Source organism: Nocardia sp. NPDC006630 (genome assembly GCF_040611495.1).
Classification (GTDB): Bacteria; Actinomycetota; Actinomycetes; order Mycobacteriales; family Mycobacteriaceae; genus Nocardia.
In genome coordinates this window covers 397,639-453,413 of record NZ_JBEXOK010000009.1, presented here as the reverse complement: position 1 = coordinate 453,413, position 55,775 = coordinate 397,639, and the positions used below count along the sequence as shown (strand labels likewise).

Annotated in this window: 57 protein-coding genes and 1 pseudogene (2 of these 58 only partly in view); 37 read left to right on the top strand and 21 right to left on the bottom strand. The window is 66.2% G+C overall.

Going from position 1 to position 55,775, the window contains the following annotated elements:
* Positions 1–1,145, top strand: partial view of a CHASE3 domain-containing protein gene (locus ABZX86_RS28300; RefSeq protein WP_355127690.1) — the 3' portion only. It extends 466 nt beyond the left edge of the window; only the last 1,145 of its 1,611 coding nucleotides appear in the window; its start codon lies off the left edge, out of view; its stop codon occupies positions 1,143–1,145.
* On the top strand, positions 1,142–1,579 hold the full coding sequence (locus ABZX86_RS28295) for a response regulator (protein WP_355127689.1): 438 nt from the start codon (positions 1,142–1,144) through the stop codon (positions 1,577–1,579). Before ABZX86_RS28300 ends, ABZX86_RS28295 begins: the two co-directional genes overlap by 4 nt.
* A 49-nt stretch (positions 1,580–1,628) precedes the next feature.
* Here the strand turns inward: ABZX86_RS28295 and ABZX86_RS28290 are convergent, their stop codons facing one another.
* Positions 1,629–2,474, bottom strand: coding sequence for an RNA polymerase sigma factor SigF (locus tag ABZX86_RS28290; protein WP_355127688.1), 846 nt, complete (start codon positions 2,472–2,474; stop codon positions 1,629–1,631).
* A gap of 171 nt (positions 2,475–2,645) precedes the next feature.
* On the opposite strand from ABZX86_RS28290, the gene ABZX86_RS28285 reads away from it, so the two are divergent.
* Both ABZX86_RS28285 and ABZX86_RS28280 read left to right on the top strand, forming a co-directional pair.
* Positions 2,646–3,083, top strand: coding sequence for an anti-sigma factor (locus ABZX86_RS28285; RefSeq protein ID WP_355127687.1), 438 nt, complete (start codon positions 2,646–2,648; stop codon positions 3,081–3,083).
* 36 nt (positions 3,084–3,119) lie between these two features.
* Positions 3,120–4,061, top strand: a complete 942-nt coding sequence (locus tag ABZX86_RS28280) for a sensor histidine kinase (protein WP_355127686.1) — start codon at positions 3,120–3,122, stop codon at positions 4,059–4,061.
* 28 nt (positions 4,062–4,089) lie between these two features.
* Here the strand turns inward: ABZX86_RS28280 and ABZX86_RS28275 are convergent, their stop codons facing one another.
* Entirely contained in the window at positions 4,090–4,437 is a 348-nt protein-coding gene (locus tag ABZX86_RS28275) for an STAS domain-containing protein (RefSeq protein WP_355127685.1), read from the bottom strand.
* A gap of 342 nt (positions 4,438–4,779) precedes the next feature.
* Between ABZX86_RS28275 and ABZX86_RS28270 the strand changes: the two genes are divergently transcribed.
* Positions 4,780–5,091: a hypothetical protein gene (locus ABZX86_RS28270; RefSeq protein ID WP_355127684.1), complete on the top strand. Its 312-nt coding sequence runs from the start codon at positions 4,780–4,782 to the stop codon at positions 5,089–5,091.
* A gap of 633 nt (positions 5,092–5,724) precedes the next feature.
* Here ABZX86_RS28270 and ABZX86_RS28265 read toward each other — a convergent pair.
* Complete coding sequence (locus tag ABZX86_RS28265; protein WP_355127683.1) at positions 5,725–7,233, bottom strand: DUF222 domain-containing protein; 1,509 nt, start codon at positions 7,231–7,233, stop codon at positions 5,725–5,727.
* Positions 7,234–8,433: 1,200 nt separating this feature from the next.
* Between ABZX86_RS28265 and ABZX86_RS28260 the strand changes: the two genes are divergently transcribed.
* The gene (locus ABZX86_RS28260; protein WP_355127709.1) at positions 8,434–8,835 is read left to right on the top strand and encodes a nitroreductase/quinone reductase family protein; all 402 of its coding nucleotides are present in this window, start codon (positions 8,434–8,436) and stop codon (positions 8,833–8,835) included.
* A gap of 159 nt (positions 8,836–8,994) precedes the next feature.
* Positions 8,995–11,058 (top strand): neutral/alkaline ceramidase, encoded by a 2,064-nt coding sequence (locus ABZX86_RS28255; RefSeq protein WP_355127682.1) that lies wholly within the window; start codon positions 8,995–8,997, stop codon positions 11,056–11,058.
* Positions 11,059–11,062: 4 nt separating this feature from the next.
* Here the strand turns inward: ABZX86_RS28255 and ABZX86_RS28250 are convergent, their stop codons facing one another.
* Complete coding sequence (locus tag ABZX86_RS28250; RefSeq protein ID WP_355127681.1) at positions 11,063–12,571, bottom strand: PucR family transcriptional regulator ligand-binding domain-containing protein; 1,509 nt, start codon at positions 12,569–12,571, stop codon at positions 11,063–11,065.
* 162 nt (positions 12,572–12,733) lie between these two features.
* Here ABZX86_RS28250 and uraD (ABZX86_RS28245) point away from each other — a divergent pair, with 162 nt between their 5' ends.
* The 17 genes from uraD (ABZX86_RS28245) to alc all read left to right on the top strand — a co-directional run bounded on the left by uraD (ABZX86_RS28245) (position 12,734) and on the right by alc (position 27,692).
* Complete coding sequence (gene uraD / locus ABZX86_RS28245; protein ID WP_355127680.1) at positions 12,734–13,270, top strand: 2-oxo-4-hydroxy-4-carboxy-5-ureidoimidazoline decarboxylase; 537 nt, start codon at positions 12,734–12,736, stop codon at positions 13,268–13,270.
* Complete coding sequence (gene uraH / locus ABZX86_RS28240) at positions 13,267–13,566, top strand: hydroxyisourate hydrolase (RefSeq protein ID WP_355127679.1); 300 nt, start codon at positions 13,267–13,269, stop codon at positions 13,564–13,566. The genes uraD (ABZX86_RS28245) and uraH overlap by 4 nt, the downstream gene beginning before the upstream one ends.
* A 1-nt stretch (position 13,567) precedes the next feature.
* Complete coding sequence (pucL, locus tag ABZX86_RS28235) at positions 13,568–14,440, top strand: factor-independent urate hydroxylase (RefSeq protein WP_355127678.1); 873 nt, start codon at positions 13,568–13,570, stop codon at positions 14,438–14,440.
* A gap of 79 nt (positions 14,441–14,519) precedes the next feature.
* Complete coding sequence (locus ABZX86_RS28230) at positions 14,520–15,854, top strand: 8-oxoguanine deaminase (RefSeq protein WP_355127708.1); 1,335 nt, start codon at positions 14,520–14,522, stop codon at positions 15,852–15,854.
* Positions 15,855–16,073: 219 nt separating this feature from the next.
* A complete protein-coding gene (locus tag ABZX86_RS28225) occupies positions 16,074–17,513 on the top strand; it encodes an NCS2 family permease (protein ID WP_355127677.1) in 1,440 nt (479 codons plus the stop codon).
* 99 nt (positions 17,514–17,612) lie between these two features.
* The gene (locus ABZX86_RS28220; RefSeq protein WP_355127676.1) at positions 17,613–17,855 is read left to right on the top strand and encodes a thiamine-binding protein; all 243 of its coding nucleotides are present in this window, start codon (positions 17,613–17,615) and stop codon (positions 17,853–17,855) included.
* A complete protein-coding gene (locus ABZX86_RS28215; protein ID WP_355127675.1) occupies positions 17,848–18,237 on the top strand; it encodes a helix-turn-helix domain-containing protein in 390 nt (129 codons plus the stop codon). The genes ABZX86_RS28220 and ABZX86_RS28215 overlap by 8 nt, the downstream gene beginning before the upstream one ends.
* Before the next feature lie 200 nt (positions 18,238–18,437).
* A complete protein-coding gene (gene uraD / locus ABZX86_RS28210) occupies positions 18,438–18,932 on the top strand; it encodes a 2-oxo-4-hydroxy-4-carboxy-5-ureidoimidazoline decarboxylase (RefSeq protein WP_355127674.1) in 495 nt (164 codons plus the stop codon).
* 54 nt (positions 18,933–18,986) lie between these two features.
* A complete protein-coding gene (gene pucL, locus ABZX86_RS28205; protein ID WP_355127673.1) occupies positions 18,987–19,892 on the top strand; it encodes a factor-independent urate hydroxylase in 906 nt (301 codons plus the stop codon).
* A 10-nt stretch (positions 19,893–19,902) separates the two neighbouring features.
* Positions 19,903–21,309, top strand: coding sequence for a nucleobase:cation symporter-2 family protein (locus tag ABZX86_RS28200; RefSeq protein ID WP_355127672.1), 1,407 nt, complete (start codon positions 19,903–19,905; stop codon positions 21,307–21,309).
* A gap of 150 nt (positions 21,310–21,459) precedes the next feature.
* Positions 21,460–21,840, top strand: coding sequence for a gamma-glutamylcyclotransferase (locus ABZX86_RS28195; protein ID WP_355127671.1), 381 nt, complete (start codon positions 21,460–21,462; stop codon positions 21,838–21,840).
* The gene (locus ABZX86_RS28190; protein ID WP_355127670.1) at positions 21,837–22,634 is read left to right on the top strand and encodes a TIM barrel protein; all 798 of its coding nucleotides are present in this window, start codon (positions 21,837–21,839) and stop codon (positions 22,632–22,634) included. Before ABZX86_RS28195 ends, ABZX86_RS28190 begins: the two co-directional genes overlap by 4 nt.
* Positions 22,631–23,506 carry an NAD(P)-binding domain-containing protein gene (locus tag ABZX86_RS28185; protein ID WP_355127669.1) on the top strand — a complete coding sequence of 292 codons (876 nt, stop codon included), beginning with the start codon at positions 22,631–22,633 and terminating at the stop codon, positions 23,504–23,506. The genes ABZX86_RS28190 and ABZX86_RS28185 overlap by 4 nt, the downstream gene beginning before the upstream one ends.
* The gene (locus ABZX86_RS28180; protein ID WP_355127668.1) at positions 23,503–23,676 is read left to right on the top strand and encodes a hypothetical protein; all 174 of its coding nucleotides are present in this window, start codon (positions 23,503–23,505) and stop codon (positions 23,674–23,676) included. The genes ABZX86_RS28185 and ABZX86_RS28180 overlap by 4 nt, the downstream gene beginning before the upstream one ends.
* Before the next feature lies 1 nt (position 23,677).
* Complete coding sequence (gene gcl, locus ABZX86_RS28175) at positions 23,678–25,480, top strand: glyoxylate carboligase (protein ID WP_355127667.1); 1,803 nt, start codon at positions 23,678–23,680, stop codon at positions 25,478–25,480.
* 44 nt (positions 25,481–25,524) lie between these two features.
* A complete protein-coding gene (locus tag ABZX86_RS28170; protein WP_355127666.1) occupies positions 25,525–26,655 on the top strand; it encodes a glycerate kinase in 1,131 nt (376 codons plus the stop codon).
* A gap of 14 nt (positions 26,656–26,669) precedes the next feature.
* The gene (alc, locus tag ABZX86_RS28165) at positions 26,670–27,692 is read left to right on the top strand and encodes an allantoicase (protein WP_355127665.1); all 1,023 of its coding nucleotides are present in this window, start codon (positions 26,670–26,672) and stop codon (positions 27,690–27,692) included.
* Positions 27,693–27,759: 67 nt separating this feature from the next.
* Here alc and ABZX86_RS28160 read toward each other — a convergent pair whose 3' ends face one another.
* Complete coding sequence (locus ABZX86_RS28160) at positions 27,760–28,869, bottom strand: lycopene cyclase family protein (protein ID WP_355127664.1); 1,110 nt, start codon at positions 28,867–28,869, stop codon at positions 27,760–27,762.
* Positions 28,870–28,961: 92 nt separating this feature from the next.
* Here ABZX86_RS28160 and ABZX86_RS28155 point away from each other — a divergent pair, with 92 nt between their 5' ends.
* A complete protein-coding gene (locus ABZX86_RS28155; RefSeq protein ID WP_355127663.1) occupies positions 28,962–29,909 on the top strand; it encodes a hypothetical protein in 948 nt (315 codons plus the stop codon).
* 57 nt (positions 29,910–29,966) lie between these two features.
* Here ABZX86_RS28155 and ABZX86_RS28150 read toward each other — a convergent pair whose 3' ends face one another.
* Positions 29,967–30,731: an SDR family oxidoreductase gene (locus ABZX86_RS28150; protein ID WP_355127662.1), complete on the bottom strand. Its 765-nt coding sequence runs from the start codon at positions 30,729–30,731 to the stop codon at positions 29,967–29,969.
* A 170-nt stretch (positions 30,732–30,901) separates the two neighbouring features.
* Here ABZX86_RS28150 and ABZX86_RS28145 point away from each other — a divergent pair, with 170 nt between their 5' ends.
* The 3 genes from ABZX86_RS28145 (at position 30,902) to ABZX86_RS28135 (ending at position 32,360) form a co-directional block, all read left to right on the top strand.
* Complete coding sequence (locus tag ABZX86_RS28145; protein WP_355127661.1) at positions 30,902–31,327, top strand: hypothetical protein; 426 nt, start codon at positions 30,902–30,904, stop codon at positions 31,325–31,327.
* Positions 31,328–31,424: 97 nt separating this feature from the next.
* The gene (locus ABZX86_RS28140) at positions 31,425–31,808 is read left to right on the top strand and encodes a hypothetical protein (RefSeq protein ID WP_355127660.1); all 384 of its coding nucleotides are present in this window, start codon (positions 31,425–31,427) and stop codon (positions 31,806–31,808) included.
* A gap of 216 nt (positions 31,809–32,024) precedes the next feature.
* Positions 32,025–32,360, top strand: coding sequence for an Lsr2 family protein (locus ABZX86_RS28135; protein WP_355127659.1), 336 nt, complete (start codon positions 32,025–32,027; stop codon positions 32,358–32,360).
* Positions 32,361–32,487: 127 nt separating this feature from the next.
* On the opposite strand, the gene ABZX86_RS28130 is transcribed toward ABZX86_RS28135, so the two are convergent.
* The 4 genes from ABZX86_RS28130 to ABZX86_RS28115 are packed head-to-tail and all read right to left on the bottom strand — an operon-like array spanning position 32,488 to position 36,468.
* A complete protein-coding gene (locus ABZX86_RS28130) occupies positions 32,488–33,453 on the bottom strand; it encodes an ABC transporter substrate-binding protein (protein ID WP_355127658.1) in 966 nt (321 codons plus the stop codon).
* Positions 33,454–33,481: 28 nt separating this feature from the next.
* Complete coding sequence (locus ABZX86_RS28125) at positions 33,482–34,240, bottom strand: ABC transporter ATP-binding protein (protein WP_355127657.1); 759 nt, start codon at positions 34,238–34,240, stop codon at positions 33,482–33,484.
* 3 nt (positions 34,241–34,243) lie between these two features.
* A complete protein-coding gene (locus ABZX86_RS28120) occupies positions 34,244–35,104 on the bottom strand; it encodes an ABC transporter permease (RefSeq protein ID WP_355127656.1) in 861 nt (286 codons plus the stop codon).
* 47 nt (positions 35,105–35,151) lie between these two features.
* A complete protein-coding gene (locus ABZX86_RS28115) occupies positions 35,152–36,468 on the bottom strand; it encodes an aryl-sulfate sulfotransferase (protein WP_355127655.1) in 1,317 nt (438 codons plus the stop codon).
* 156 nt (positions 36,469–36,624) lie between these two features.
* On the opposite strand from ABZX86_RS28115, the gene ABZX86_RS28110 reads away from it, so the two are divergent.
* Entirely contained in the window at positions 36,625–37,665 is a 1,041-nt protein-coding gene (locus ABZX86_RS28110; RefSeq protein ID WP_355127654.1) for a LacI family DNA-binding transcriptional regulator, read from the top strand.
* Between the two features lie 128 nt (positions 37,666–37,793).
* On the opposite strand, the gene ABZX86_RS28105 is transcribed toward ABZX86_RS28110, so the two are convergent.
* Positions 37,794–38,636 (bottom strand): SDR family NAD(P)-dependent oxidoreductase, encoded by an 843-nt coding sequence (locus tag ABZX86_RS28105; protein WP_355127653.1) that lies wholly within the window; start codon positions 38,634–38,636, stop codon positions 37,794–37,796.
* A gap of 35 nt (positions 38,637–38,671) precedes the next feature.
* Entirely contained in the window at positions 38,672–39,205 is a 534-nt protein-coding gene (locus ABZX86_RS28100; protein ID WP_355127652.1) for a YbhB/YbcL family Raf kinase inhibitor-like protein, read from the bottom strand.
* Between the two features lie 89 nt (positions 39,206–39,294).
* Between ABZX86_RS28100 and ABZX86_RS28095 the strand changes: the two genes are divergently transcribed.
* The 3 genes from ABZX86_RS28095 (at position 39,295) to ABZX86_RS28085 (ending at position 41,882) form a co-directional block, all read left to right on the top strand.
* Positions 39,295–39,984 carry a GntR family transcriptional regulator gene (locus ABZX86_RS28095; protein WP_355127651.1) on the top strand — a complete coding sequence of 230 codons (690 nt, stop codon included), beginning with the start codon at positions 39,295–39,297 and terminating at the stop codon, positions 39,982–39,984.
* Positions 39,985–40,027: 43 nt separating this feature from the next.
* Positions 40,028–40,633, top strand: a complete 606-nt coding sequence (locus tag ABZX86_RS28090) for a hypothetical protein (protein WP_355127650.1) — start codon at positions 40,028–40,030, stop codon at positions 40,631–40,633.
* Between the two features lie 820 nt (positions 40,634–41,453).
* Entirely contained in the window at positions 41,454–41,882 is a 429-nt protein-coding gene (locus tag ABZX86_RS28085) for an LppP/LprE family lipoprotein (protein ID WP_355127649.1), read from the top strand.
* A 52-nt stretch (positions 41,883–41,934) separates the two neighbouring features.
* On the opposite strand, the gene ABZX86_RS28080 is transcribed toward ABZX86_RS28085, so the two are convergent.
* From ABZX86_RS28080 to ABZX86_RS28065, 4 genes are all read right to left on the bottom strand, one after another.
* Positions 41,935–42,198 carry a hypothetical protein gene (locus ABZX86_RS28080; RefSeq protein ID WP_355127648.1) on the bottom strand — a complete coding sequence of 88 codons (264 nt, stop codon included), beginning with the start codon at positions 42,196–42,198 and terminating at the stop codon, positions 41,935–41,937.
* 85 nt (positions 42,199–42,283) lie between these two features.
* Positions 42,284–44,650 (bottom strand): excinuclease ABC subunit UvrA, encoded by a 2,367-nt coding sequence (locus tag ABZX86_RS28075; protein ID WP_355127647.1) that lies wholly within the window; start codon positions 44,648–44,650, stop codon positions 42,284–42,286.
* Entirely contained in the window at positions 44,647–45,459 is an 813-nt protein-coding gene (locus ABZX86_RS28070; protein ID WP_355127646.1) for an LLM class flavin-dependent oxidoreductase, read from the bottom strand. Before ABZX86_RS28070 ends, ABZX86_RS28075 begins: the two co-directional genes overlap by 4 nt.
* A 364-nt stretch (positions 45,460–45,823) precedes the next feature.
* On the bottom strand, positions 45,824–46,207 hold the full coding sequence (locus tag ABZX86_RS28065) for a GPP34 family phosphoprotein (RefSeq protein WP_355127707.1): 384 nt from the start codon (positions 46,205–46,207) through the stop codon (positions 45,824–45,826).
* A 15-nt stretch (positions 46,208–46,222) separates the two neighbouring features.
* On the opposite strand from ABZX86_RS28065, the gene ABZX86_RS28060 reads away from it, so the two are divergent.
* On the top strand, positions 46,223–46,483 hold the full coding sequence (locus ABZX86_RS28060) for a hypothetical protein (RefSeq protein WP_355127710.1): 261 nt from the start codon (positions 46,223–46,225) through the stop codon (positions 46,481–46,483).
* Positions 46,484–46,649: 166 nt separating this feature from the next.
* Here ABZX86_RS28060 and ABZX86_RS28055 read toward each other — a convergent pair whose 3' ends face one another.
* Positions 46,650–46,937, bottom strand: a complete 288-nt coding sequence (locus tag ABZX86_RS28055; RefSeq protein ID WP_355127645.1) for a hypothetical protein — start codon at positions 46,935–46,937, stop codon at positions 46,650–46,652.
* A 706-nt stretch (positions 46,938–47,643) separates the two neighbouring features.
* On the opposite strand from ABZX86_RS28055, the gene ABZX86_RS28050 reads away from it, so the two are divergent.
* The 4 genes and pseudogenes from ABZX86_RS28050 (at position 47,644) to ABZX86_RS28035 (ending at position 50,425) form a co-directional block, all read left to right on the top strand.
* Positions 47,644–48,570: a LysR family transcriptional regulator gene (locus tag ABZX86_RS28050; RefSeq protein ID WP_355127644.1), complete on the top strand. Its 927-nt coding sequence runs from the start codon at positions 47,644–47,646 to the stop codon at positions 48,568–48,570.
* A gap of 84 nt (positions 48,571–48,654) precedes the next feature.
* Positions 48,655–48,780: pseudogene (locus tag ABZX86_RS28045) on the top strand (3-hydroxyacyl-CoA dehydrogenase NAD-binding domain-containing protein); the annotation flags it as partial.
* Positions 48,781–48,892: 112 nt separating this feature from the next.
* On the top strand, positions 48,893–49,075 hold the full coding sequence (locus tag ABZX86_RS28040) for a hypothetical protein (RefSeq protein ID WP_355127643.1): 183 nt from the start codon (positions 48,893–48,895) through the stop codon (positions 49,073–49,075).
* A gap of 69 nt (positions 49,076–49,144) precedes the next feature.
* Positions 49,145–50,425, top strand: coding sequence for a threonine/serine exporter family protein (locus ABZX86_RS28035; RefSeq protein ID WP_355127642.1), 1,281 nt, complete (start codon positions 49,145–49,147; stop codon positions 50,423–50,425).
* 107 nt (positions 50,426–50,532) lie between these two features.
* On the opposite strand, the gene ABZX86_RS28030 is transcribed toward ABZX86_RS28035, so the two are convergent.
* The 4 genes from ABZX86_RS28030 to ABZX86_RS28015 all read right to left on the bottom strand — a co-directional run.
* Complete coding sequence (locus ABZX86_RS28030) at positions 50,533–51,276, bottom strand: hypothetical protein (RefSeq protein WP_355127641.1); 744 nt, start codon at positions 51,274–51,276, stop codon at positions 50,533–50,535.
* 17 nt (positions 51,277–51,293) lie between these two features.
* Positions 51,294–52,112: a hypothetical protein gene (locus ABZX86_RS28025; RefSeq protein ID WP_355127640.1), complete on the bottom strand. Its 819-nt coding sequence runs from the start codon at positions 52,110–52,112 to the stop codon at positions 51,294–51,296.
* Between the two features lie 214 nt (positions 52,113–52,326).
* On the bottom strand, positions 52,327–54,804 hold the full coding sequence (locus ABZX86_RS28020) for a glycoside hydrolase family 3 C-terminal domain-containing protein (RefSeq protein ID WP_355127639.1): 2,478 nt from the start codon (positions 54,802–54,804) through the stop codon (positions 52,327–52,329).
* On the bottom strand, positions 54,801–55,775 hold the 3' portion of the coding sequence (locus tag ABZX86_RS28015) for a sulfatase-like hydrolase/transferase (protein WP_355127638.1). The gene runs 477 nt beyond the window's last position; the window shows 975 of its 1,452 coding nt (coding positions 478–1,452); its start codon lies beyond the right edge, outside the window; its stop codon occupies positions 54,801–54,803. Before ABZX86_RS28015 ends, ABZX86_RS28020 begins: the two co-directional genes overlap by 4 nt.

The window sequence follows — 55,775 nt, the reverse complement described above, 5'->3', positions numbered from 1 at the left end:
CACGCGGCAAAGTGCTGTTCGATGATCTCCGTACGCATTTCGCCACCCAGAACACGAATCTCGCCACCGCCGTGGTCCGGGACAAGGCGGACCTCGATCGAAAGCGCACGGTGCGCGATGTCGCGCTGGCGGGCATGGTCGCAGCCTTCCTGCTGACCGCCATCGCGCTCACAATTCTGGTGCGGCGCTTGATCGTTCGCCCGCTCAGTGCGCTGGAGAACGCATCCCGGGACGTCGCGGGCGGTGACTTCGGCCGGCGCATCACCGCCGGCGGACCCGCCGACCTGATGACGGTGGGGGAGGCGGTGGAGGGCATGCGCCGCCGGATTGTCGCGGAACTGGATGCCTCGCGAATCAAGGAGACCCTGCTGGCCGCGCAGGCCGCGGATCTGGATACCCAGGCCATGGAATTGCGCCGATCCAATGCCGAGCTCGAGCAGTTCGCCTACGTGGCCTCGCACGATCTGCAGGAGCCGCTGCGCAAGGTGGCCTCGTTCTGCCAGCTGCTCGAGAAGCGCTACGGCGATCAACTCGACGAGCGCGCAACGCAATACATCGAGTTCGCGGTGGACGGCGCGAAGCGGATGCAGGTGCTGATCAACGATCTGCTCACCTTCTCCCGGGTGGGCCGGGTCAGCGACCACATCGCCCCGGTCGAGGTCGATCAGACGCTGGACAAGGCGCTCGCGAACCTGGCCGCCGTGGTGGAGGACACCGGGGTGCAGATCCAGCGCCCCGAGCGGCTTCCCGAAATCATCGGCGATCCCACGCTTTTGATCATGCTGTGGCAGAACCTGATCGCGAATGCGGTGAAGTTCCGCGAACCCGTGCGGATGCCGATCGTGCGGATCGACTGTGAGCCGGAGCCGGGTGACACGCCCGGGTGGCGGTTTTCGTTGGCCGACAACGGTATCGGCATCGCTCCCGAGTTCGCGGAGAAGGTGTTCGTGATCTTCCAGCGATTGCACAGTCGCGACGAATACAGCGGGACCGGCATAGGATTGGCCCTCTGTAAGAAGATCGTGGAGTTCCACGGTGGCCACATCTGGATCGATCCGGAGTACACCGGCGGCGCCCGATTCGTCTTCACCCTCTTCGATGCCGAGCCGCGGTCCGAAGCACTCGACAAGGAGATTCCGGCGTGACACAACTCGGCAGGCCCATCGATATCCTGCTCGTCGAGGATGATCCGGGCGATGAGCTCATGACCCTGGAAGCGTTCGAGCACAATAAGATCGGCAATACGGTGCATGTCGCCCGTGACGGCGAGGAAGCGCTGGATTTCCTGTACCGCCGTGGCGCGCACGCGCAGGCCCCGCGCCCGGATCTGATCCTGCTCGACCTCAATCTGCCGAAGTACGACGGCCACGAGGTGCTGAGCCGAATCAAGACCGATCCGGATCTCTCGCTCATCCCGGTGGTGGTGCTCACCACCTCGGCGGCCGAGGAGGACATCCTGCGGAGCTACAAACTGCATGCCAACGCGTATGTCACCAAGCCGGTCGATCTGGACCAATTCGTCTCTGCGATAAAGCATATCGACGACTTCTTCGTACAGATCGTCCAATTGCCGAGATAGCACCGACTTGCCGAGCCGGCACCGGCGCGGCGCAGGTCGGTCGATCGGCTCAGGCGACCCGGATCTGGTCCAGCGCAGTGCTTCCCTGATCGAGCGCCTGCTCGCGCAATACCGACAGCACCCGAGCGAGCTTGCGCGACACCTGCATTTGCGAAACCCCCAGTCGCTCGGCGATCTGCGACTGGGTCAGATTCTCGAAGAATCGCCACACCAGCAGCTGGCGGTCGGCCGGGGGCAGCGCGGCGAGCAGCGGCCGCACCGACATCGAGTCCTCGAGCAGGCGGTAGCACGGCTCCACGGTCCCGAGGGTTTCGGCAATGGGCCGCAGTGCGGAATCGTTGCTACCGGTGCGCGGGGTGTCGAGGGAGCCGGCCTGGTAGGCATTGCGCGCCACCATGGCCTGGGTGACCTCCGTCACGTCGACGTCCAGTTCGGCCGCGATCTCGCGGGCGGTGGGGAACCGGCCGAGGCGGTGTGCCAGCACCTCTGTCACCGGCCCGAGCTGCTGCTGCAGCTCCTTGGCGCGCCGCGGTACCCGCAGCGCCCAGGTGCGGTCGCGGAAGTGCCGGCGCACCTCACCCATGATCGTGGGGATGGCGAACGACAGGAAGGTGCTGCCACGAGAGGCGTCGAAGCGGTCCACGGCCTGCACCAACCCCACACAGGCGATTTGGTGAAGATCGTCGTACGCTTCGCCGCGCCCGTCGTAGCGGCGTGCGATATGTGCGGCCAGCGGCAGACACAGCTCGATGATGTGCTCGCGCACGGAGTCCCGATTCGGGTCGGCCGCGGGAAGTGCGGCCAGCTTCTCGAACCAGGGCTCGATATTGTCGTAGCTGTCTCCATTGCTGCGGGTCTGGCGGGGTTCTCCGGGCTGAAACGTCGCCGTGCTCATGAAGTTTCCTCACTCCCAATCGAATCCGTACTCGTACTTCATACCCCATCATCCGTTATTCAAACGTGACCTGATCTCTCTGGCTGGATTCGCGGGCCCCCGCGCACGATCGAGGGCGGGGTAATCTGCCCGCGCCGGAGGATCGCGTAATATGCAACAGCGGAGGGTGACATGGATGGTGGCGCCGCACAGCCATATTCGGGCCCGGCAACGATCGGGCTGCAGGTGCCCGCGTTGCCGGAACAGCTGATGATGCTGCGTGCGCTCGCTGAAACCGTCCTGCATATGGCCGACTTCGGAATCGGCGAGGTCAATGACATTCGTCTCGCTCTCGACGAAGTGGCCACAATTCTGATACAGGATGCGATTCCGGGCTCCATACTCGACTGTGATCTGACCTACGATCGAAGCGGATTGGGCGTCCGTCTCGCCGCTGTCGCCTCTTCGGAGGCGGTTCTGGAGGACGGCAGCCTGAGCTGGCATATCGTGCGCACGCTCACCGATGGACTCAGCGCCACCCAGGGCTCGTATTCCGCACTGGTCGCCGGTTATCCCACCGTGGTCGAGTTCCGGTGGCGCAGCCGCACGAGCGAGGGCGGCCAGGCCTGAGCCGGTGCGGCAGTGCAATATCGAGGTAAGGATTTGATGACAACTGACATCGGCGAACTACCTTCGGACCCGTTCCTGCATCGCGCGTTCTTCTATCGCGGCAGTGATGAATATCTCGCAGGCACAATGGATTTCATTCGCACCGGACTCGCGAACGGCGAGCCGGTAGCGGTAGCGGTACCCGGCGCTAACCTGACGCTGGTGCGCGATGCGCTCGGCACCGATGCCGGTGCGGTACTGCTGGTGGATATGGCTGTGGCAGGCCGTAATCCGGGCCGGATCATTCCCTCGGTGAAGCGGGCTTTCGCCGATGCGCATCCGCAGCGCAGTGTGCGGATCATCGGTGAGCCGATCTGGGCGGGACGGTCGGAATTGGAGTACCCGGCGTGCGCGCAGCACGAGGCGCTCATCAATGTCGCGTTCACGGGCCGGGAGGCGACGATTCTGTGCCCGTACGACACGGCGGGGCTGGACCAGGTGGTGCTCGACGACGCGCTTCGTACGCACCCGGTTGTCATCGACAGTCATGGCGAGGGCGCCAGCACGGTGTACGACCCCGGCCGAATCCTGGATTCCTACAATGAGATCCTGCCCGCCGCACCGCCGGACAGCACTGTGATCGCCTTCGACGAAGCCTCGCTCGCGAACACCCGGCATACGGCCACCGGCTTCGCCCGGAGCGCCGGTATGACCGCGGACCGCGCCATCGATCTCGAACTTGTTGTGGCAGAGGCGACGACGAACTCGGTGGTGCACGGTGGCGGTTCCGGCGCTCTCACCCTGTGGGTGGAGCAGACCCAGATCGTGTGCCGGGTGCAGGACAACGGTTGCATCGCCGACCCGCTGGCGGGCCGTATCCCCGTGCCGCCGAACCGAATCGGCGGGCGCGGACTACTGCTGATCAACCAGCTGAGCGATCTGGTGCGCCTGCACACGACACCGCAGGGCAATACGCTGCAGATGCATTTCGCGTTGTGAGTGCCTGCGGTGCGGGTGTTTGCCCGAGCTAGGACTTGCCGGCCAGGGCCTCGTCGAGGGTGTCGTACACCTCGAGCAGTTCATCGAGCCCCGTGAGTTCGATGGGACGCCGCACCGGTACGGATCCGACCACGCGCAGTTCCCGGCCCGCCACCGACTCCAGGGCTTCGACCAGCACACTCAGTCCTGCCGAGCCGAAGAATCCCACCTCGGTCAGGTCCAGGATCAGCAATTGTGAAACGGTGGCCAGCGATTCGGCCACCGCGGCGGAGAGTTTGGGCGCCGACACCATATCGACCTCGCCCGACACCGATAGCACCACTGCCGAATCGATCGAGGTGGTCCGCACGCTCAATTCGCGGTTCTCGCTGCTCACCGACTGTTCTCCCGATGCCCGATCGATCCGTCTTCGCGAATCGTCACTTCGCCACCTCCGACACCTTGGCGCTGCGCGAGCCGACTGTTCTGCCGACCGGTAAGCCTACCCGCGAGAACCTACCGCCAGTAAAGTTATACAACCCATGTCGCTACCGACACGGTTATCGGCGAATCGCCGCCCCCACCGCCCCGCGTGTTGCCCACTCGCGCCCGCGCTGCCCAATTGTGGTGCCTCGCTCTGCTTTCCTCACCGCGGCCATGCGTGCTGCTTCGATGCCCGCACCCCGGGTAGTACCTCCCAAGGTATGCCCCAGTAATCGTCACGAACGGAGGCCTCGAAATGAGCATCGAACCGCACAAAGCCCGAGATCAACGCCGCCCCCTCTCCCGTCGATTCCGCACACCACGCACCCACGCCGGAGAAGGCGTCGAAGACAACTACAACCTCCCCGGCCTGGCCCTACTCGCCCTGGCCCTCGTAGCGACCGCCCTGGCCCTGATCGCCGCCGCCTACGGCTTCCATATCCGAGCAATCACCGCCGCAGTAACAGCCGCCGTCCTCTACCTATCCGGCGGCCTCTGGCTGGCCATCGAGTGGCGCCGCCGAAACGCCCAAGGCCGCAGCAACGACATTGAACGCCAAGGCCATTAACGCCCAGGGCCGATGCACACCCCAACCCCTGCTGATCGAACCCTTGCCCCCACTCGTCCACTCCACCGCATCCCGCCCTACAACCCCGACCAAACATCCATCCCGCTCTTCGTCTTTTGTGTTTTGGTCTCGAGAACGGCACCACGGCCGGTCGACCGAGCTGGTACCGCAGGTAGTTCTCCCAACTGCGGAAGGTAGGCCGGGTACGGCTCCCGACGTGCCCAGCACGGCCATCTCGGGCTTTGCCCGCACCCTCTTGCTGATCAACCCTGTCCGGGCCGCATGCAACCCAGGTGCACCGGCGGTTTCGGTATAGAAGCCGTCGGTGCACCTGGGTTGCTTGCGCCGAGAGGCGGTGGTGGGTTTCTGGGTGCGGGCAGGGCCCGGGATGGCCGTGCTGGTGGCGTTGGGTGAGGTACCCGATTTACCTTCCGGGCCAAGGAGATACCTGCGGTACCGGGCGGAAGACTGGCTGTGGTCCGATTTCAGAGACAAAGACGAAAAGACCAAAGATTCAAAGATCAAGACGCCTGGGAACAAGGGATCGAAGAACACGAACCCGAAAACCCATGTCCGGCAACGACCTCTAGCACCGACAGGATCAACCTGTCGGTGACACCAGGGGCGGGAAACCTATTGTCGCGGTGGGGGTGTGGCGACCCGGCGGAGCACCCGGTACCGCACCGGGGACAACCCCGAGGCACGACACACCCTGCGAGGCCGCAGCGACGGCGGAGCCTCGGTCAACAACTCGGCCGGGTGATGCAAGTGATTGACCCGCGGAGTCCGGGACGGATCCACATGCGCCGGAGCGATCCACGCCGTCCGACCCGGAAAGTCCGAATCCTCACCCAGCTTGATCGTCTTCCAGCCGCGTGGCCCGTCCTTGACCAGGGCGTGGCAGTGATCGCACGCCAAGGTCAGGTTCTCGATATCGGTGGGGCCGCCCTTGCTGAACTCGGTCACATGATGGGCCGCCGCCATACTCGCCGGAGCCGAGCAGCCCGGGCGGGTGCACCCGCGCTCGGTGGCGATCAACGCCATCCGTTGTGCCGGGTTCGCCAACCGGATTTCCCCGATGTGCAACGGCATCCCGTTCTTGTTCTTCACGAGCACGAATGTCTTGCAGTCGCGGGCCATCAGCTTGAGGGCGTTCTCGACCGGGATGTGCCCACCGGTGGCCAGGGTCGCTACCCCCGTAGCGCGTTCGACGTCCTCGATGTCGATGGTCATGATCGTCGAGACCGGCAGGCCGCGGTGGGAGCCGAGTTTGGCGGGGTTGAAATCCGGGTGCAACACCGCCAGCAACGCATCATGCTGACGTTGGGCCTTGCTGCGCTCATCACGGGCCGCGCACGCTTCCAGCACCTCCCGCGGCACCGGGTTGTCCTCATCCTCGACCCACGGGCTTTCCTTGTCCGCCGGGTTGCACATCCCCGGACGCGCCAGCTTCGCCATCACCGCATCGAACGCCGCACGCGCATCCGGGGTGAGCTCGACAGTCAGAGTGGACATCAGGTCGTAGCGTTGCGGGCTCAGGACCGCGCTGCGCTGGTTCTGCCGGTCCGCGTCCTCGGTCAGCTTGCCGTCCGGGTCCAGGTAGCCCAGGATCATCTCCCCGATCCTCGGCAGGTGCGTCGGATCCAAGGCACGAGCCTGCCGGGCCAACTCCTGTTCGGCATACGCACGAGCCTCGGCAGGGACCTTGCCCGGCAACCGGTTCATCACCTGCCGGATCACCCGCACATGATCGAGAGAAATCGCCCCCTCGTCCAAAGCCTGGGCCGAACACGGCAGCACCGGGGCCGGGTCGGGCTCGTCACCGACGCGGCGCCACACCGCGAGGTCTTCGGCGGTGCGCCACCGGTTGATCGCGTCCCCGTGCGAAATGTGCAGCACCGATTGCAAATACAGGGCCGGGCTACCGGAACCGTTGAGGGCAGGCAAGGACCGCGCGCAGGCTTGCACGATCAGATCCCGCTGCACCGACGCCAACCGGCGAGTGCAGGTCTCGATCTGCTGCATCAACGCCACAATGTCGGTGTCCGACACCGGAATCAACGGCAGAGTGGTGAGGGAATCGACCGCAGCGGCCAGTGCTTGCGCACCGGTCGCGATTGCGGATTCTCCCCCTGATTCCATGCCTCTATTCTACTCCGCGAAAACAGACCCGGAAAGTCGAATTCCGTTGTGATATAAGGCTATTCAGAATATCGAGTCTTTATCTTTCGTCTTGCATCTCCATCTCTTGCCCTTCTTGTCCGGGCATCTTTTGTCCTGTCCTTATCCCTTCTCTCTCAAGGTGTTTGGCCATGGACCCATGGCCCGCCTCCCTCTCCTACCGGGGGTGGAGGCCCGACTCGTCTCAGGGCACGATGCGGGTGGAAGATGTCGCGCATAGTGTTGGCCACCGTGACAATTGAGATTGATGGGCTCGAGGGAATTCTCGACGGGGACTTCGTCGTCGGGCTGGCTCAGGTGACGCCGCTGCGGGGAGTGGTGGTGTCGCCGGTGAACAGTGCCGGGTGGGATGCGGAGACTTCGACGTTTTCGTTTACCAGTGATCTTGCGGCGTTCAAGAAGCTGCGGCGGCTGGAGCGGAATCCGCGGGTGGCTGTGGTTTTTCATACGCGCGAGCACGGCACTGCGGAAGGTGGTGAGTACGTGCTGGTGCAGGGGGATGCGAGTTTCTCTTGGTATCCCGATCGGGAAGCGCTGACCCCGTTCTATGGGCGGCCCGGTACCGCGCTCGGGCCGGAGAATCTCGGTGGTGCCTTCTGGGACTGGTGGCTCGGTCCGTTCTGGTGGGATCGCATTGTCGTGCGCGTCCACGCCCAGCGCGTGATCGCGTTCCCGGACGCCGAGTGTGCGGGTCCGGCATCGGTGTTCGGTGCTGCCGAGCCCTCCGCGGAACCGGAACCTCAGCAGCCCCCGGCGAAGGGCACCGAACCGCGGGTCGATGTCGACAGTGCTGCTCGGGCATTGCGGAAGCTGGACCACCGACTGCTCGGGTGGGTCGGAGCGGATGGCTATCCGGTGGTCGTTCCGGTCCAGATCGATGCGACGGAATCACGCGGGATGACACTGACGGCGCCTGCGGGCTCGGTGCCCGATCATGGCCGCCGCGCGGGACTCACCGGTCATACCTTCACCGCAGGCACGCTCGGCCAGCATCAGACAGCGCTGACCGGCTGGCTCGAAAAAGACAGCGAGACACTGTATTACGCACCGCACACCAGGCTGACCTACATGATCCCCCCGAGCCGCGCGGTCTGGCGCGTGGTCGTGGGCGCGGTGACCCGGATCGGTCACGAACGAGCCCGCCGCGATGGTGTCCCGTCACTGCCGACCCGCAACATCCGACTCCGCCTGATCACGCCGGTGCAGCGTCATATCGCGAATCCCGTCGGCCGGCGGGTGGCCCGGTATCTGAACAGCCAAGCCGTGCTGGAGACGACGGGACGCAAGAGCGGTCAGCCGCGCACGACGCCGATCGGTGGCAGACAGGTCGGATTGTCGTACTGGATCGTCTCGGAGTTCGGCCGCAAATCGCAGTACGTGCGCAATATCGAGGCAGATCCACACGTGCGCTTGCAGATTCGGGGCGTCTGGCACACCGGCGTCGCGGTGCTGCTCGACGAGGACGACTCGCGCCGGCGCCTGCGGGAGCTGCCGTGGTTGAACAGCGCGCTGGTGCGGCTGGCCGGATCCGACCTGTTAACTATTCGTGTCGATCTGGATTGATTTCCGTTCGCCATTCTAAATGGTCACTTGTCCAGGTAACGTATCGCCGAAGCGGCTCGCCGCCGCAGGTTGAACGCGACTGGCCGGACCATCCATCGATACTGTGCTGACACGGAACTGGGACCGGTCCCGCCAACCCCGTAACTCAGAGGAGTCTCGATGATTGTGTCCCGGCGATCCGCGCTGGTGGGCGCGGCGGCATCGGCCGTCGCGGTCGGTGCCAGCGGGCTGCTGCACTCCAAGCCCGCTGCCGCCCAGCCGGTCAACGGCCAGGGCTATCTCGTCGGATGCGGTATCGCCGATATGACCGGCGCGCCCGCGGGCCAGGGCATGATGGGCTATTCGGAGCTCGATCAGATCACCACCGGGTTGCTGACCCGCTGTTATGCCCGCGCCTACATCATCGTCGACCAGACCACCGGCGGCCGTGTCGCCTTCGTGAACACCGACAATGCCTGCCTGTTCCAGTCGGTCCACCTCGCGGTGATGACGGAGCTGGCCAAGCGATTCGGCGACACGTACACCGAGCGCAACGTCAACCTCAATGCCACCCACAATCACAACTCCTGTGGCGGCACCGCCCGCGAATACGCATACTCGCTGGCCGCGAAGGGTTTTCAGCAGAACTCCACCGACGCCGAGGTGAACGGCATCGTCGCGGCGATCGCCAATGCGCACGACCGCCTGGCCCCGGGCACCATCATGCTCGGTCACGGTGAGCTGCACGATGCCAGCGCCAACCGCTCCCGCGTCGCCTTCGACCTGAATCCGCCCGAGGACAAGGCCGAATTCCCCGAGGGCATCGACCCCAAAGTGACCGTGTTGCGATTGCGCCAGGGCGGCAAGGATGTCGGCGCCATCACCTGGTTCGCCACCCACGGCACCTCGCTGACCGACCGCAACACCCTCATCTCCGCCGACAACAAGGGCTACGCCAGCTACCGCTGGGAGCACGATGAGATGGGCGGTCGCTACCTCGACGGTCAGCCCGGCTTCATCGCGGCCTTCCCGCAGACCAATCCGGGCGATATGACCCCGAACCTGGCGGTGCGCCCCTGGCATCCGTCCGGTCCCACCGAGGACAATCGCCTCAACTGCACGATGATCGGCGAACGCCAATACCAAGCCGGGCGAACCGCTTTCGCCTCCGCGCAGGCAATGTCCAACGGCGGTGTCGACTCGGTCATCCGGTATGTCAATATGGCCGACACCGCCATCGACGGCTCCTACACTCCCGATGGCAAGGCTGCCCGGACCTCGCCCGCGATGATGGGCGCGTCAGCGGTCGCCACCAGCTCGGAAGACAACTGGAACACCCAGATCCCATTCCTGCACGAGGGCGACACCAACCCCATGGTGGCCGCGCTCGGCGGCATCGACGCGCCGATCGAGCAGTGGATGCGCGATGTACAGGCCCCGAAACTGGCGATCGTGCCCCTCGGCATCCTCCCGCCGCGCCCCTGGGTGCCGCAGGTGCTGCCGATCCAGATCATGCGCATCGGCGATCTCGTACTCGCCTCGGGCCCAGCGGAATTCACCATCGTCTCGGGCCTGCGGGTGCGGCGCGTGGTCGCCGGCGCCCTCGGCGTCCCGATCGAGAACGTCCTCATGCAGGGTTACGCCAACGGCTACAGCGGCTACGTCACCACGCCCGAAGAGTATGTCTCACAACAGTACGAGGGCGGCGAGACGCTCTACGGCCGCTGGACGCTCTCGGCGTACATGCAGGAATTCGACCGCCTCGCCCGCGCGGTAGCCGCCCGCACCGACCTCGGCCGCGGCCCCGCCCCTCTGGACTGGACCTCCGGGCTGCAGCCCAACCTCTTGGCCCCGGTCCCCGCCGACGTCCCGGTCGCCGGCCACGCCTTCGGCGACGTACTGGCCCAGCCTGCCCCGAGTAGCGGTGCGGGAGATGCGGTTTCGGTGCAATTCGTCGGCGCGCACCCGAACAACAACTTCCACCTCGGCAGCACCTACTTCGAGGTACAGCGCTCCTCCGGCGGCGGCTGGTCCCGCGTCTACGACGACAACGACTGGTGCACCGAATTGCATTGGGAGCGACCGGCGGACAATGACGCCGCCTCACTGATCCGCATCGTCTGGACGGTCCCGCAGGACGCGCCGTCCGGCCGGTACCGCATCCAGTACTTCGGCGACAGCCGCGACGGCTCCGGCGCGACGACTCAATTCACCGGAACCTCGAACGAATTCGCGGTGGCATAGGCAATCAGCGCAGGGCGAGGGCCAGGAAGAAGTCGACGCGGTCTTCGAGACGGGACAGATCGCGATCGGTGAGTTCCTCGATGCGCTGAACTCGGTACCGCAGCGTATTCACGTGCAGGTGCAGGAGTTCGGCGCATTTGGTCCAGGAGCCCGAGACCTGAAGGAACGTCTCGAGGGTGTGGATCAGGTCGGCCCGATTGTCCCGGTCGTAATTGCTGAGCGGGTCGAGCAGCCGGACGCGGAACATGCGGCGGACCTCGTCGGGGACGCTGGCCAGCAGCAGCATATGGGTGGCCAGTTCATCGTGGCGCACCACGCTGGTCGGCTGATCGCGTTCGGCGGCCATGCGGCGTGCGTAACGCGCCTCTTCGACTGCGCCACGCAGACTTTCGCCGTCCACGCCGCCGCTGATACCGACGGCGAGGCGGCTGCCCTGCAATCCCGGTTCGAGGGCCTCCACGGCACGGTGGATGCGATCCTCGAGCGTGCCGTCCTCGCCGATGGGGACCAGCAGGATGGCTTCACCGTCGATCACACCCGCGGCAGGGCTTCTGTCGTAAAGGATTTCGCGCAATAGCGAGCGCAATTCGCGCGGCCGGACGCCACCCGAATCGGCGGTCGCGGCAACCGCCAGATAGCGCTCGGACAGCCCCAGTCCGGTGAGCTCGAGCCGCGAGACGATATCGGCGGGTTTGGCATCGGAGACGATGAGCTCGACGAGCTCCTGCGCCAATCGGCCCTCTGCGCTCTGCCGGTCATCGAGCCGGACACGTTCCAGCGCAACGATTCCGGCGAGTTCGGCGACAATCGCGCGCCGCTCCTCCGGCCAATCCTTGTAATCGCTCTCGAACACCATGAACCAGTCCGCGACCCGCGAGGTGCCATCCGGATCGACGGCGAACAGTGTGAACCGACTGCCCTCGGAAGTGATCACGTCGGGTAGTCGCGGCGCGGCCAGACAGGCGACCCGAGTCTGCTCGGGCGGGGCCTTGACCGGCCCCGCGACGACACGCCCGGTCGAGGACACCACCCAGCACGCCGTGCCGAGATTGCGGTGAATTAGCTCCAGCACCGAATCGAGCCCGCCGCCCGAGACGAGCTTGCGATGCCGATCCAGTACGGCCGCCAGATCCGCGGCCCGCCCGGTCGACAGATTGCGATTGATCTGTTCGGCGACGGTCGCGAACGCGAATTCCTCGCGCACCCGGAACAGCGGGATGCGATGACGGCGGCAGGCCTCGACCAGATCGGCCGGAGGCTCGCCGTAAAGCGCATCACCTGCGGCGACAGCTGCTACTTTGGCGCGAGCCAGGGCTGTGATGAACGCGTCGCTGTCCGCCGATTCGGTCCACCACTGCAGTCCGGTGAGCACAAGTTCGCCCCCGGAGAGGTAGCGCGAGGGGTCGAGCATGTCCGTCGTCACGACCCAGCGAACGAACCGGTCGAGCTCGTCTTCTCCTGTGACGAGTTCCAGGCCGGTGTCCGAAAGGGCGAGCAAAGATCGCAACCGCATGATTGCTAACGCTAACAGCCGATGACGCGAGGGTTACCGGCTTGGATGTATCTACAAGTGTGCCCGTGTGAACTGGGCCACAGATTCGGAGGTCTCGTCCTGGCCGCCGGGAACCCCCGGCGGATGTACTTACGTGGCAAGTCGCCAATGGATGGAGGTCGGATGTCGGGTCGCCTGGAATGGCTCGGGTCGCTGCCCCTGGAAGAGGCCGAGGCTCAGCTGTTGACCTGCTGCGCATCGCAACGGTGGGCACGGAAAATGGTGGCCGGTCGGCCGTATGTGAACGAGTCGAGTCTCATGCAGGCCGCGATCTCAGGGCTGGCCGAACTCGCGTGGACCGATGTGGAGGAAGCTCTCGAGGCCCACCCCCGTATCGGTGAACGCGCCGAAGCCGCACGCGCCGAACGGGTTTCAGCGGAGGCCGCACAGCGCGAGGCGCAGTGGTCGCAGGATGAGCAGTCCGGCGCCGCCACGGCCGCCGATGCGGTGCGCGAGGCACTCGCCGCCGGCAATGTGGCCTATGAGCAGCGCTTCGGACATGTCTTCCTGATTCGCGCCACCGGCCGCAGCGCCGAGGAAATGCTGTCGGAGCTCACGCGCCGGCTGAGCAATTCGCCGGCAGAGGAACGCCCCGTCGTACGGGCCGAACTCGTCGCCATCACCCGCCTGCGTATTCGCAAGCTGCTGGGGTTGATATGAGCCTCTCGACCCATGTGCTGAACGCGGCCACCGGTCGCCCCGCGGACGGCGTGTCCGTCCGGCTCGAAAGAGCCGACGGCACCGTCCTGGCCGCGCACCGCACCGATGCCGACGGGCGCATCAAGGATCTGCCCGCCCCGGAACCCGGAGTGCACCGGCTGATCTTCGACACCGGCGATATCAGCCCCTTCTATCCCGAGGTGACCATCGCCTTCACGGTCACCGACCCGGCGGAGCACTACCACGTGCCGCTGCTGCTCAGTCCCTATTCCTTCTCCACATATCGAGGTAGCTGACATGTCGATCAAGCTCGGTCCCAACCGCTACGGCAAGGCGGAGACCCGGGTCGTCCGGGTCAACAAGAGCGGGACCAAACACCAGCTCCGCGATCTCAATGTCAGCGTGGCGCTCGGCGGCGATATGGAGGAGGTGCACCGTACCGGTGACAATGCGGCGGTGCTGCCCACCGATACGCAGAAGAACACGGTCTTCGCCTTCGCCAAGCAGCACGGCATCGCCTCCCCGGAGGAGTTCGGCCTGAAGCTGGCCCGGCACTTCGTGGACTCGCAGCCCACCATCGATCACGCCCGCATCGAACTCGAGGAATACGAGTGGGAGCGCAATGTGGTCGGTCTCAACAGCCATCCGCATTCGTTCGTGCGCTCGGGCCGCGAGACCCGCACCGCCCTCGTGCACTACGACCGCGGTCAGGCCTGGGTGGTCTCGGGCCTGAAGGATCTGACGGTCCTCAACACCACCAAGTCGGAATTCCACGGCTACATCAAGGATCGCTACACCACGCTGCGCGAGACCCGCGACCGCGTGCTGGCCACCGAGGTGAACGCGCAGTGGCGGCATTCGGGTGAGAACACCGAGTGGGACAAGTCCTACGAGATCGTGAAACGCTGTCTGCTGCAGGCCTTCGCGGACACGCACAGCCTCTCGCTGCAGCAGACGCTGTTCGAGATGGGGGAGCGGGTGCTCGAAACCTGTTCCGACATTGTGGAAGTCAAGCTGGTGCTGCCCAACAAGCATCACTTCGAGGTGGACCTGTCGCCGTTCGGCATGGTCAATGACAACGAAGTATTCTGGGCTGCCGACCGTCCGTACGGACTCATCGAGGGCACGGTGGTGCGCGAGGTTCCGCCCGCCGGACCGGCCTGGTCCTGAATACGGAAGCGATGCAGTGAACTTCTCAGCACCTGGCACCGGCGGCGACGCGCTTATCCGCAATCTGGGTAGGACCGTCATCGAGAACGCCTATATCGCACCGGTTGTCGGTGACGAGATCGAATCCGGCTACCTCGTCATCGAAGGCGGCCGGATCACAGCCCTCGGCGCCGGACCGGCGCCCACGGTGCTGGGCGCCGACCGCATCGACGGCACCGGCTGCCTGGTGACCCCGGGCCTGGTGAACACCCACCACCACCTCTACCAGTGGGCCACCCAGGGCCTGTTCCAGGATTCGACGCTGTTCGAATGGCTGACCGGCCTCTACCGGACCTGGGCCGGCATGGACGCCGACGTCGTATACGGCGCTGCCACAGCGGGTTTGGGCTGGCTCGCGCTGACAGGCTGCACCACCTCCAGCGATCACCACTACATCTTCCCCAAGGGTCGCGGTGATCTGTTCGAGGCCGAGGTGAGCGCCGCCCGGGAGATCGGCCTGCGCTTCCACCCGTGCCGCGGCTCCATGGATCGCGGACAGTCCCAGGGCGGTCTGCCGCCGGACGAGGTGGTCGAGGATCGCGAAGCGATCCTGATCAATACCGAGGAGATCATCGGCAAGTACCACGATGATTCCTTCGATTCCATGCTGCGCGTCGCCGTCGCTCCCTGCTCACCGTTCTCGGTGAGTGAGGGGCTCATGGTCGATGCCGCGGTACTGGCCCGCACCCGGGGCGTTCGCCTGCACACCCACCTCGCCGAGACGATCGATGAGGAGGAGCACTGCATCGCCCAGATGGGTTGCACCCCGGTCGAATACATGGAGAAGCTGGGCTGGCTCGGTGACGACGTGTGGTTCGCGCACGCCGTCCATCTGCACGATGCCGATATTCGCCGCTTCGCCGATACGGGCACCGGCACGGCGCACTGCCCGACCTCCAATGGCCGCCTCGGCGCCGGCATCGCCCGCATCTCCGATCTGCTGGCCGCCGGTGCTCCGGTCGGCCTGGGTGTCGACGGTGCGGCGTCCAGCGAATTGACCTCCATGGCCGGGGAAATGCGGCAGGCGATGCTCTTCCAGCGCGCCGTGCACGGTCCCACCGCGCTCACCGCTCGCCAGGCCCTGGAAATGGGCACGCTCGGCGGCGCGCGAAACCTGGGCCGCCAGCGGGAGATCGGCTCGCTGGAGCCCGGCAAGCTCGCCGATATCGCTGTATGGCGAGTCGACGGCTTCCGTGCCGCGGTCGCTGATCCGTTGTGCGCCTTGGTCTTCGGACCCACCCCGCCGCTCGCCCGATTGTTCGTGGGCGGGCGCACCGTGGTGGCGAACGACGAGCTGCGCACCCTCCCGCACGATCAGGTCGGCCGCGCGGGCCTACTGGCCCGGAAGCGGTTGCTGCGTCAGGAATCCCAATGACTACATCTCGAGCAGTGATGGAGGAAACGTAAGTTCTCGGCGGCGCCGGGCATATCAGCCGGGCGCCGGTACGACCGGAAGACATCATCCGGAGCAGTTGATCAACAGGGGCAGACCGGCTTTCGACGGTAAGGACCCCACAACAGCAGTCACCGAATCCGCGGCCCGGAACGATGAAACCCGGACCGTAGGTCGGCTACGCCCTTAGGAGGGCATGCCATGACCCAGATCGAATCCCCGACCCCCACCACCACACTCGCCGGTGGGTCGGCACTCGACCGGTTCTTCAAGTTGAGTGAACGTCGCACTACTGTCTCACGCGAAATCCGTGGCGGAATCACCACATTCGTCGCCATGGCCTACGTTATCCTGCTCGTCCCGCTCATTCTCGGCGGGGTCACCGATATCGACGGCAACCATCTGAGCATCGCTCAGCTCACCACCGCCACCGCGTTCTCCGCCGGATTGTCCACGGTCCTCATGGGTCTGGTGGGCAATGTCCCGCTGGCGCTCGCCGCGGGCCTGGGCGTGGTGCCGGTGGTCGCCTTCCAGGCGGCGCCGCATATGACCTGGCCGCAGACCATGGGCCTGGTGGTGCTGATGGGCCTGATCATTGTGATCATGGCCGCCACCGGCCTGCGAACCCTGATCATCAATGCCATTCCGGTAGCGCTCAAGCACGCCATCGGCGTCGGAATCGGCATGTTCATCGCCATGATCGGGCTGGTCTCCGCCGGAGTGGTCGGTCACGGTTCGGCGGGCGGACCCCCGGTCACCCTCGGTGTCGACGGTCATCTGCAGGGCTGGCCCGTGGTGGTCTTCGCGGTCGGCCTGCTGCTCATGCTCGCGCTGTACATCCGCAAGGTGCCGGGTGCGATTCTGATCAGCATCGCCATCTCGACGGTGCTCGCGATCGTGATCAACTGGGCGGCCAAGATCGACCCGAAGACCTGGGGAACGGTCGTCCCCGAGGCGCCCAAATCCCTCTTCGCCACACCGGATTTCGGGCTCATGTTCAATATCGATCTGTTCGGCGGCTTCGCCCGCGCCGGCGGGCTGATCGCGAGCGTGGTGCTGTTCACCCTGGTGCTGACCGGCTTCTTCGATGCCATGGGAACGGTTTTCGGCGTGAGTGACGAGGCAGGTCTGCTGGATGAGAAGGGCACCCTGCCGGGCATCGGCAAGATCCTGACCGTCGACGGTATCGCCCAGGTCATCGGCGGACTCAGCGGTGGTGCGGGCAGCACGGTCTACGTGGAATCCGCGACGGGCGTCGGTGAGGGGGCTCGTACCGGACTCACCAGTGTGGTCACCGGTGGATTGTTCTGCGCGGCAGTGTTTTTCACCCCGCTCGCGGCGGTGGTGCCCATTCAGGCCGCGGCTCCGGCCCTGGTGCTGGTCGGGGCGCTCATGATGACCCAGGCCCGCAAGATCGACTGGAACGACCTCGAGATCGCGGTGCCGGCGTTCATCACCATCGCGCTCATGCCGTTCACCTACTCGATCACCAATGGTGTCGGCGCGGGCCTCATCGCCTACACGGTGATCAAGCTGGCGCGGGGCAAGTTCAGCGAAATCCATTGGCTGGTAGGCGCGGTCAGCCTGGTCTTCGCCGCCTACTTCGGCATCAACGGTATCGAACAGGTCCTGGGCGGCTGATATGGGCGACAGTGTGGCGCGGCCTGCCGGGGCTGCGCCACACTGTCGTCTCGGCCGGGCCGCGCTTCGGCCGGCCGTCCGGCGAGTAATCTGCTGATCATGCGGCTGCGCGCGGAATTCACGACCGAACCTTTCGACGGCGAGGGCAATCCGCCGCCGCACGCCACCGAAACCTTCGCCGCGCTCGAGAAGCACGGTCTCACCTGTGAATTCGGCCCGCTGGGCACCTCGGTGGCCGGTCCGGACGAGGCGCTGCTGCCCGCGCTGCAGGAGATGCTCGCGGTGGCCTTCTCCCATGGCGCATCCCGGGTGACGCTTCAGGTCGAGCAGGCCGATGAGTGAGCGCGCCGGGGTGGACGCCACCCATCCGGTGCTGGCGACGCTGGCGCCCCTGCTGGAACGTGTGGGCGGCACGCTGATTGCGCCCACCGACGGTTTGCCCGATGACGTACCGCTGGTCTGGGAGGGCGTCACGCTGGCGTGGGTCCGGCTCACCGCCTCCGAAACCGAACCGGCAGAAGGCATTCGGCGGCTGCTGAGCGAGGTCGCCACCCAGTTCGGCGCACCGCTGTCCGAGCTGCCGCGGGCCGATAAGCAGCGCGCCGTGCGATTGCTCGAAGAGCGTGGTGCGTTCAGCTACCGGAAGTCGGCCGAGACGGTGGCCGAGGCGCTGGGCGTCACCCGTTTCACGGTCTACAACTACCTCAACAGAACTCGGCCCTGACTGCCTGTAGTCGAGTCCGCCAGTTCTCGAAACCCGCTGCCATGCAGCGGGTTTTGTCGTTCTGCCGCAAGGTTTCGGGCCGTCGGCACTGTCCGCTGAAGATATATACTTCAACAAACTGTTGACGCAATGAAGTGACCCATGACACTGTTTTGCAGGTCGGAATATAACTTCCGCAATGCGAGAAAGTGCTGCTGCTTATGGTCACAGTCGATGAGTTCAACGGGTGGGACAGCGCCCGGCTGCGGCCCGCTCTGCTCGAGTGCTGCCGGGTACCGGCCTGGGCCGACGCCCTGCTGACCGCCCGGCCCTATGTGGATCTCGACACCCTGCTCGATGCCGCCGACCGCCTGGCGGCGGAGTTCGGTCCGGAGGATCTCGAGCGCGCCGTGGCGGCGCACCCGCGCATCGGCCAGCGCTCCGAACGCGACGAACTCAGCAGCTCCTGGTCACGCGAGGAACAGTCCGGCGTCGCAGCCGATGTGGAGACCGTTGCCGCACTGCACTCCGCGAATCGCCTCTACGAGAAGCGATTCGGCCGTGTCTTCCTCATCTGTGCGACGGGGTTGTCGACCTCGGAGATTCTCGCGGCGGTCACTTTCCGGCTCGCCAACGACGCCACCACCGAGGCGAAGGTGGTCGACGTCGAGCTGCGCAAGATCATCAGGCTGCGGCTGCAGCGCGTGATCGTCTGAAGCGCTATCACCCATTCGCCGGTACGGCCCACCGCGGGAGTTGAGAGGTTTTCCATGGCAATTCAGCTTGGACAGAATCAGTACGGAAAGGCGGAGAGCCGGGTCGTGCGCGTCTATCGCGACAGCGCCCGGCACACCATCCGGGATCTCAATGTCTCCTCGGCGCTGCGCGGCCGGTTCGAGGACGCGCACATCACCGGTGATCAGCGGGACATTCTGCCCACCGACACCCAGAAGAACACCGCCTTCTCCTTCGCCAAGGAGAAGGGCATCGGCGCGATCGAGGATTTCGCGCTGACGCTGGCCGACCATTTCGTCTCGCGGTGCCCCGGGGCCGACGGCGCGCGCGTCGAGATCGAGGAGTACGCCTGGGACCGGATTCCGGTCGACGGTGTGGGACACGACTTCTCGTTCACGCAGGCCGGCGGGGGAGTGCGCACCACGGTGGTCAATCTGGACGGCTACGGCGCCGATCGGCGCACGCACGTGGTCACCGGCATCAAGGATCTGGTGCTGCTCAAGTCCACCGGTTCGGAGTTCACCGGATTCTTCGAGGACAAGTACACGACGCTGCCGCCCACCAAGGATCGCATCATGGCCACCTCGCTGGTGGCGCGCTGGCGTTACGACCGCACCGATGTGGACTGGGACAGGTCCTACGCCTCGATTCGGTCCACGCTGCTGCGGCAGTTCGCCGTGGTGCATTCGCTGGCCCTGCAGCAGACCCTCTACAGCATGGGCCGCGCGGTGCTCGAGCAGCACCGCGAGGTCGCCGAGATCAAGTTCTCCGCCCCCAACAAGCACCACTTCCTCGTGGATCTGAGCCCCTTCCACGTGGAGAACCCGGGCGAGGTGTTCATCGCCGCGGACCGGCCCTACGGCCTCATCGAGGCCGCCCTGCACCGTGACGACGCGAACCCCGCGGGCAATGCCTGGTTCGGCGTTCCCGGGTTTTGCTGAGGAGGACGCCATGTTCAGTGGCAAACTACAAGCGCGACAACGACATCCGGGCCCCGAGGATGAACGCTATTCCTTCGGCCGGACACTCGCCTACGGCATTCAACACATTCTGACCATGTACGGCGGGGTCATCGCACCCCCGCTCATCATCGGCGGCGCGGCCGGACTCTCGGCCGCGGATATGGGCCTGCTGGTCACCGCCGGACTGTTCGTCTCCGGCGCCGCGACCCTGTTGCAGACTCTCGGCCTCGGCCGGTTCGGTAGCAGATTGCCTATCGTACAAGGCATTTCGTTCGTGACCGTCTCGACGATGGTGACGATCGCCCAGTCCGACGGACTGCGCTCGGTATACGGCGCGATCATCGTGTCCGGGCTCATCGGGCTGGTGCTCTCGTCGTTCTTCGCGCGCCTGGTGCGACTGTTCCCGGCCGTGGTCACCGGCACCATCATCACGGTGATCGGCCTGTCGCTGATGCCGGTCGCGTTCACCTGGGCGCTGGGCAACGACCCGCACAAATCCGGGTACGGGTCGATGGGCAATATCGGTCTGGCCGGGCTCACGCTGCTCGCGATTCTGGTGATCAGCCGAGTTTTTCAGGGTGCGATCTCGCGATTGTCCATCCTGATCGGGCTGATACTGGGCACCGTCGTCGCCGCTCTCGCGGGCCGCACCGACTTCTCGGCGGTGGGGCAGACCAAGCTGATCGCACTGCCGTCGATCCTGCCGTTCGGTTCGCCGGTGTTCAATGTGGGCGCGATCGTCTCGATGACCATCGTGATGCTGGTGATCATGACCGAGACCGTCGCCGACGTCATCACCATCGGTGAGATCGTGGGCGCCGAGATCGACACCGGCCGAGTGGCGGACGGGCTGCGGGCGGATATGGCCTCCTCGGCCGTGGCGCCGCTGTTCGGGTCCTTCCCGTGCAGTGCGTTCGCGCAGAATATCGGCCTGGTCGCCTTGACCGGCATCAAGAGCCGATTTGTTGTCGCCACCGGCGGTCTGGTGCTGCTACTGCTGGGATTCGTCCCGGTATTCGGCGCGGTGGTGGCCGGAATCCCCTATCCGGTGCTGGGCGGCGCGGGCGTCGTGCTGTTCGGAACCGTTGCCGCGAGCGGCATTCGGACCCTGGCACGGGTGGAGTTCCACGACAACCTCAACATGGTCATTGTCGCGGTGGGTCTGGCGGGAGGGCTCATTCCGATTGCCGCTCCGACATTTTGGGACGCGTTCCCGCAATGGTTCGCGGTCATCATGCAGTCCGGAATCAGTGCCACCGCAATCTCCGCGATCGTGCTCAATCTCCTGTTCAATGTGCTGACCATCGGCAATCGTTCCGGCGCATCGGTCTTCGCGGCCGCAGACGACGAACGCGACGGATCCGGCGAGCGGATCGACGACGATATCCGCCACTGATCGACCCCCGGCCGGGCGAATCTGCGCTCTGGCTGGACGAACCTACGAAATCGACCCCGAATCGATTCCCGCGATTGTGGTGATCGCGTCTTTCGAAGGCGATGTGATCGCCGACATAATTTGGAGCAACGGGGGAGGAAGGAATTCAGAATGCCCCTCATTTTCCTGAACGGCGGCGCCATGCGCGGCGGTCCACTGAATCACCTGCTCGCGGGCGCGCCGTTCGCCGGCGAGGTGAAGACCGCAGCGCAATACCGGTTCTATTCGGTGGGTGATCGCTTCCCGGGACTGCATCCGGTATCGGACGGTGGCACGACCATTACGGGCGAGTTATTCGATGTGCCTATGGAGGTACTGCGCACCAGTCTGCTTCCGGCCGAACCGCCGGAATTGGAATTGGGCGTCATCGAACTCGATGACAAGCGCTCCGTGCTGTCCATGGTGCTGCGCCGCCCGCCCGTCTCGTACCCGCAGCTGATCGACATTACCGAATTCGGCAGCTGGACGACCTATCGCGAAGGAAACCGATGAAGTTCACCACCGGGGGCGCGCCCCGGAAGTACGACGTCAATTGCTCGATTCTCTTCACGGATCTGCCGCTGCTCGAGCGTCCCGCCGCGGCCAAGGCGGCCGGATTCGACGCCGTGGAATTCTGGTGGCCCTTCGGTGAGAACGCCACCCCGTCCGACAGTGAGATCGATGCGTTCGTCGCCGCGATCGACCTGGCCGGGGTGCAGTTGGCCGGACTGAACTTCATCGACCTCATTCCCGCTGGGCGCGGACTGGTTTCGGTGCCGGGGCAGGAGAGCCGGTTCAGGGACAGTGTCGAGGTCGCCGTCGGCATTGCCGAGCGTACCGGCTGCAAGGCGCTGAATGCGCTGTACGGCAACAGGATTGCCGGGGAAGACCCCGCGAAGCAGGACGAACTCGCCCTGGAGAACCTGCGGCTGGCTGCTGTGGCGGCGCAGCGCATCGACGCGGTGGTACTGCTCGAGGCGCTGAATGTCTATGAGTCGCCGGACTATCCGATTGTCTCGGCCGGACATGCGATCAAGATCATCGAGCAGGTCGGCGAGCCGAATGTGCGCTTCCTCTGCGACCTCTACCACCTGGCGCGCATGGGCGAGAACCTGCCCGCCGTCATCGACACCTGGGCCGGATACCTCGGCCATGTGCAGATCGCCGATTCGCCGGGGCGCGGCCGTCCGGGCAGCGGCGAGCTCGACTTCGAGGCCCTGCTGGGTGACCTCGACAAGGCGGGCTACGACGGCTGGATCGGCCTGGAATACAAGGACCCCGAACTGAACTGGGAGTGGAACAAATGAGCAAGATCGGTTTCGTCGGCCTCGGAATCATGGGCGGCCCCATGGCGGGTCACCTGGTCAAAGCCGGTCATGACGTCACGGGCTTCGACCTCTCGCCCACCGGCCTGGAGAAGCTGAAGGCCGCCGGCGGCGCCACCGCGGGCAGCGCGGCGGAGGCGGTGCGCGACAAGGACATCGTCATCACCATGCTGCCGCAGGACGAGCACGTCGAAGCGGTCTTCGCCGACATTCTCGAGCATGCCGCCCCCGGCACCCTGTACATCGACTTCTCCTCCATCACGCCCAAGACCTCCATCCGGACGGCCAGCGAGGGCGCGAAGAAGCAGCTGCGCGTGCTCGACGCACCGGTCAGCGGCGGTGAGCCCGGTGCGATCAATGCCGCGCTGTCCATCATGGTCGGCGGTGCGGAGGCCGACTTCGACACGGCCCTGCCGATTTTCGAGACCGTCGGCAAGACCATCGCCCTGGTGGGCCCGAACGGCGCCGGACAGGTGGTGAAGGCCGCCAACCAGCTGGTGGTGGGCGGCACCTACGCCCTGGTGGCCGAGGCGATCCTGCTCATGGAGGGCCTGGGCGCGGACGCGGCCGCCGGTCTCGATGTGCTCGCCGGTGGTCTGGCCGGCAGCAAGATTCTGGAGCTCAAGCGAAAGTCCATGCTGGAGCGCAGCTTCCAGCCCGGGTTCCGGATCGATCTGCACCACAAGGATATGGGCATCATCCTGCAGGCCGCCCGGCAGGCCGAGATCTCGATTCCCATGGGCGCGTTGACCGCTCAGCTCATCGCCGCCGCCCGCGCCATGGGTCACGGCTCGCTCGATCATTCCGCACTGCTGCTGGTCGCCGAGGCGCTGGCCGGGAAGGGCCAGGCGTGACGGCGCCCGTACTGAGCATCGGGCACGGCCCGAATATGGCGCACGGGCACGGCATCTGCGCGCTGTCCGTACCGCAGGGCTGGGTGGTGGAGCGGGTCACCGTGCACCACCGGACATCATTTGCCGAATCGACGAGTCGGCCGCTGACGCTGATCCGAAAGGGGATCTGACATGACACGCATGCGGGCTGTGGACGCGGCCGTACTCATTCTCGAAAAGGAGGGTGCGACACAGGCATTCGGCCTGCCCGGCGCCGCCATCAACCCCTTCTACAGCGCCATGCGAGCGCACGGCGGCATCCGGCACATTCTGGCCCGGCACGTCGAGGCGGCCTCGCATATGGCCGAGGGCTTCACCCGGGCCGCGCCCGGCAATATCGGCATCTGCATCGGCACCTCCGGACCGGCGGGCACCGATATGATCACCGGGTTGTACGCGGCGAGTGCGGATTCCATTCCGATCCTGTGCATCACTGGGCAGGCGCCGGTGGCCAAGCTGCACAAGGAAGACTTCCAGGCCGTCGATATCGCCTCCATCGCCGCACCGGTGAGCAAGTGGGCGGTCACCGTCCTGGAACCGGCTCAGGTGCCGGGCGCCTTCCAGAAGGCGTTCCAGCTCATGCGTTCCGGGCGTCCCGGACCGGTCCTGATCGACCTGCCGATCGATGTGCAGCTGGCCGAGATCGAATTCGATATCGAGACCTACTCGCCCCTGGATGTGCACCGGCCGGCCGCGACGCGGGCACAGGCGGAGAAGGCCATCACCATGCTCTGCGCGGCCGAGCGGCCGCTCATCGTGGCCGGCGGCGGTGTGGTGAATGCCGACGCGGCGGATCTGCTCGTCGAATTCGCGGAACTGACCGGGGTTCCCGTGGTGCCGACGCTGATGGGGTGGGGCACCATCCCGGACGATCACCGCCTGCACGCGGGCATGGTCGGGCTGCAGACCTCACACCGCTACGGCAATGCCACGCTGCTGGAGTCGGACTTCGTGCTCGGCATCGGCAACAGGTGGGCCAACCGGCACACCGGCGGTGTCGAAACCTACACGCGGGACCGCACTTTCGTGCACGTCGATATCGAGCCGACCCAGATCGGCCGGGTGTTCGCAGCCGATTTCGGCATCGTGTCCGACGCCGGTGCGGCACTGGCGGTCTTCCTCGAGGTCGCGCATGAAATGGCGCTCGACGGGCGGCTGCCGGACCGTAGCGAGTGGGCCGCGCAAATCCAGGCGCGCAAGCGAACCCTGCTGCGCAAGACGCACTTCGACTCGGTGCCGATCAAGCCGCAGCGGGTGTACGAGGAGATGAATCGGGCCTTCGGCCCGGACGTTCGCTACGTCACCACCATCGGGCTCTCGCAGATCCAGGCGGCGCAGATGCTGCACGTGTACAAGCCGCGGCACTGGATCAATGCCGGACAGGCCGGGCCGCTGGGCTGGACGCTGCCGGCCGCGCTCGGTGTGGCGACGGCACTGCCGGATGCGACGGTGGTCGCGCTCTCGGGTGACTACGACTTCCAGTTCCTCATCGAGGAATTGGCCGTCGGCGCACAGTTCAAGATCCCGTATGTCCATGTGGTGGTGAACAATTCGTACCTCGGGCTGATCCGTCAGGCGCAGCGCGCGTTCGATATGGACTACTACGTGCAGCTGTCCTTCGAGAACATCAACAGCCCGGAGGTCAACGGCTACGGTGTCGACCACCTGAAGGTGGCGGAGGGACTGGGCTGCAAGGCGATTCGCGTGACCGAACCCGATCGCATCGGCTCGGCGCTGGAGCAAGCCAAGCGGCTCATGGCCGAACATCAGGTGCCGGTTCTCGTCGAGGTCATTCTCGAGCGTGTCACCAATGTGTCCATGGGCCTCGAGATCGACAGCGTCACCGAATTCGAGGAGCTCGCCGGATCCGCCGCAGACGCACCCACCTCGATCGCCGCACTCGCTGAACTCGAAACCGCCGGGAGTGCAGGGTGATTCACGCGCCGGGGGGTTCGGGGCGCGGCTGGCAGGAGGGGCATGTGATCGTGGCCCCGGACAAATTCAAAGGGTCGCTGACCGCCGGGCAGGTCGCCGCGCACATCGCGGCCGGCCTGCGGCGGGAACGGCCCGATCTGCCCGTGGTGACCATTCCGGTCGCCGACGGCGGTGACGGCACGGTCGAGGCGATGGTGGCGTCCGGATTCTCCGGACTCCAGACGGCCGTCACGGGGCCGGTCGGGAATCGAGTGGTCGCAGCGTTTGCCATGAGGGGCGATACGGCCGTCATCGAACTCGCGGAGGCCTCCGGGCTGCGGCGACTACCCGACCGGCCCACCCCCCTCACGGCCCGCACCGCCAGCAGCTTCGGCACCGGCGAACTCATTCGGACCGCGGTATCGCGCGGTGCGCGCCGAATTGTGCTCGGGCTCGGCGGCAGTGCCTGCACCGATGGCGGTGCGGGCATGCTCACCGCGCTCGGCGCCCGGCTGCTCGACGATGACGGGGAGCAGTTGCCGCCCGGCGGCGTGGCGCTGCAGCGACTGGCGCGCATCGATACCAGCGGTTTGATGCGGGTACAGATCACCGTGGCCTCCGATGTCGACAATCCGCTGCTGGGACCGCGCGGCGCGGCACACGTCTACGGCGGGCAGAAGGGTGCGGGCTCGGACGATATCGAGGCATTGGAACGCGGGCTCACCCGGTTCGCGGAGATCGCGGCGCGGGATCATTTCGTCGACAAGGCGGAACGGCCCGGCGCCGGGGCCGCGGGCGGTGTCGGTTTCGCCGCGCTCGCCTTTCTCGGCGCGCGCACCGAGCCGGGGATCGAAATCATCCTGCGGCACCTCGAGTTCGGCGACCGGCTGGCCGGGGCCCGGCTGGTGATCACCGGGGAAGGCTGTCTGGACCGGCAGACCCTGCACGGCAAGGCCCCGATCGGGGTGGCACGCGCCGCCGTCGCGGCCGGGGTGCCGGTGCTGGCGGTCTCCGGGCAGCGACTGCTCACCCGGGACGTGCTGCGCCGCTTCGGCTTCCAGGACGCCTTCGCGCTCACCGATATCGAACCCGATCCCCAGCTGTGCATTGCGAACGCCGATGCGCTGCTGGAGCAGCTGGCCGCGCAGATCGCCGGTACCCGCCTGGGCGAACTGCCGGCCCGCACCACCAACTAGTCGAAAAGGAAGCGATGTCGGACTTTACGAGCCTGCCGGATCTGGCGCTGCGCACCTACCGCGCCAGCGTGATCGCCGCGAGCGACGAATCCTTCGAAGAGCGCGAGAATCTCATCCATCCGTGGGAGCCGCGCTTCTCCGCCGAGACCTTCGGCACCAAGGGGCAGGAATACGACGGCTGGGAGACTCGCCGCCACCGCGGCCCCGGCCACGACTGGGCCATCGTGCGACTGGGCATGCCCGGTATCGTGCGCGGCGTGGTGATCGACACCGCCTGGTTCAAGGGGAACTACCCGCCGCACGCCTCCGTCGAGGCCTGCCGGGTGTCCGGCTATCCCGCTGTGGCGGAACTGGATTCGGCCGAGTGGGTGGAGATCCTGCCGCGCACCGCGCTGGGCGGCGACGCGCGCCACGAGCTGCCGGTCGAGGACGAGCGGATCTTCACGCACGTCCGGCTGAACATGTTCCCGGACGGCGGCATCGCCCGCTTCCGCGTGCACGGCGAGGTGGTACCCGATCCCGCCCTGCTCGCCGGGCTCACGGTGGACCTGGCCGCACTGGAGAACGGTGCGCGCACCCTGGACTGCTCGAATATGTTCTATTCCGCGCCGGACAATATGCTCGCACCAGGCCTGGCACGCAACCAATCCGAGGGTTGGGAAACCGCGCGCCGCCGCGACGACGGCAATGACTGGGCCGTGATTGCGCTTGCGGCCCAGGGTGTTCCGGAATTGATCGAACTCGACACCACGAACCTGGTTTTCAACGCCCCGGGCGAAATCCGGCTGCTGGGCCTCGATCTCGCCGAAGGCGACCCCCTGCCTGCCGACCCCGCCGCCTGGTTCGAAGTGCTGCCCCGCGTGACGATTCAACCCGACACCCCGCACCGCATTCGCGTAGCGGCAGACGCCCGGCGGCCCATCACCCACATCCGGCTCGATATCTACCCGGACGGCGGCCTCGGCCGACTGCGAGTCCATGGATCGCTCACCGCGGCAGGCACGGACCTGCTGGAAACTCGTTGGGACGCTTCCTGATCGGAAGGCGACTCTTTCTCAACCCCGCGCCGGCCCTGTTTACCCAACAGGCCCGGCGCGGGGTTTTTCAGTGGTTGCCGATCCCTGCTACGGAGAGCGCGAGGGTGCGGCGCAGTCGCCAGGGCAGGGCTGTGAAGAGCGCTGACATGGCGGCGGCGGTTCCGGGGAGATCATCGCGGCCGGAGAGGTAGGCGCGCTGTCGTGCGGCGGGGAGTGTGAAGAAGGCGTCGAAGAAGACAGGGAGATCCTGCGGGGGGAGTGCCAGCAGGGCGCGCAGTCCGGCCAGGCGCAGCGCGTGTACGGCGCGGGCCGAGAGCGGCCAGATCGCGTCTCCGGCGGCGACGGTGTCGGCGGTGCGCAGGGCGGTCGCGACGCTGTAGCCGGAGGCGGGATGCAGCAGTCCGCCTGCCGCGCCGAAGGTTGTGCGCCCGGGCTTGCCGCCGTGGACGGGGAAGCGTACGCGCTCGATGCGTTCCGCTCCGGTGAGAGTGATTCCGCGCGAACGTAATCGGTGCGTCAGACGGTCGCGCAGCACGCTGCTGTCGAGGGCCGGGCGTCCGGCGAGGCAGGTCTCCTCGAGGAGTACGGCGTCATCGCTCAGTGGTACCGCGTAGAGGAAGGAGCGCGGCTCGCTCGGGTCCGCGCCATTGTCGTGTCGCCAGTCCATGAAGAGCGTCTCCGGCTCGGCCCATTGCGCCCGGTCCACCACGACGCCGTAGGCGGTCTGCTCGGCCAGAGCGGGGGAGCGCGGCACCCCGCGCGCATCGATGACCCGGCCGGCGGGCAGCACCGCTCCCGACGCCAGTCGCACCGAGGGCAGATCGTGCGCGTACTGGCCGGAACGGGTCGGCGCGACAATATCGACCACTCGATCTGTCAGGACGCGGGCTCCGGTGAGATCGAGTGACTCCTGCAGTCGCGCGGTATCGAAGACGACATAGCGCCGCGCCAACTCCACGCGCCGGGTGGTCCAGGCAATGGGGTTATCGACCACAGCGGCCGGCACCTGCGCGGAAACCCAGTCCGGCAGCTCATCGGCCCAGGCCGCATAGGTGGCGTTCCACTGCCGCTCGGGCTGCGGATCGACCACGGTCACCGACTGGCCCTGCCGCAGTGCCCGATATGCGAGGGCTCGCCCCGCCGGGCCCAGGCCGCAGACAAGTAGATCGGAGGTCATGCCGTGATTGGATCATGATCGACAGGCGTCATACAGTTCGATGACTTGTTGCCGGGTCGGGAGGGTTCCGGCACACCGCGAAAGGTGAACACATGACGTATCCCCCCGGGCCTCCGTCCGGACCAGGGTTCGGAGGCGATCCATACGGCCAGGGGCAGGGTCAGCGGCCGCCGCAGGATCCGGCGTGGTGGGGTCAGCCGGTGCAACCCGCGCAGCCGCAGCAGGGGTGGCCCGGCGAACAGCCCGCATGGCAGCAGCCGCAGGCGCAGCCGGGCTGGCAGCAGCCGGTCGAGCAGCCGGGGTGGGGTCAGCAGCCGGGTTGGGGTGGGCAGCAAGGGTATCCGCAGCAGCCGGGATATCCGGCCGGGCCGCCGCCGCAGCCGCCGCGCCGCAATACCGGGCTGATCGTCGGCATTGTGCTCGCCGTGGTCGCGGTGCTCGCGATCGGAGTCGGCGCGATCGTCGTTGTCACCAGGAGCGGCAACTCCGATAACCAGGCCGCCGCCACCTCGACGACCACCCTCGCACCGACCACCACCGACACCACGACCACGCGGCCCACCACGACCACCAAGAGCGCGCCCGCGGGCGGCAAGTTCACCTACTCCGAATACGGGCAGGTCTGGAACTTCAAGCTCGGTGATGTGGCGCTGCAGGCCGATTGGGTCGAGGGCCACGACTACAACAGCTGCGCACCGGTCGAAGTCAAGGGCAAACTCACCGGCCTGGGCTGCCAGTACGGCTCGTCGCTGGTGTGGAAGGCGGAGAACGGCGCGGTCATGCTCACCCAGTTCATTCTCACCATGAGCGATGCCGACAAGGCGTCGGCGGCGTCGGGGCAGTTCGACGACAAGGACATCAACCTGCCGTCGGGCAGCTATATCTCGAACTGGGAGACCGGTAAGTGGCGTGACGGCAGCCAGTCGCAATTCGTGGTGATCACATTCGCGACCGCCACCTCCGACGTCGATGTCCCCACCGTGGAGAAGTACCTTAAGTACCGGCACAGCGATACGCTCGCCGCGCTCGTCTGGCGCTGATCGGCCCGGCAGACATCCGCCCCGCACCGAATCATGGTGCGGGGCGGATGGTTTCGGTCAGATCCCGCCGGTGGCGAGCAGCCCGCCGTCCACGCGAATGGTGGTGCCGGTGATCCACGAGGACTCGCTCGAGGACAGGAACCCGATCAGCCCCGCCACATCCTCCGGCGACCCGAGCCGCTTCATTGGGTACACCGCCGCGGCGGCTTCTTCGTCGGCCGAGTACAGCGCGTCCGCGAACTTGGTCTTGATCACGCCCGGCGCCACCGCATTCACCCGAATATTCGGCCCGAGCTGCCAGGCCAGTTCCTCCGTCAGCCGAATCAGCGCCGCCTTGGACGCACCGTAAGCGGCGATCACCCCGGTGGACCGCAGCCCCGCGACACTGGCGACATTCACCACGGCCCCGCCGTGCTCACCCATCCACGCCTTGTACGCCTCCTGCACATACCCCAGCGCCGCAACAACATTCACATCGAAGATCTTGCGCACGGCGTCCAGATCAGCCTCCATGAGCGACCCGTACACCGGATTGATCCCAGTGTTGTTGATCAGCACATCCAACGACCCGAACTGCGCCACCGCCGCGGCAACCTGCTCGGCCCGCGCCTGGGCCTCCCCGGAGTTCCCCGCGACCGCCACCACCTTCCCTGCATACCCCAGCCCCCGCAGCTCCTCGGCCGCCTCCTCCAGCGGCCCCAGCTTCCGCGCCGTCACCACCACATTCGCCCCGCGCCGCAGCAGTTCCGACGCCACCGCAAACCCGATACCCCGGCTCGCCCCGGTGACCAGCGCGCTCTTGCCCAGCAGATCATCACTCATGTGACGGCACAGTACTTCAGTCACGTGATCTGCGCGAATACGCCCCAGTGAGGGGTTCATGACGTCACATTAGCGCGTTGGTGCAGTCACCAGGAAGCGTGAGTTCGGTGCAGTCACATGCGGATTCAGGCAGACGCGGCCAAGCCGGGGCGACGGGTCGAGGCGAGCGGATGCGGCTGACCGGTGACAGCGGCCAGCGCCTCGGCCACGCGCCCGATATCTCGAATCTGCTCGAGCGTAAAGGCATCGTGGGTCCCGCGGCCACGACTCTGGCCGCCGACTCGTGCTGGGCTCGCGCCCCAGGTCGCAAAGCCTCGCACAACGTGCCCGCCGCGCGGTATGGCAACAAGTCGGCAATGTTGTGGCAACTGATCAGCAACGACCGGCTGATGAAATATCCCTACCCTTCTCGGGTCGGGCCTGAGGCGCTATTTCGCATCAAAGTGCCTGCGGTGGTGATGATCCGGCACGGTCAGTCTCTGAACGACAACTCGGAGAGGTTCTTCGCACATGTTCCTTCGGACGCCGCTGTACATCCTCAACGATCATCGCAACCTATTGGCAATCTCTGCCGCCCGTCCGCTGTCGCAGTCTGACGTCGCCGTGTGTCGCGCCGGGGACCGGTAGATGTTCGAATCGTGTTGTACACCATTCGATGTCGCACACCTTCTGCGGCATCGATACCGATTGGACGTGCAATTCGCTGCGTGCCGGCCCGTCCTGGTGTGCGGTGCCGAGTTCGGCGCGATCGACATGCCATCGGTGCTCGGCGGGCACGTACTACCGCTGCTGTCGTTCTCCTCGGTGCCGGTGATCGCCGACTCACGCCGCACGAGATGGACCTTCCTCGTCGGCATCGCGCCGCCGCAACCGGGCCCGGTCCGGGCCGATCCGAACCTGGCCGAGTACGGCGTCGTGCAGCGGGCGCGTGGACAGCGGGTTCTGCTTCCGGTCTCGAATTCCGGAACCGGCTCGCAGTGGGCCAACGAGCCGGCCCCGGGCGGCGGTACGCCACAGGCGTCGTCGGTCCTCGCGTCCGCAGCGCGCGTGATCGCCTCTATGGCAGCTCTCCGATGATTTGACCGCGATCGTTACCTGGTCATTCGGGGGGACCTGTGCCGAGCGTGCGGGAGCATCTGGTGAACGGGGATGTGGAGTCAGCAGCCGCTGCGAACGGGAGAGGCGGGTCCGGTACGGGTGGTTGAGGATTGATCGGCTCGGGTTGTGAGCGATGAAGTTGGGGGTCAGTAGCATTCACCCGACGTCTTCACATACCCGAAGGGAACACTGTCCATGGCACGCAAGGTCGTTGTGACTCTCGTTGACGATTTCGATGGAAAGTCCGAGGCGGAGGAGACGGTGTTGTTCGCGCTCGACGGCGCGGAATACGAGATCGACCTGTCGGGTCCGAACGCCGACCGGCTGAAGAGCGAGCTCGGGCAGTGGACTGTGCACGCCCGCAAGGTGGGACGGGCGTCGCACGGTAAGAGCGGCCCGGGCCGGCCGGCCGTGGACCGTGAGCAGAGCGCCGCCATCCGGGAGTGGGCTCGCAAGAACGGTCACGAGGTCTCGAGCCGCGGGCGGATCCAGGCCGGCATCGTTTCGGCGTATCACAGCGCGAGCAAGTAACAGTTCCATTCAGGGCCTGGGCCAGGTATCCGACCGGGACCGGGTGGTAACCGTGGCCGGTGCACCTCTGCTCACCGGCCACGGTTCAGGCTCTACCGAGGGTAGACCCCGGAATCGCCACTGCGGCTCAAGATTTCGGCTTCGGTAAGAACTGGTTGTCGAGAAGCTCTGTGTAGTCGGGCAATTGGGTCGACTGTTCGATCGAGCCTTGGGTTCTGGCCCAATTGCCGAGTCCTGTCAGATCGTCGGCGAGGTGTGTGTCGAGTTCGAGAGTGAAGTCGAACTCTGCGAGTACGGTGCGCAGTAGTGCCGGGTCCAGCTGGGTGGCCTTGGCGACGGCGCTCACGGCGGCGCTGTTCTGTTGGGACAGTTCGGTTCCGGCGTCCCCGAGCGCGTCGAAGAACGCCGAGATCGCCGCGCCCTTCTTGGCGATCGCCGTCTGGGTGGCCAGATAGAGACTGTGCTGGCTGTACGTGCCACCCTTCAGCTCGACGACATCGGTGCCGAGCGCCTGGACCACCTGCGCCTGGTAGGGCTGGAAGATGGAGATCGCGTCGACATTGTGCTGGGTGGCCGCGGTGACCATGGCCGACGGTGATACCTGGACGAGATCGGCTTTGATATTGTTCTGCGCCAAGGTGTTTGCGGCGAAGTAGGCGGCGCTGGTGCCCAGTGGCGCGCCGATCGACTTGCCGTTGAGGTCGGCGATCGTATTGATCCCCGCACTGCGGCGCGCGATGATCCGGGAGCCCTGCCAGCGGGAGCCGTCCGCGACGACGCGCAGGGTCGGTGTCCGGGTGAGGACGGCGGAGCTCGGTACATCCGCGGCGGTGGTGATGTCGACCTGACCGGCCGCGGCGGCCTGCAGAGCTTCGACCCCGGAACTGAAGTTCACGACTTTGACCTTCAGCCCGTGCTTGTCGAACAAGCCGGAATCGGCGGCTACGGGGATCTGCGCCCAGGAGGGGTCGACGACGAATCCGATGGTGAGGGCGTTGGGGTCGCTGGACTCGGGGCTCGAGCAACCGGCGATCGACAGGGTGAGCGCTATGGCGGACAGGGCGGCGGCCAGCAGCCGAGGTGAGATTTTCACGGCGATCCTTTGTGAGCGGGTGGAGAATTCAGAGCGGGGCGTGGTCGATGCCGAGCCGGTGGTGCAGGGTTTTGCGAATCGTGCTGTAGCCGGGCTGATCTGCGAGCGTGTCCGCCGGTCGCGGCCTGCTCAGCGGGTTGGTGATGTGCTCGGCGATCGTCCCGTTTCCGAGCACGCTGACGGTGTCGCCGAGCCGGATGGCTTCGTCGATATCGTGGGTGACGAAGACGATGGTTCGATTCAGTCGTGTCCACAGGTCCAGGAGCAGGTCCTGCATCTTCAGCCGGGTGAGGGCATCGAGCGCCGCGAACGGTTCGTCCATCAGCATCACGGTGGGCTCGCCCGCCAGGACGCGGGCGATACTGACACGCTGACGCATACCGCCGGAGAGTTCGGTAGGGCGTTGCCGGCCCACTGCTTCCCGCAATCCGACGAGTTCGAGCAGTTCGCTGGTCCTGGTGCGGCGCTCGCGGCGCGGGAGTTGCCTTGCGGTGAGGGCGAAGTGGATATTGTCGGCGACACTCATCCAGGGGAAGAGCACATCGCGCTGGAAGGCGACGCCGCGGCGGGGGTGGGGAGCGGTGACGATTTCGCCGTTGTCGGTCACCGCGCCGGAGGTGGGGTCGATCAGACCCGCCAGGCAGTGCAGCAGAGTGGATTTGCCGCTCCCGGAGGCGCCGACGAGCACGGAGAATGCTCCGTCGGGGATGGTCATGGAGATGCCGTCGAGGGTCGGCTGATCCTTACCCGGGAAGCGCACTACGAGGTCGCGGATGTCGATGGCCATGGCTCAGTGGTCCTCCTGCGCCCAGCGCGTGAACGGCACGGTGATGGCATTGATGATCAGGTCGCAGCACGCGCCCACGATGCCCAGGACGATCAGGCAGAAGATGAGCCTGTCGGCCTGCGAGAAGAGTTGCGCCTGATAGATGCGGTATCCGATACCTGTTGTGGTGCCGGTCATTTCGGCGACCACGATCAGCACGAAAGCCATCGCCGCGCCGACCCGCAAGCCCGCGGCGATATCGGGGGCCGCTTCGGGCAACACCACTGCGCGCAGGGTCTGCCAACGCCGGGCGCCCAGGCAGCGGGCAGCCTTCAGATAGTCGGTCGGGGTGCTCGCGAGTCCGGCATGGCTGTTGATCCACACCGGCACGAACACACCGAACGCGATGACCAGGGTCTTGCTGTCCTCGCCCAGCCCGAACCACAGGATGGCCAGCGGGACGAGGCCGATCGTGGGGATCGGCGCGAAGATCCGCAGCACAGGCTGCAACAGCTTGCGACCGGCCACGGTGGTCGCGGTGATCACCGCGACCACGATCCCGGCGACGGCGCCGATCAGGAACCCGAAGGCGGCGCGCCCCAGGCTCGCACGGATGTCATCGGCCAGCAGTCCTTCGGACCACAGGGTGTGCCCGGCCGAGAGGATCTGCGGGACACTCGGGAACAGTTGCCGGGGGAGTCGTCCGGAAGCCACCACCAGCGACCAAACCGCGGCGGCAAGACCGAGCCCGGCGATCGTCCAGCCGAGTGTTCCGAACCAGGCGACCGCCGGCCGAATCCGTTGTAGCCGTTCCGAACTGCGTCGCTGGAAACTCGCGACTCGGGGCTGTGTCTCGAAGGTTGATGCTTTCAGGTCGGTTGTCATGGGACCTTCTCCCGCGCTGATCTACGGAGTTGGAATATGTTGTGCGACTAGGGCTTCGGACGCTGGCCGACGGCCTGCAGCGGCGGCCGGGTGCCGCCGGGCGTCCAGTCGAACGGGACGGCCTGTGAGCGGTACACCAGCGGGGTCAGGGTGAGCCGGTCGACACCCGGGACTCTGGGTTGCTGGACCTCGGGTTCCCCGGCCACGCCGTACCCCTGGTAGGGGCTCTGGTATTCCCAGACGACGTCGCCGCCGGGAGTCACCTGGAACAGTCGTCCCTGCATGCCTTCGGTGATGAGGGTGTTGCCGTTGGGGAGCCGCTGCGCATTGCCGACGAACGAACTGAAGAAGGTCCACGGTGGGAGCCCGGAGTCCTCGGCCGTGTACTGCCAGACGATCTCCTTCGTAGCCGGATCGATCTCCAGCACACGGGATCCGGCGTAGATGCCGATCGGCGCGGGTGGGTAACCCGCACCGCCCTGGTTGTCGAAGACCAGGATGTTGCCCGCGCCGGGCAGATCGGCGGCGATCATGTGCGGATTGTGCTGGCCGGAGGTTTGGTCGAGCGGGCGCGGCACCTTGTGGGCGGTGATCCGCTGATGCTGCGCTCCGGCCGCGGCGGAGTAGTCGGGCCCCAGACGCCAGGCGATTGCGCCGGAGGATTTGTCGATGAGCGCGACGATATTCGCCTTGCGGAAGCTCACCACAATGTTGTCCGGGTGGAAGATCGTGCCGGGGTCCCTATCGTGCCATCGGTTGGGGCCCAGCGACTTTGCGCTGTTCATCTCCAGGTATCCCCAGGGGTCTCCCGGATCGCGGGCGACCGTTTCGCGCAGCGCGAGCCAACCGGCCTCGGAGAATCCGAACTCGTCGAGATGATCACCGGCGCGCCATTCCCAGACGATCTCGCCGTCCGGGGCGACTTCGTACAGTCCCTGGTCGCCGACAATATTGTCGCCGAGTCCGGGCACGGCACGGGGGACCGTGACGAGAACCAGCCGGTTGCCGTTCGGCAGGAGTTCCCAGTCGTGGTTCTGCCGTGCGGCGCCGCCCGGTGCCTGCGTGCCCCACTGCCAGATGCGGTTGCCGTCCCAGTCCAGATCGCCGATGGTGCCGTTGGCGTAGATCCCGCCACGCGCATCACCACTGTCGGACAGCTGTACTCCGAGGTCGCCGATCCGTCCGTTGTTGAGCGCCGGATCGTGCATCCGAGCGGGCACTCCGGCGTAGGGCCAGCGCTGCACCACGGTGCCGTTGAGATCGATGAGACGGGTGACCGCGTCGGCCCCGGTGAACAGGACGTAGCTGTTGTGGGCGAGCTCGGGGTCGAGGTAGGTGACTCCGGTGAGTCGTACGAATGCCATGTCGAATACTCCACCAATGGGGTGTTACGGCGGCGGGTCCGCGACGTAACCGTTCTAATCGATTAGCGTAGTGATACGCGCTGGTGGCGGAACTGTCACAATCACAGTGATCCGAAGTCGGTGGAGTGTGGGAGCAGAAGTGGAGAGGTGCCCGGGTTGAGTGTCAAACGACCGACGGTGGCCGATGTGGCGAGCCGTGCCGGTACGTCGACGGCCGTGGTGAGTTATGTCCTGAACAATGGACCGCGTCCGGTGTCGGAGTCATTGCGCGCCAAAGTGATCGACGCCATGGACGAGTTGGACTACCGGCCGGACCGGCGCGCGCGAGCCTTGCGCCGGCCGCGGCGCTGGCGGCAGATCGGCCTGCTGGTCCCGGACCTCACGCTGCCGCTCTTCGGGCAGTTCGTGGGGCGGATCGAAGTGGAGGCCCGGGCCCGCGATCACCTCACCATGATCGGTAACACCGGCTACGACCCGGAACGTGAACTCGAGTTCGCCACCGCGTTCGCCGAGGTCGGGATCGACGGACTCGTCGTGATCGGCGCCGCGAACGCGAGCGAGACCGCGGAACTGTGTGCGCAGGAACGTATTCCGGTGGTGTGGATGCACAATGTCCGTGGCGCGGTGGACGCGCCGATCATCGGGGTCGATCACGTCCGCGCCGGCGAACTCATCGCCCGGCACCTCGTCGACGAACATCAGTGCCGGGACATCACCTTCGTCGGAAGTTTCACCGAAGCCGACGTCCGCCATGGCGACCGCGAAACCGTGCGAGAGCGATTCGACGGCGTCACCTCCGTCATCGGAGCGGGCATCGCGCACATCCGCACCGACCTGACCCCCTCCGGCGCCTACGCGGCCGTCAGCGCCGCACTGCGCACTCCCGGCCCACACCCGCAAGCAATGGTGGTCGGTACCTACGGGCAGACCGCGGCCACCATCCGCGCCGTCATCGACGCAGGGCTGCACATACCCAACGACATTCGCATCGTCGGCTTCGACGGCAGCGATAACGACTACGGCCAGTTTCGCCTCACCGCTGTGCAGCAACCCGTCGACACCATCGCGCACCACGCACTGGGCCGACTGCTCGACGACTACTCGGGCACCGGCCGTGAGATCACTTCACCCCAGCCCATAAACCCATCACTGCGGATCGGCAATACCTGCGGATGCACTGCGACAGGCCAACTGTGATGATGATTGCTGATCCAGACTCTGGAAAGAGCGGGTCGGATGAGCAAGCCTGTCCACCCGGCTGACGCCGGACGGATGCTGCCGGACGGATGCTGCCGGTTGATCTTTCGAGGCGCCGGCCGTTCCGCTCAGCTCAACGCCGAAATGACTGCGGTGTCACTGATTTCGAGCAGGCGACTGCGTGCCTTCGGATCGTCGGCCTGTGTGTGCGGATGGCCCTGCGTGGTGCCGTTGAAATACCGGCCTGTCGTCTGCGCCAGTCCCGGATCGCAGATCAGTCGGAGGGTCGCGTCGGTGCCTTCGGCGATAGTGCTGATCGGGGTGACGCCGGATTCGCGCACCATGGTTGTCGCCATGAGGGTGGCCGGGTGCAGGGCGTTCACGGTGACACCGGTTCCGTCGAGTTCCGCGGCGTACTCGATGGTCGCCATGATCATCGCCAGCTTGGCTCGGCAGTACGCGGTATACGCGTGGTAGTCGTGCTCGGGGGTCGGATCGTCGAGGTCGATCTCCTGCTGCCCGGCGGAGGCTACGTTCACCACCCGTGCCGGAGCCGAGGCCTGCAGCAGCGGAAGCAGTCGTCGTGTCAGCCGATATGGTGCCAGATGGTTGACTGCCCACAGTAATTCGTTGCCGTCGGCGGTGAGTTCGCGTTTCCCATCCGGACGGCCTGCGGTACCGGCATTGTTCACGAGCACATCCAATCGCGAAGTACGGGCGATAATCTCGTCGGCCAGCCGGTCCACCTCCGCAAGTCGCGACAGGTCGGCCAGGACGATCAGCGGAGCGTATCCGCTCGCGGCAGTCACCTCGGCGGCGACCGCTGCGGCCCGATCCGGGTTGCGGCCGTGCAGGATCAGCCGGGCACCCGCTGCGCCGAGTCGCACCGCGAGTTCACGGCCGAGTCCGTCCGTCGCACCCGTGATCAGCACGGTTCGGTCGTCCATGCGGTCGATATTGTTGTCGCTCATAGTGTTTCCTTGAAGTCCCCGTCTTCGAAGCGAATTCACTGCATTGTCTCCGCTGTCGCGACCAGCGTGGCTCGGCCCAGGATGTGGCCGGCGATGGTGAATCCGAGCAGAGCCGGCGTCGAGTCGGAGGGGATACCGATGTCATCCACATCCAGAGCGTGCACGGTCACAAAATAGCGGTGCTTACCGTGCCCGGCCGGGGGCGCCGCACCGATGTATCGAGGTAGGCGCGCGTCGTTCGGCAATTGGAAGGAGCCGATCGGTAAGCCACTGCCCGTCTCGTCTCCGATGCCCTCGGGAAGGGATGTGGTCGTGGCCGGGATATTGGCGACGGCCCAGTGCCAGAAGCCGGAGCCGGTGGGGGCATCGGGGTCGTACACGGTAACGGCGTAGCTCTTGGTACCCGCCGGGGCGCCGCTCCAATTCAACTGCGGGGAAACGTCTTTGCCGCCGGGGGCGCCGGAGGACCACTGCGCGGGTGGCCAGGCGGCGCCGTCGCTGACCGTGGTGCTGGTGACCGTGAATGCGGCTGCCTCGGGGAGGCGGGCGAAGGGATTGTTTGCGCTCATCGTGTCGCGCCTTTCGAGTCGTACCGGATGTACAAGATCGACGATAACAGAAATAATCGATGATTTGTCAAATCGTCTATGATCGAGTGATGACTCGGACAATCCCCAACCCAGCCCAGCCGCCGAAGCAGATGCTTTCCGAGCAGGTCTACGCACAACTGCGGAACGCGATCATGCGCGGCGAGTACGCGCCCGGTGCCGCGCTCAAGCCGCAGGATCTGGCCAAGCAACACGGTGTGAGCCTGGCGGTGGTGCGCGAGGCGCTGGTGCGGCTCGTCGGCGAGGGCCTGGCCGAACGGCTGACCAATCGCGGCTTCGCGGTCCCAGCCTTTTCCGCTCACCGCTGGCAACAGATCGGGGAGGCCCGCCGGACCATCGAGCCGGTCCTGCTACGCATGTCGATCGAACGTGGTGACGTCGACTGGGAAGGCGACGTGCGAGCGGCCCACCACCGCTTGGCGCGTACACCCGCATTCACCCCGCCGGACGACGAGTACTACAGCGAAGCATGGGCCGAGGCCCATCGGGTGTTCCACCGCACCCTCCTGCAGGGGTGCGGCAACCCGGTGCTGCTGGAAACCTTCGACCGGCTGTGGGTCGCGAGCGAGCTGGCCCGCCGCTGGTCGGCACACCGCAACCCCGAGCGCGACGGCGTCGACGAGCATCGCCGATTGGAGGAGGCGGCGCTGGCCCGCGACCCCGACACCGCCGCCGACATACTGACTCGACACCTCACCCTGACGACGGCCGCACTGGCGGAGCAAGAAGGTGCCGGATAGATCGGTCGCGGTCAATGTCGGTGGTGGTGTGTTGGATGGCGCTGTGAACGAACTGCTGCGTGGTCTCCCTGAGATTCCGATCCTTCGTAACCGGTGCCGGGCGATGGCAATGCTCGATGCTGTGCTCAGTCCGGAGTGGGAGGGTCGCTACCACTCGTTCAACAGCCGCTGGGCTGCGGGCGAAGAGATGGCTTCGATGCGTAACGGCTCCGGCGATGACTGGTTCATCGTCTTTTCCGCTGTCGGTGTCTGTGGCCGTGGATTCAACCATGAAATACCCAATGCCCCACAGGTACTCGATGCTGTGCCCGCGGTCTTCGAGCCCTACGTCACCGAGCCGGCGTTCGCCGATCACGACGGTTCGCCCCGTGCCACGCTGTGCTTCTGGCGTGAACCTCGCGACACCGACTGGGGTGTGTCCGCCACCGACCGTGGCGGTCACGAGCTGTTCGAGTTGCTGGTCGACGGCACGCCCGAGGGTTACCAGGAGTGGGCCCAGGATTACTACGAGGCAGAGGTGAGCCTGGCGGCCATCGAGCACGTATATGCGCTGCTGCCGCTGACGCCCGCGGTGGTGGCAGGGCTCAATCCTGCTGTCGACCTCCTCGTTCTGGAGCCGGACTTGATCGAAATCGGCTACCCACATTGAGCACCGGAGCGCGCACGATATGCAGAATCGCAGGTAATCAGCATGCGCATCCTTCTCTACGGCTGCGGCGACTTCTCCACAGCTGGGGTCCGCGCCCTTCGAGCCGGTCGACGCGGCGCACGCCGAACCCGATGACGAGGTCGGCTCCGGCCCCCTCGACCCGTCCGCTCTCGCTGAAGCGGCCCGGCAGTTGTATGCCGCCCAACTCCGATACGAATCACACTCGACACCGTGCGGGTTCAGACGGCCTCAGATCGGTACCGCCGGTTCGTGGCGACCGGGTTCGTCTTTCCAGGCAGATCTCGAGGTGTCAATTCCCAACGCTCATGCTCGAGTCGATGACGGCGTGGTCCGGGGTCGTGAACCCGGGCCGCGGCAGTGACTTCCGCTCATCGGCGATACGGAGTGTATGAATGCCGTTCTTGCCCATAACTTTTGGGGCATACGACGAGCAATGGCCCAGTAACACCGGTCTCGGGGACATCGATGTCCAGTTGTCATTCCGTTCGGAACGGGAGCCTGGTAGGGGTATCGCGGTGTGCACCGCTGCCGAAGTGGGAATCGGCCACCCTGGTGGCGAGCCGATCGAATCGAGGGGAATTACGTGAAAGCCACGACAGTGCTGTTCGCGGCATTGACCGCCGGTGTGATGGTGTCCGTGAGCGGGTGTGGGAGCACTGCGTCGACACAGTCGGCCCCGGGACCGTCTTCGGCATCGAGTGGGCACACCGTTCCGTCGTCCGGAGGCGATGCCGGTCCGTCGGAAACAGTGCAGGACAAGGCCACTCAGACGGATGCGCCCGCGGCTACCGTGGCGCCGGTGACCTCGGCGCCGAACGGCAGCGGGCACGGATTGTGCTTCGACCTCAATTCCGCGCTCGCGAACTCCGCGATCAAGGGGCTCCCGGTGCCGTCTACCGGTGCATGGACCAATCCGTATGCGAGCAACGACCCGATCTCAGCGGGCTGTGACGGCGTGCTGTCATGGATGACGGTGGAATCGGGCGATATTCACCCCTACACCCACGTGTTGTTCTTCACCAACGGCGCCTATCTGGGCACGGCGACCGCCGACCCGTACGGCTACACAGAGGTGCTCGGCAAGTCAGCGAATGTGGTCTCGGTGCGGTACCGCTGGGCGAAGTCCAATGACGCGCTGTGCTGCCCGACCGGCGGCCCGAGCGTGGTGACCTTCACCCTCTCCGGCGGCAAGGTGCAGGCCAATGGTCAGTTCCCTCCAGGCAATTAGTCGACTTGATCGTGAACGGATCTCCCCGGCTACGTGTTGCCGCGATCGGCTTCTACAAGGCCTGCCCCAGGGTTGCTCTTGTCCGGCCTCGGTCGCGGTGAGTAGAGACGATCGTCCACAGGCGCTCCGGGATCGCGGTGCCTGCCGCCGTGGCGTACGCGTCCACCTGCAGTGCGGGCGTTCCCGATTCGTCGTGAAGGAGGGCGGCCCGGGACTGTGAGCCGTCTGCGAAATGCAGTTCGTACTCGCCGGCCTCGGAGTCGAATTCGAGAGTCAGGCCGCGAAACAGGTGGGAGTATCCGACTGCGATGGGCATGGCCGCCATTCGATCATCGTCCTTTCGCCGGTCAGGATTCCGTGTGTACTGATCACGAAGGTCTCGCCGTCGTCGCACGCCGTGCTCATGAACCCAGTGCGGCGCGGAGGTATGCGGCGGTGCGGGTGTTCGACGCCGCGACGTCGGCGGGTGTGCCCCGGGCGATGATGCGACCGCCGTCCTCGCCGCCGCCCGGTCCCAGGTCGATGACATGGTCTGCGATGGCGACGATGGTCATATCGTGTTCGGCGGTGACAACGGTGGCACCGGTGTCGACGAGCCGATTCAGCTGGCGCATCAGGGTTTCGGCGTCAGCGGGGTGCAGGCCGGTTGTAGGTTCGTCGAGCAGGTAAACGGTGCCGGGACGGTGGCTACGTTGCAGCTCGGTGGCGAGCTTGATGCGCTGGGCTTCGCCTCCGGACAGTTCGGGCGCCGGCTGGCCGAGCCGGATGTAGCCGAGACCGACGTCGAGCAGTGCCTCCAGCACACGGCGGGCGGGTGGCGAGTCGTTCAGCAATCCGGTCGCGTCGTCGACAGTGGTGGCCAGGACTTCGGCGATGTTCTTGCCTCGGTAGGTGATGTCGAGGGTGTCGCGGTTGTATCTCGCACCCGAGCAGTCCGGGCAGGGTGAGTTGGCACTGGGCAGAAATAGCAGTTCGACGGTGACGTAGCCCTCGCCCTGACAGGGTTCGCAGCGGCCACCCGGCACGTTGAACGAGAACCTGCCTGCGTCGTAACCGCGAGAACGGGCGGTGTCGGTGTCGGCGAACAGTTTCCGGACGGTGTCGAACAATCCGGTATAGGTGGCGGCGTTCGAGCGGGGCGTGCGGCCGATCGGCAGCTGATCGACCGTGACGACCCGGCTGATCGCCGGATCGGCAGATGCGGCGTCGTGAATCGCGTGCAGCAGACTGGTTTTCCCGGATCCGGACACTCCGGTGATTGCGGTGAACACCCCGAGCGGAACATCGATGTCGAGGTCGCGCAGATTGTGACGGTGTACTCCGCGCAGCCGTAGTTGCCGGGTGGAGTTCCGGGCAGTGCGTGGCGGGGGTGTGGTGTCGGCGAACAGGTACCTGCGGGTTACCGATCCCTCGACGGCCCGGAGCGATTCCAGTGCCCCGCTGTGCAGTACACGGCCGCCTTGCGTGCCGGCTGCCGGTCCCACATCGACCAGCCAGTCACTGTGGCGGACAATCGCCATATCGTGTTCGACGAGGAACACCGAATTGCCCGCGTCGGTGAGCCGGCGCAATACCGAGATCAGGGTCTCGCTGTCGGCCGGGTGCAGCCCGGCCGACGGCTCGTCGAGTACGTAGACGACACCGAACAGACCCGACCGCAGCTGCGCGGACAGCCGCAGCCGCTGCAGTTCGCCACCGGACAGTGTGGTGGTGTCCCGTCCGATGGCCAGATACCCCAGCCCCAGTTCGGAGGCGACCGCGAGCCGCGCCGACAGATCCTGGACCAGGACCGCCGCGGCATCCCGGCCCGGCGCGAAGGGGCGCAGCAGGTCGGTGAGCGAATTCATCGGCATCCGTGTCAAATCGGTGATGTCGTAGCCTGCGAAGGTCACGGCCAGTGCCTGCTGGTTGAGTCGTTTTCCATGGCATACCTGGCAGGTGACAGTGGTCAGGAATGTCGCGGCGCGTTCGCGGCGTGTCTGGCTCTTGGATTCGGCGAACGACCGCAGCAGTAGTTGCTCGGCACCGGTGTAGGCGCCCTCGTAGGACCGCTGGATTCGGCCGGCATCGCGGTGGGGGTGCACGGTCACCACCGGCTTCTCCTCGGTGAACAGGATCCAATCCCGTTGCTGCTGAGGAAGTTCTCTCCAGGGACGGTCGATGTCGTAGCCGAGGGCGTGCAGGATGTCGCGGAGGTTCTTGCCCTGCCAGGCGCCGGGCCAGCACGCGATGGCTCCCTCTCGAATGCTCAGCGACGGATCGGGCACCATGGACTTCTCGGTGGCTTCGTGGAGTTCCCCGGCCCCGTGGCAGCGCGGGCAGGCGCCTTCGATGGTGTTGGGGGAGAAAGCATTCGAGTTCAGCTGTTCGGCTCCTGGCGGGTAGGCGCCGGCGCGGGACATCAGCATTCGCAGAGTGTTCGACATGCCTGTGACGGTGCCGACCGTCGACCGTGACGACGCCGCGGCGCGCCGCTGTCCCAGCGCCACCGCGGGTGGCAGGCCGGTGACCTCGTCGACGTCGGGCGGGTCCATCTGATGCATGAGCCGGCGCGCGTAGGGCGCGACCGACTCCAGGAATCGCCGCTGGGATTCGGCGTATATCGTGCCGAACGCCAGTGACGACTTTCCCGATCCGGAAACCCCGGTAAACGACACGAGCGCATCCCGCGGCACCGCGACGTCCACATCACACAGGTTGTTGACCCGGGCGCCGCGGACCCGGACGAATCCGTCGTCACCGGCGGCGTTTCGACCTACCCGGTTCACCGGCCGGCGCCGATCAGCCGGTCCGCCGCATCACGGATCACCGTGGAGGCCTGGGATCGACTGCTGATCTCGGGTACCTGCACCAGCCACCAGGTCGCTCCGGCGGCCCGGTACTCATCAGGATCCTTGTCGGCGGTACCGGCGACGGCGACCGCGAAACCGTCCAGGTCTCCCCGGTATTCGCCGATGATGTCCAGCATCGCGACCAGGTCGGACGGCGATGCCTCCGGACAGCACCCGTCGAATCGGGCAGCGCGGCGCAGTGGTGCGCGGTGCAGCGATTGCGTCGCCACCCAGATCGGAATTCGCGGAACCTGTACCGGACGTGGCAGGAAACGCAACCCGTCCACCTGGAAATGCGGTCCGCGGTGATCGACCACGGCGCCGCTCCACAGCGAGGTGATCACCTCGAGGCTTTCGTCGAGCAGCCGTGCCCGAGCCCGCGGATCGCTTTCCTCGCCCAGCGCGGTGAGCTCACCACCGGTGTTCGACCCCAGCCCGACACCGAGCACGAACCTGCCGCCACCGAGCTGATCCAGAGCGACGGATTGTCGTGCCACCTCGTGTGGCCGCCGCCGTGACAACGGCGTCACCCGCGGCCCGAACCGCACCGTCCGGGTGGCGGCCGCGATCGCCGCCAGGGCGATCCACGCGTCGCAGACCGGCAACCCCGGCCGCTGCGGCCGGACCACGTGATCCCAGACGAAGACCCCGTCGAAACCCGCCCCTTCGGCCTCGGCCGCGAGATCGGCCAGCACCCGCGGATCGGCCAGCTCCCCGAACGGCGGCAGATACACCCCTAGGCGCATCAGGCCAGCGTAGAGCGCAAACAGGTACCGAATCCGCCCGACACACCACGGCAGCGCTATCGCAGCTTCTCGGGTCAGGCCGCGCCCGTTGTGGCGAGGATGATGTTCGCGACGACTTCAGGTCGAGATGTAGACGGCGTTCTTCTACCGTTGAAACCGTCCGGGCGAGCTACCCATCCCGTAGCACGGCACCCGCAGCCGCTCTCGCCACGCCGCTTTCGACCGACCCGATAGGTGGCTGCCCGCCAGCAGGGCCGGTGTGGCTCACGGCATTACGAGCACAGCCGACGGTCGCACGATGGTCCGATGATCTGTCTCGGTGAGGGGATCATCTCACCCGGCGGGTGGCCCGCCGCATACCTGGTTAGGTGACACTGCGGCGATTGGATGCGTTCGGCCGGCGCAGGTGCGGTGGGCGCTGAGACATCGGTTGAATCATTCCGCAGAACGAGGCGGCATAGTCCTCTTGCATCCGGCGTCGCACGGAATCGAGAGCATCGTGGGAAGAGCGGTGCGACAGCAGGACTCGTGACGCGAGTCGATCGACTTCTCCGGGGTGCCGATCAGGGCACTGAGGGGGCAGGGCATGTACGGCAGTGAGGAGTGCGATGAGGACAGCTGTTCGCGGATCGCTGTCGGAGGGGTCGATCAGCGCACGGTGGATCGATGCGCGTAGCGCATGTTTCCCGGGACAATCGAGTGTCGGCCAACTCCACCGGCGGAACAGGCCGTATCGACGGGCAGGCATCGCGCAGGTCAGGTGATGATCGGCGAGCCGCCGCAGCGCATCCTCGAGGCTGTTACGTTGCCGCCCAGCGAATCCGTATCGTTCGTGCCCCCGCAGTGTCACGCCGGCGTTATCTGCGATGTGTGTCGTGGCGTCGAGTCGGGCGGCCGTTTCGACGGCGAAAGCGACGTGAGCGCGGTCGACGAGAAATTCCCCGGTGCGGTCATCGAGGAGCAGCCACAGCAGATCATCGGCAATCGAGGTCATGGGGTCGAGCTTGCAGAAGGTCCGCTGTGAGCACGCTGAGACGGCAGAAGGACCGGCCTCTACTAGAACGGTCCCTCGGGAGGCGAACGAGCGAAATTGGGGCTGACCCTCGATATCGAGGGTCGCGTCCGTGGCGAGCCACCGGTGGGCAGGAGTCAGCGGCGAATTCCGCACGGCGGACTCGGCTGCCACGGGTTCAGATGCCGCCGATAATGCATGTGCCGTCGCTGAACTGGTGCCCGCCCAGCGTGCACTCCAACTGATCCAGCGACCGTGCCAGTGCGGAGGATCCGGTCTGCTGGAGAAGGATCTGGATCAGGTCCACACCGTAGGCGGCGGCGGAACCGGTGAAGTTCGAGGATCCGGAATCAGCGACCGAGGTGGCGGTCGTATCCGGTATGGCCGCAGCCGCGAGGGCGGTCGCGCCGACGGTCAGTGTGGCGCAGAGGGCGGCGGTGGCGGTCAAGCGGGAAAAAGATGACATAGCAGTCCTGGTGATAGTGAATAGTGTTGTTGCCCGGGCGATTACGCGCGGCGCACTCTATGGGCGCGCTGAACGCTACGCCGAGTGCGCGCCATAAGGCTCTCGAGCAGGGCCCCTAATTGGAGTGCCCCGAATTCCATGGGCCGACCCGGACGCCCCGCGTATGGCGGAGCCGATCGGGAGAACAAGGATGCGTCGACACCGGCGGGATGCACTGAGCGATGAATTGCTCAGAGGTTACCCGCCGGTGTCAGGGACTGCCGATACCGCGCATGGTCCCGATTGCAGGCCGGGAACATGGTTCGGTCGGACGTGAAAAGCGGCAGGGGCCGGGCCCGGGCTGCGGGCGGCGGCACTTGGCCTGGCCCCTGCCATTCAAGCCTTTACCAAGATCGGTCAGCAGTTCAACAAGAATCGCCCGGTGTTCGATCGGCGTCTCCTATCGGCTGCGTCCTTGGGACCGGGACAACGAAATCATGACCGGCACATCGGAAATGGCTGCTGCACAGTGTGAGACGCTGCGCAGTCGCGGGAGAGTCGGCGATGAGCAGAGCCGGGCCAGGGGAAATCGGGCCCCGTCGCGGGTGTGGAATGCCGGAGTTCGCCACCATCGGGGAGATCTATCAGTGATCGGAGAGTGGCCGACCGACAGGAGTCGTCGTTGGTTGTCGGCCCGAGATCGGTTGTGGCATGGTCGAATAGCGGGATGTTGTTTCGCCAGCTCGAGTACTTCGTCGCACTGGCCCGGGAGCGCCATTTCGCACGGGCCGCCGCAGCCTGTTACGTATCGCAGCCGGCGTTGTCGGAAGCCATCCGCAAGCTGGAGCAGGAGCTGAAGGTGCCGCTGGTGCAGCGGGGGCGGACCTTCGAGGGTCTGACGCCCGAGGGGGACCGGCTGGTGCTGTGGGCGCGCCGGATCCTGGCCGATCACGACGCACTCAAGCAGGAGGTCGTGGCTCTGCAGACCGGGTTGACCGGCGAATTGCGGCTCGGTGTCATTCCCGCCGCCGCTGCGACGGTCGCCTTGCTCACCGATCCGTTCTGCGCTGAACATCCGCTGGTCAAGGTGCGGATCGACAGCAGTTTTGGCTCGGCCGAGATCATCGATCGGTTGCGGCGCTCGGAACTCGGGGCGGGCGTTGTCTATCCGGACGGGCAGAACACCTCCGGGTTGACCGTCACGCCATTGTATTTCGAGCAGCAGGTGCTGATGGCGGGCAACGATCTGCTCACCGGCCAAACGGGCGTGCTCAGCTGGAGCGATGTCGTGGAGTTGCCGCTGTGCCTGCTCAACTCGGATATGCGTGGCCGCCAGCTCATCGACGATGCCTTGGCGACGAAGCATCTGGTCGCCAGCCCGCAACTCGAAACTGACTCGGTGGCAACGCTTTTCGGCCATGTCGCGACCGGGAGATGGGCCACGGTCATTCCGTCGACGTGGCTGCGCACCATGCGCCCGCCCGCGGGTGCGCGGGTGCTGCGGCTCGAGGATCCCTCGGTCAGTGCCATGATCGCGCTAGTCACGCCGTCCACTGAGCCGGTGCCGATGGTGGCACGTGCGCTGAACGAAACCGCCCGCGCCGCCCGCCTCGATACCGCGGTGCAGCGTTTCGCGGACTCACCCGAACTTTGACGGCTGGCGGAGGGGTTTGCGGTTCAATAGCTGTGCTGCCCTGCGGGTGGTGATTCCTAGAGACCGAAGGAGCCATACGTGAGCATGATCCCGCAGGATTACCGCACTCGTCCGGTCGCTGTCGTCGGTGCGGGCACGCTCGGGCGCCGGATCGCCCTGATGTTCGCGACCCGCGGCGGACAGGCCCACATCACCGATCCGAACGCCGAACAGGGCGGTCTGAAGACCAACGACCGCATGCTCAATACGCACTTCTAGTCGGCCTCGACGTGGTCTCGACATCGAGGAGCACTACGCCGCCGTCGAACCAGAACCCGGACCGGTGGAAATCCTGTCGAGCGGATACCACGAAGCGATCGGCCTGGCCGCAATCGGCGAATCGTGTTTCTACGTCAGCGATTTGGGCGGATCGATCAGGCTGGTCGATCTGGCTGAGGGCGCCGACACGGTGATCGCCCGGCCCGGTGGCCCACTGACCGGATTGGCGCTGGCCGACCTGCACTGATCCGCCTGACGAATTCAGCGACTCGTGTCGCGCCGCCACAGCTGAGGAGTGCGGTCGTAATCTCAGGCGGTGACCGACAAGGGGCCCGTGTCCACTGAATCCGGAGAGCAGCGGGTCTGGCGGGTCCTGGGGTTCCTGGCGCGCCTCGCGGTCGCCATGCTCGAATCCGGTTATGCCACCGACTCGGTGGTGCGGACGACGCGTATCTGCGCCGCCGCGCTGGGGTTCGCGGACGTCACCGTCATCGGTACCGGCCGGACGCTGACCGTGCAGTACGTGCGCGATGACGAATATCCGCTCAGTCGTACCGAAGTCGCCGCCACACTCGACAGTTTCGACTGCGATCGGATGAAGCGGTTGAAGAACCTCGCGCACCAGGTCGCTTCGGAAGGTTGTGACGCCGCCACCGCGACCGAGGGGCTCCATCAAGCAGACCGCGGCCCTGGACCGTGGCCGTGGTGGGTGACAGGTTTCGGCGGCGCCCTGCTGGCGCTGTGCATCGCCGTGCAGGTCGGCGGCACCGCGCTGGCGGCGCTCGGCGCGGCAGTGGTGCTGATGCCGGTGTGGGCGCTGGGGCGCGGATTGGGTGTCGCCGGCGTGCCCCGGTTGTACGCGGTCGCGGTACAGACGATATTCGCCGGCACACTGGGCGGCCTCGCGCATCTGGTGGGTGTCGTGACGGTCACCGATACCGCGGTGCTGATCGCGACGGTGTGGGTCCTGCTGGTGCCGATGCCCCAATTGATCTCCACCGCAACCGATGCGGTGAGCGCCGATACCGTGACAGCCACCGCTCGCGCGGCCTCGGCGCTGCTCACGGTCGCCGGCATCGTGCTCGGCGGCGCGCTCGTCGTGACTGTGTCACAACGCATTTCGTTCGGGCCGCCGATCGATCCCCATCTGCTGCCGCTACCGGTGTGGCTGGCGCTGGGCTTCTCGGTTCTCGGTGCGATCGGCAATGCGGTCTTCAACGGTGGCGGACCCGATCTGCTGCTGCCCGCCGCCGGCGCCGGGCTGCTCGCCGCCGCGACCAACCAGTTCCTCATTCATACGGCACACCTCTCACCGGATTGGACAGGCTCGATCGCCGCCGTCGTCCTCGGATTCGCCGCCGCGGCGGCTTCCGAACGCCTGCGCATGCCGATGTCGGCCTTGATCCTCGTCGGCCTCACCGGCGCTCTGCTCCCGGGCCTGGTCCTGTATCAAGGCCTGGTCGTGGAGTTGTTCCACACCTCCGGCATCGGCTACTTCGTCCGCGCCTTCACCATCTGCGTGGGTCTCGGTGTCGGCGCGGCGTTGGGTGTTCTGCTGTTCTATCTGAACCGGTCATCACCGCGCCGCACCCGCTGACCTGCCCGTATGAGTCGCTGGTTCGGCGCGAATGCGAATCTGTCTCCATCCGGCCCGGCGACCGGATGGAGACAGGGTTACACGGTGGTCAAGTGCCGCAGGGTGATTCAGCCGTGGGATGAGCCTCCGGATGAACCGGTCTTGAATCCGTTCGCCGAACCGCTGGGGAGGCGGAGGTTGGCATCGGGAACGCCGGTGCCGTCGGGACCGAGGGGGACCTTCGGTGCGTAGGCACTCTGGCCCGGGGCCGCCTGGAGGGTGGTGACGTACTTCCAGAGACCGTCTGCGGCCGCGGCGCCGCCGAGGGCCAGGGTGCCGAGCACGCCGCCGCCGGCGGCGAACGCGCCGATCGCGGCCGGCACGGTGGCCAGGCATGCCGGGCCGACGACCAGGCAGGAGCCGAGGCCGACCACACCTCCGACCACTGCGCCCAGCAGCAGGCCGACTACGGTGCCGACTGCCGGTCCGGTGAGCATTCGGCTGGAGAATTCGTTCATGGCCAGCTGGTTCTCCATGGGTGATGCGACCGGCTGTAAGTCGGTGCCCGGCCGCAGGATCAGGGTGCGGCCGTCGTCGGCGATCTGCTGCTGAATCGAATGTAGTGCGCCATCGAGCTGGTAGGTCATCGGTAAGCTGACCAGCTGCTCCCCGCTCGGTTCCCGCACCAGTACCGACTGCGCATCCGGTGCGAGGACGAAGGTTGCTTCGTCGAGCGTTGTCACGACGGCGCTATCGCGGATCATGGCGTGGTAGCCGGTTGTCGGGTCCGGTTCCGCGCCTGCCGGGGTGGCGGCAACCGTTATCGCGCCCGCCGCCACTGCGGCGGCGAAAGCTGTTGTGCGAAAGTCCATAACGATGCTCCTCCGGCTCAGTTCGGGGCGTCGGTCGCGGCGGCATCCGGAATGCCGGGCTTGCCCTGCAGATTCGGTGCGTACTTACTGTGCCCCGGTGCCGTGTTGAGCGTGGTGACGTAGTCGAACAGGGCCGCGGCAGCCACCGGGCCACCGGCTACGACGAGCCCGGCCAGCCCGCCCACGCCGCCGACCAAAGCCATGATCGGCAGCACGGCGACAACGCAGCCCAGACTGAGGACCACGCAGGACGCACCGGCGAGCACCACCCCGACGCCGACGCCGATCACCGCACCGATGGCTGTGCCGACCAGGCTGCCGAGCGAGGTTCCGATACTGACCGTATTGATCAGATCGTTCATGGCCAGCTGGTTCTCCAGCGGCGCCGCAACGGGTTTCAGGGCGGACCGGTCGAGGCCGCCCAGTTCCGGGGTGAGTCGCAGGGTGCGGCCCGCATCGGTGATCTGCGAGCGGAGCGGCAGCCCCTGACCGTCCAGGGTCAGGGCCAGCGGTAGTGCCTCGAGGACTTGCCCCGAGATATCGCGGACCGTGACCGAACGCTGATCGTCGGCGAGCGCGAACACGCCGTTGTCGAGCGTGGCCACGACCGAGGTGTGGTCGAGGGTTGCGTGATAACTGACTGCGGGCGCGGTCGTACCGGGATCGGCCACCGCGGTCGCGGTGCCGACCACGCTTGCGGTCAGCACGGCCGCGGTGTACGAGGCGAGACGGATATTCATGTGTTTCCTCATCAGGATGGTGCCGGTCGTGATCTCGGCCATATCCGAGCCGTCGAAGTTCCGGTTGCTCGCACGTAGCAGGTAGTCTCGAATCATTGCCGCAGAGCGTCGGCGTAGGCGAGATGTACTGCCCGCGTGCGATATTCGACTGCGCGAAGCGGCGAGGCGCCGGTCTTGCAGATTTTCGGTATGCCAAATAGGGCCTGCGACGCCACAGTCGGTACGCAGGCAGTGTTTCCCGGCCCGCCGAGTTCGAATTGGCTCGGCGGGTTCTGGTTTCAGTGATTCAGTTCTTCAGAAGCGCGTGGTGTCAGGCGTGGGCCGGTCTCACCTCCTCGTGATCGGTCGCGGTGACGCGAACGGTGGTGGACAGGCCCGGATCGGTACTGCTGTGCCCGGCGCGGATCAGGTACGGGCCCGGACGTGTGGACCATCGGCCCCGCGTCTCGTCCCATATCTGGAAAGTTCGCTCGGCCAGCGGGATTTCGACGTCCACGGTCTCGCCGGGGTCGGCAGTGGCCGAGGCGAAGCCCGCCAGCCGGTACGCCGGACGCGAATCGTCGGAGTCGACCGGCCCGGCGTAGATCTGGACGGTTTCACGCCCGGGGCGGGAGCCGTTGTTGCGCAGGGTGACCCGAACCTCCCGCGCTGTCGCCACGATGTTCTCGTAGTGCCAATCGGTATAGCCGAGGCCGTGCCCGAACGGGTAGGCCGGCTGCAGGTCGTGTCGCTGCCAGGCGGGATATCCGATGAAAATGCCTTCGTCGTAATGCAATACACCGTCGGTGGGGGTGACCAGGGATACGGGCGCGTCTGCCAGGCGAACGGGCCAGGTGGTGGGCAGTCGGCCGCCGGGCTCTGCGCGTCCGAGTAGTACATCAGCGAGTGCGGCGCCGCCCTCCTGTCCGGGGAACCAGCTGACCAGGATCGCGGATACCGCTTCACGCCAGGGCATTTCGACCGGCGACCCGGAGTTCACCACGACCACGGTGCGCGGATTCACGGCGGCGACGCGCGCGATCAGCTCGTCCTGACGGCCGGGCAATCGCAGATTCTCGCGGTCGGAACCCTCACTCTCCTGCGCGGTCGTGGTAGCGACCACCACCACGGCCACCTCGGCGGCGGCCGCGGCCGTGACCGCCTCGGCGATCAGGGTGTCGTCGTCGAGTCGCGGTTCCTGTACGGCCAGAGTGAAACTCACGCCCTGGATCGGTCCGAGCGCCGCTTTGGGTGTGGCATTGAGCAGGCTGATCGTGACCGGGCGACCGGCCTCCAGCTCCGCCGAGCCGTGCGGGGTAGGCGGTGCGGTCAACGCCTCGAAAGGATCGGCGTGCTCGGGGGTTTCCTGCATGCCGTCGAAGAGCACCCGGTCGCCGACCGTGAGCCGGAAGCGGCCGAGACCGCCGATACCGAACACGTGGGGCCCGGTCTCCTGCGGGGTGAAGGTGCCGGAGAATTCCACCGAGGCCAGGGCATCGAAGTCCGCATCTGCGGGCAGGGCGGTATCGGTCCACCGCACCCGTGCGAGTGTCAGCGGTTGCTCGGCGAGCACCGCGCCGTCGTCCGCACGCAGGACCGCATGCAGATCGAAACCTGTTGCGGCCAGGTCGAATCCCTCATTGGGATCCGCCCCGACGGCATAGGTGAGTGCCACATTCGTGGGCAGGGCGGCCCACAGCCCCTCCAATGGGGACACGATACGGGCGGGGAAGACGGTGGCGGAGCCGCCGCCCAGCACCCGCGCATCGCGTGCCGCCCGCCCGATCAGGGCGATACTGCCGACGGCCTCCGGGTCCAGCGGCAGCACCCTGTCCCGGTTGCGAAGCAATACCATTGCCCGCGCGGCGATCTCGTGCGCCGTCGCAATTCCATCGGGCGGAAGCGGTCGCGCCGCCTCGGGCACCGCCGGCGCGATATCGGCGAGCAGTCCCAGGCGAGCCGCCAGGAGTAGCACTCGTCGCACGGCATCGTCGACGGTCGATTCGGCGACCTCACCCGCCCGCACCGCGGCAGCGAGTGCCGGCCCGAAGATCGTGAGCGGACCCGGCATGGCGATATCGAGCCCACCCTCGATGGCGCGCACGGTATCGCGGGCGGCGAGCCAGTCCGAGACGACCGCACCGTCGTATCCCCATTCCTGGCGCAGCACCTGGACCTGTAGGTGGTGATGCTCGGTCATGGTGGTGCCGTTGACCGAGTTGTACGCCGACATCAGTGCCCACGGCCCCGCGGTGGCGATGATCTCCTCGAACGGCGCGAGATACAACTCCCGCAGCGCGCGCTGCCCGACCTGATTGTTCACCGTGAACCGCTGTGTCTCAGCGTCATTGGCGACGAAGTGCTTGATCGTGGCGGCGACCCCCTGCCCCTGCACGCCGTTCACATACCCGGCGCCGATCCGCGCGGTCAGCAAAGGATCTTCGGAGTACGCCTCGAAATGCCTGCCACCCAAGGGCGATCGGTGCAGATTGACGGTCGGCGCGAGCAGGACATGCACGCCCTTGCGATGCGCCTCCTGTGCCAGCACCTGCCCGGCCCGGTACGCGAGTTCGGGATCCCAGGTCGCGGCCAGAGCGGTAGGGCTCGGCAGGGTCAGCGAGGGATCGTCCGCACCCCAGCCGCCGCCACGCACCCCGACCGGACCGTCCGACATGACCAGCGACCGCAGCCCGATCTTCGGCAGGGCGGGCAGGGACCACAGATCCTGTCCCGACAGCAATGCAGTTTTGTCCTCGAGATCCAATGCGGCCAGCAGTGATTCGATGATCGATGCGTATTCCGCGCTCACGGTGTCACCACCGCACCCGGCGCCGGCAGTTCGACCTGGGGAAAACGAGGGTCGGGATCGAGCGGAACGACATCGGCGGTCTCGACCAGCCACCGTGTCATCGCCTCGTGCATGCGGTGACGGACGTCGTCGAACTGAGGATCCGAGGCGAGGTTGATCCGTTCCTGCGGGTCGGTGTCGCGGCGGTAGAGTTCGGGCGGTTCATAAAGCCGCCAGACGTAGGTCCACCGGGTATCGCGCACGGCCACGACCTTGCCCACCAAGGTGGCGTCGGCGTGCTGCAGGTCGCCCTTGCGGTCGTAGGGGAAGGCCGGTCGTTCCAGCTGCGGTTCCTCTTCGATGGTGAAACCGCCCTCTGTGAAGGCGAATTCGCGGTGCGGCAGACCGGCGTCGTGCAGCAGCGGGACCAGACTGCGGCCGAAATGCCGATGCGGAGCGGTGATGCCGGCCAGCTCCAGCACGGTCGGCAGCACGTCGATCAGTTCGACCATGGCCGAGCTGCTGCCGCCACCGGGCAGGCCGCCGCCGCTGATGATGACCGGATCGCGGGTGATGCAGTCGTGCACGGCCGACGGCCACTTTTCGATCAGTCCGAAGTCACCGAGGTATTCACCGTGGTCGGCGAAGAACAGGGTGACGGTGGAGTCCGCGGCACCGGATTGCTCGACTGCGCTCATGATCCGGCCGAGCTGGCTGTCGAGCCGTTCGATCATTCCGTAGTAGGTGGCGACGACCTCACGCCACTGCTCGGCGGTGACCTCGCCGAGTTCGTAGGCGTCGCGGACGGCCTGCATGAATCGGGGCTCGGCTGCGGTATCGCCGGGCGGCAGCGGATCGGGCAGCGCGGCGCGATCGCGCTTGGAGAACCATGGTTCGGCGACCTGGAAGGGGCAGTGCGGTGCGATCAGCGGCAGGAACAGCACCCATGGCTGATCCGGAGGATTGCGCAGCCAATCCTCGGCGGTGCGGAT

What these genes read in the sequence shown, in the direction of transcription:
- ABZX86_RS28290 (WP_355127688.1), bottom strand. Translation starts at nt 2,474, where the DNA reads ATGAGCACGGCGACGTTTCAGCCCGGAGAACCCCGCCAGACCCGCAGC.
- ABZX86_RS28285 (WP_355127687.1), top strand. Translation starts at nt 2,646, where the DNA reads ATGGATGGTGGCGCCGCACAGCCATATTCGGGCCCGGCAACGATCGGG.
- ABZX86_RS28280 (WP_355127686.1), top strand. Translation starts at nt 3,120, where the DNA reads ATGACAACTGACATCGGCGAACTACCTTCGGACCCGTTCCTGCATCGC.
- ABZX86_RS28270 (WP_355127684.1), top strand. Translation starts at nt 4,780, where the DNA reads ATGAGCATCGAACCGCACAAAGCCCGAGATCAACGCCGCCCCCTCTCC.
- ABZX86_RS28265 (WP_355127683.1), bottom strand. Translation starts at nt 7,233, where the DNA reads ATGGAATCAGGGGGAGAATCCGCAATCGCGACCGGTGCGCAAGCACTG.
- ABZX86_RS28255 (WP_355127682.1), top strand. Translation starts at nt 8,995, where the DNA reads ATGATTGTGTCCCGGCGATCCGCGCTGGTGGGCGCGGCGGCATCGGCC.
- ABZX86_RS28250 (WP_355127681.1), bottom strand. Translation starts at nt 12,571, where the DNA reads ATGCGGTTGCGATCTTTGCTCGCCCTTTCGGACACCGGCCTGGAACTC.
- uraD (WP_355127680.1), top strand. Translation starts at nt 12,734, where the DNA reads ATGTCGGGTCGCCTGGAATGGCTCGGGTCGCTGCCCCTGGAAGAGGCC.
- uraH (WP_355127679.1), top strand. Translation starts at nt 13,267, where the DNA reads ATGAGCCTCTCGACCCATGTGCTGAACGCGGCCACCGGTCGCCCCGCG.
- pucL (WP_355127678.1), top strand. Translation starts at nt 13,568, where the DNA reads ATGTCGATCAAGCTCGGTCCCAACCGCTACGGCAAGGCGGAGACCCGG.
- ABZX86_RS28225 (WP_355127677.1), top strand. Translation starts at nt 16,074, where the DNA reads ATGACCCAGATCGAATCCCCGACCCCCACCACCACACTCGCCGGTGGG.
- ABZX86_RS28220 (WP_355127676.1), top strand. Translation starts at nt 17,613, where the DNA reads ATGCGGCTGCGCGCGGAATTCACGACCGAACCTTTCGACGGCGAGGGC.
- ABZX86_RS28215 (WP_355127675.1), top strand. Translation starts at nt 17,848, where the DNA reads ATGAGTGAGCGCGCCGGGGTGGACGCCACCCATCCGGTGCTGGCGACG.
- uraD (WP_355127674.1), top strand. Translation starts at nt 18,438, where the DNA reads ATGGTCACAGTCGATGAGTTCAACGGGTGGGACAGCGCCCGGCTGCGG.
- pucL (WP_355127673.1), top strand. Translation starts at nt 18,987, where the DNA reads ATGGCAATTCAGCTTGGACAGAATCAGTACGGAAAGGCGGAGAGCCGG.
- ABZX86_RS28200 (WP_355127672.1), top strand. Translation starts at nt 19,903, where the DNA reads ATGTTCAGTGGCAAACTACAAGCGCGACAACGACATCCGGGCCCCGAG.
- ABZX86_RS28195 (WP_355127671.1), top strand. Translation starts at nt 21,460, where the DNA reads ATGCCCCTCATTTTCCTGAACGGCGGCGCCATGCGCGGCGGTCCACTG.
- ABZX86_RS28190 (WP_355127670.1), top strand. Translation starts at nt 21,837, where the DNA reads ATGAAGTTCACCACCGGGGGCGCGCCCCGGAAGTACGACGTCAATTGC.
- ABZX86_RS28185 (WP_355127669.1), top strand. Translation starts at nt 22,631, where the DNA reads ATGAGCAAGATCGGTTTCGTCGGCCTCGGAATCATGGGCGGCCCCATG.
- gcl (WP_355127667.1), top strand. Translation starts at nt 23,678, where the DNA reads ATGACACGCATGCGGGCTGTGGACGCGGCCGTACTCATTCTCGAAAAG.
- alc (WP_355127665.1), top strand. Translation starts at nt 26,670, where the DNA reads ATGTCGGACTTTACGAGCCTGCCGGATCTGGCGCTGCGCACCTACCGC.
- ABZX86_RS28160 (WP_355127664.1), bottom strand. Translation starts at nt 28,869, where the DNA reads ATGACCTCCGATCTACTTGTCTGCGGCCTGGGCCCGGCGGGGCGAGCC.
- ABZX86_RS28155 (WP_355127663.1), top strand. Translation starts at nt 28,962, where the DNA reads ATGACGTATCCCCCCGGGCCTCCGTCCGGACCAGGGTTCGGAGGCGAT.
- ABZX86_RS28150 (WP_355127662.1), bottom strand. Translation starts at nt 30,731, where the DNA reads ATGAGTGATGATCTGCTGGGCAAGAGCGCGCTGGTCACCGGGGCGAGC.
- ABZX86_RS28145 (WP_355127661.1), top strand. Translation starts at nt 30,902, where the DNA reads ATGCGGCTGACCGGTGACAGCGGCCAGCGCCTCGGCCACGCGCCCGAT.
- ABZX86_RS28135 (WP_355127659.1), top strand. Translation starts at nt 32,025, where the DNA reads ATGGCACGCAAGGTCGTTGTGACTCTCGTTGACGATTTCGATGGAAAG.
- ABZX86_RS28125 (WP_355127657.1), bottom strand. Translation starts at nt 34,240, where the DNA reads ATGGCCATCGACATCCGCGACCTCGTAGTGCGCTTCCCGGGTAAGGAT.
- ABZX86_RS28120 (WP_355127656.1), bottom strand. Translation starts at nt 35,104, where the DNA reads ATGACAACCGACCTGAAAGCATCAACCTTCGAGACACAGCCCCGAGTC.
- ABZX86_RS28115 (WP_355127655.1), bottom strand. Translation starts at nt 36,468, where the DNA reads ATGGCATTCGTACGACTCACCGGAGTCACCTACCTCGACCCCGAGCTC.
- ABZX86_RS28105 (WP_355127653.1), bottom strand. Translation starts at nt 38,636, where the DNA reads ATGAGCGACAACAATATCGACCGCATGGACGACCGAACCGTGCTGATC.
- ABZX86_RS28100 (WP_355127652.1), bottom strand. Translation starts at nt 39,205, where the DNA reads ATGAGCGCAAACAATCCCTTCGCCCGCCTCCCCGAGGCAGCCGCATTC.
- ABZX86_RS28095 (WP_355127651.1), top strand. Translation starts at nt 39,295, where the DNA reads ATGACTCGGACAATCCCCAACCCAGCCCAGCCGCCGAAGCAGATGCTT.
- ABZX86_RS28080 (WP_355127648.1), bottom strand. Translation starts at nt 42,198, where the DNA reads ATGCCCATCGCAGTCGGATACTCCCACCTGTTTCGCGGCCTGACTCTC.
- ABZX86_RS28070 (WP_355127646.1), bottom strand. Translation starts at nt 45,459, where the DNA reads ATGCGCCTAGGGGTGTATCTGCCGCCGTTCGGGGAGCTGGCCGATCCG.
- ABZX86_RS28065 (WP_355127707.1), bottom strand. Translation starts at nt 46,207, where the DNA reads ATGCCTGCCCGTCGATACGGCCTGTTCCGCCGGTGGAGTTGGCCGACA.
- ABZX86_RS28060 (WP_355127710.1), top strand. Translation starts at nt 46,223, where the DNA reads ATGATCGGCGAGCCGCCGCAGCGCATCCTCGAGGCTGTTACGTTGCCG.
- ABZX86_RS28055 (WP_355127645.1), bottom strand. Translation starts at nt 46,937, where the DNA reads ATGTCATCTTTTTCCCGCTTGACCGCCACCGCCGCCCTCTGCGCCACA.
- ABZX86_RS28050 (WP_355127644.1), top strand. Translation starts at nt 47,644, where the DNA reads ATGTTGTTTCGCCAGCTCGAGTACTTCGTCGCACTGGCCCGGGAGCGC.
- ABZX86_RS28030 (WP_355127641.1), bottom strand. Translation starts at nt 51,276, where the DNA reads ATGGACTTTCGCACAACAGCTTTCGCCGCCGCAGTGGCGGCGGGCGCG.
- ABZX86_RS28025 (WP_355127640.1), bottom strand. Translation starts at nt 52,112, where the DNA reads ATGATTCGAGACTACCTGCTACGTGCGAGCAACCGGAACTTCGACGGC.